A 57,671-nucleotide genomic window follows, 5' to 3' on the forward strand; every position below is an offset into this window, starting at 1 on the left:
TTTTAATTGTTTTTATTTCATTTTTTGAGGTTATGAAAAGAAACGTGCAAACCAATTTTTGCCTTTTTTCTTTTCTTTTTCTTTGATGATACCCATCATATTTTCTTTAACCGCACCGACATAATCAGCATCATCGTGCTGAATATGGTTAATCAGCCATTTTGAAAGCACTTCATGTAATTCATTTTCAATCGCATGCCCCATTTCAAAACGGTCACGGTAAGATTCAATTTTTTTAATAAATAAATCATGTACGCGTTTATGTGGCACACGATATTTATAACCCGCTTCTTCTTGTAAAGATTCTTCGAAGGTAAAATGTGATTGCGTGTAATCAATAATGTTTTCCAGAATTTGTTTTACACGATCACGATCTGTATTTGCGTCAATGCCATCAATTTCATTGATGTAGTCAAGAATCCGTTTGTGTTGATCGTCAATCACATCGATACCAGTATTGTATTCTGGAACCCATTTCATTTTCATTACGACCACCTATAAATATGAAGGACTTATCACGTAAATTTCATCATATAATTAAAGAACTTAAATAAAAATGAAGTAAAAAGGTTGGTTTTAATTGAAATACTGCCATTTATATTGTAATCAATTGTTTTTATTATGTTAATTTATTTAATCCCGAGTATAAAGCTAAGATATTTTTTAATCAATTCAATATCTTAGAAAACACCCTTAATTCAATAAAGTGTAAGATATTCATTTTTATAATGAATATCTTTCATTCAAAATTAATACTGATCTGCACGTGTGACACGTTTTAAAGATGGGTCCAGCCGCTCACGTTCTAAACGTTCAACAACCGTCTTTGCAGCACGTATTGGACGACCATGTTGAAATAAAATCATTTCACCCGGCTCAAATGCTGTCCAAACTTCATTTTGCGTTAAGGGTTCAGTGGTAATCACGGCAACACGGTCTTCAGGCGTAGTGACTTCACTAAAATCGACTTCAACATCAATATCAATCAACTGTGCAGGCTGAAATGGAAACTCTCGAACCAGCCAATGCAGCTTGGTAATCGCATAACTAAATAGCGCCTGCCCATTCGACAAACAAAAATTAAAGGTGCCATGTTCCGCAATTTTCGGAGAGATTCCTAATAACAGGTCAAACACCTGATCGAGTGTTGGTTCGGTATAACCAAAACGTTTCACCATTTGCTCAAGCAAATAGCAAAAGGCCAATTCACTGTCGGTATTGCCGACGGGGCTGAAGCGCCCTGTGAGTTCAGGCTGAAAGCCATGCAGGTCGCCATTATGCGCAAAAATCCACTGTCTGCCCCACAATTCACGACTAAATGGATGTGAGTTTTCAAGATTAATTTTGCCTTGTGTCGCTTTACGAATGTGTGCAATCACATTGCGAGATTTAATCGGGTAGTTTCGGATCAGCTCAGCAATCGGAGACTCTACAGCAGATTGATTGTCGACAAATAAACGACATGCTTTATCTTCAAAAAAAGCGATACCAAAGCCATCACAATGATCTGAGGTAATTCCTGCTCGCTGCGAAAATCCCCGAAACGAAAAAGTAATATCGGTGGGAGTCGCACAATTCATTCCGAGCAGCTGGCACATATTGATCATTTCAGCAGTAAATCTATGATTTCTCTATTGTGCATGACAGTTTTAGTTGTTGTAAATCTAAAATCGGCGCCATTGTAGGAGTTTTTATAATCCAACAGGGCAAATACATTATTTGATCTTTTCAAAAGTTACTTAGCCAACTGATAAATAATAAAAAAGCCTCAAAAGAGGCTTTTTTATATCAAAAAATGCTAAATATCTTAAGCTTTTTTCACATTGGTTCGATTGGTGATTAATGTACCCACACCATGATCCGTAAAGATTTCAAGTAATGTTGCATGAGGTACACGACCATCAACAATATGTGCGCTGATTACGCCACCTTTGACTGCATCTAATGCACAGCCAACTTTCGGAATCATGCCGCCGTAAATCACGCCAGTTTCAATCAAACGATCAACTTCTTGGGTGGTTAACCCAGTCAGCAGATTTTTATTTTCGTCTAAAACACCCGTGATATTGGTCAATAGAATTAGCTTTTCCGCACCCAATGCTTCCGCCACTTTACCTGCAACCAAGTCAGCATTGATGTTATAGGTATTGCCGTCTTCGTCTACACCTAATGGTGCAATCACAGGAATAAAATCGCTTTGGGTAAACATTTCAAGTACGTCAGTTTTCACACCAACCACTTCGCCAACTAGACCTAAATCAATCTGTTTTACTGAACCATCTTCGGCAGTTTTTTCCATCAATAATTTTTGCGCACGGATCAAATTACCATCTTTACCGGTTAAACCAATCGCACGGCCACCGTGTTTATTGATTAAGTTCACAATCGATTTGTTCACGCTGCCGCCCAAGACCATCTCGACAACTTCCATCGTTGCAGGATCAGTCACGCGCATACCGTCGATACGATCAGACTCACGGCCTAATTGTTTGAGGAATGAATCCACTTGTGGACCACCGCCATGAACCACAATCGGATTTAAACCAACCGTTTTCAGCAGCACGATATCACGTGCAAATGAGCTCTCAAGCTCAGGATCGGTCATGGCATTACCACCATACTTCACTACCAGCGTCTTACCCGCAAAACGTTGAATATACGGCAAAGCTTCCGTCAGGATTTGTGCTTTGTCGATGCCAGTATGTTGATGTGGCATTTGCCTCTCCTTATTGAGCATCTGGAATGTCATGAGCAATGTCTGGATAGTGCTCAACTAACATGGAAACAAACAGATCTCGTATTTCTTTTAAGCGTGCTGATGAGTTGGCATCAAAGCGTAAAGTGAAATACTCACCTGTATTCGATGCTCGAATGATGCCAAATCCATCATCAAAATCAAGGCGTATTCCATCAATTTTACTGATTTGTGCCAGAATTCGCGTAGAATTGGCTTCAACCTGCTTTAAAACTTCCGCTGGATCATGCTGATGCGTACTGACATATAAATCTTCGGTACTAAAGCGCTCCGGATATTTCGCCAAAGCTTCTGACAATGTCAGTCCCTGAGCTTGAATATATTCTAATACCCTTAAGGCAGCATATAGACCATCGTCATAACCGCCGCCACGGCCGTCATTAAAAACATAATGCCCTGCGTACTCTCCGCCAAAAACCGCTTTGCCTTTAGATTGGGAAATATATTTTCGCAAGAAACTACTGCCCGTTCGAATCATGACAGGCTGCGCATCTAAATCGCACACGGTATCTCGAATCATTGTTGAACATTTCACATCAAATACCACTTCTGCATGTGGTGTTTGAGTCAAACAAATTTCAGCAAATAAACACAATAATCGATCTGCAGAAACGACTTTGCCAGATTCATCAATCAGCACTAAACGATCACCATCACCATCTAAAGCAATGCCAATATCGGCTTGTTGTTGCTTTATAGCTTGGCGAAGGTGAGTTAAATGTTTGAGCTGTGATGGATCTGGAGCATGATCAGGGAAATGTCCATCAGCTTGGCAACGTAATGCCAAAACTTCACAGCCTAATTTATTTAATAATAATGCTGCACAATGCCCAGCTGAACCATGCATGCCATCGATCACAACTTTAAGCGGTTGCTGTAAATGAATGTCATCTAAAATAAATTTCTGATAAGCCAAACAATATTCAGGTTTGATTTCGTGTGGCTCAAGTTCAGTCATCAAGTGCACACGTTCCGATGAGAAACAATTTCGTGCTTCAACGGCAACATGTTGAATCATCTCCGGACAAGGTGGCTCACCTTTGATAATCCATTTGATACCATTATCTGATTTAGGATTATGGCTCGCCGTCACCATAATGCCATTGCCTTGAAATTGTCCCGCAATAAAATACAACATCGGGCTTGAGCAGCAGCCAATAATTTCCGCTTCAAGGCCAGCCTCATGGCAGACTTTTTGAATTATTTTTGCATAGGTTGGACTGGTTAAACGCGCATCATAGCCAATAGCAAGTCTCTTTTGCCCTACATCTAAATATTGTTTGACTAAGCCACAAGCAATTGACTGAACTAAATCAGCATTTAAGAGCGATATTTTCCCGCGAATGTCATATGCACGAAAAATATGTTGCGGAAAGTGATTAAACAGTGAACCCATACTATGTTCTTCTAATTACATCTTTATTAATTAAAAAATCTAAAACTCTAATGAGAATTTAAGCTTTTAATTAAAGGATAAAATTCTGAAAAAAATGTAGCTTTTTTTTATAACAAATTTAGTTAACAATCAATTAATAATATTTAAATACTGATCTAAAAATTACACTCACATTTATCCACTAATTTATTTTTAAAATTAAATCAATACCTTACATTAATAAAAATATCAATTTATCATTTAGTCTTAAATATTTTACTTTTCAAATATTTTTGATTATTTATTCAAATGTGTATAAATATAGTAAATCGATCAAATTTAAACCAATACACAAAATTCTAATTATTCTTTACCCTCACCCCTAAAATATAAACCAAGTAAACTCATCAGAATTAAAAATCTTGATAAGATCCAAAATACTCTAAATATAGATTTGAATTTGAATAAATTAAAATTTAAATAAAATGATATAAATAAAAACCATCACGAGGATGGTTTTTATTCGCTACTTGATTTTAGGCATTTACTTGTCAACACACTGGAGCAAAAGTCTTGCGCTGATTAGTTTTTACCTGTATGACCAAAACCGCCTGCTCCTCGTTCAGTGGCTTCAAACTCATCCACAATATCAAACTGAGCTTGTACAACTGGCACTAAAACATATTGTGCTAAACGCTCACCCGGCTCTAGGCTAAATGCCGTTTGGCTACGGTTCCAAACAGATACCATCAATTCACCTTGGTAGTCTGAATCAATCAAACCGACCAAGTTACCCAACACGATTCCGTGTTTATGACCTAAGCCTGAACGTGGCAGAATTAAACCTGCAAAGTTAGTGTCTTCGATATAAATCGATAGGCCTGTTTTTACCAGAACAGTTTGACCCGGTTCAATTACGGTGGTTTCTTCTACACATGCACGGAGATCAAGACCTGCCGAACCTGCTGTGGCATAAGTTGGCATTGGCCATTCCGTACCTAAACGTGTGTCGAGAACTTTAACTTGAACTTTCATGGTTCATTCCTGTTTCAATAAAACGAATTTCAAAAAATAAATAAAATATTCTACGCATTAAGCTTTAACGCTTAATCAGCGCGCGTAAATTTTCTAAATAATGCTGTGCTTGCTGTTTAGGATCGATATCCCCTGCCAGCTTTTTCTTGCGCCCTAACCACTCCAATTCATCTTGTGGCAGTTCGTCCAAGAAACGGCTTGGTGTCATTTGTCGCATTTGACCACCGGCTTTACGCTGCTCTGCAAGAGTCATGGTTAAACCTTGACGTGCACGAGTAATCCCCACATACATCAGTCGACGTTCTTCCTCAACCGTGTCGGCAGCAATGGAGTTTTTATGCGGTAGAATTTCTTCTTCCAGACCAATCAAGTAAACGAATGGAAATTCCAGACCTTTCGACGCGTGGAGTGTTAACAAATTGACTTTGTCGGTGTCTTCTTCTTCTTGTTGCTGTTCTAACATATCGAGCAGCACCATCTTACGAATCACACTTTCAATGTTCTTTTCATCGACATCTTCTGCACGGTTAATCAAACTTTGAATACTGCTATATAGCACTTCAATATTATCCAGCTTGATTTTTTCCTGCGCAGGTGTAGCAGCAGACTCTTTAACATAGTCGATATAACCTGCTTCAATCATCATGCGACGAATGATCGGAACAGGTTCATCATCTTCTAATAATTCACGAGTAAAGGTCGAAATAAAGTCCGCAAATTCGGCCAATTGGGTTGTGGCTTTTTTCGGAATCGCCATGCTTAAGCGCTGGTCACCTGCTGCACTGAGTAAGGATAAATTACTTTCCTGCGCAAATAAGCCAAGCTTTTCCAAAGTCACAGGACCAATCGCACGTTTTGGCGTATTAATAATTCGTAAAAATGCACTGTCATCTTCAGGGTTGATGATCAAACGTAAGTAGCTCATCAAGTCCTTAATTTCAGCACGAGCGAAGAAAGACTGACCACCCGATAATTTATACGGGATCTGCATTTGGCGTAGCTGTGTCTCTAGAGCACGCGCTTGGAAATTACCACGGTATAAAATGGCGTAGTCTTTCCAATTTTTACCGTTCATCAGTTTGTGCGTAATCAAGTCTTTTACGACGCGTTCTGATTCATCATCGTCATTACGACAAGTAATCACGCGGATCACTTCACCATGGCCTTTATCTGACCAAAGCTTTTTATCGAAAATATGTGGGTTATTGCCAATAACTGTATTGGCAGCTTTTAAAATACGACTGGTCGAGCGATAGTTTTGCTCAAGCTTAATCACTTTCAGATTACGGAAATCTTCCTTCAATAAAGCCATATTCTCAGGCTTAGCACCACGCCATGCATAAATCGATTGGTCATCATCACCTACCGCGGTGAACTGTCCCATGACACCCACGAGTAATTTCACCAAAATATATTGCGCGGTGTTGGTATCTTGATATTCGTCGACCAATAAATAGCGGATTCGATTCTGCCAACGATCACGCACTTCTGCATTTTCTTGTAATAAGCGCGTCGGCATGACAATCAAATCATCAAAATCCACAGCATTGTAGGCACGTAAATTACGCTCATACAGTTGATACAGATGTGCAAACTGAACATCTTCTGCTGTTTCACAGGTGGTGTGCGCTTGCTCAGGTGGTATCAGATCATTTTTCCAATCTGAAATCATTTTCATGGCTTTGGCAATCAGCTCTTTACTTTCTGCACCCGACAAATTGTCACGATGCATTAAATCCATCAAAATGCGTTTGCAGTCATCTGCATCTAAAATTGAAAAGTTATTTTTTAGCGGTGTATTTTTTAATTCCAAACGAAGCATGTTTAGCCCGAAGTTATGGAAGGTAGAAACCGACAGCCCTTTTGCCTCTTCACGGCTCATCAGCTTTGTCACACGCTCTTTCATTTCTCGCGCGGCCTTATTGGTAAAGGTCATCGCGGTGATACGGTGCGCAGGAATACCACAATGCTTCACCAAATAGGCAATTTTACGGGTAATCACCGATGTTTTGCCTGAACCTGCCCCTGCAAGTACTAACAAGGGTCCTTGAGTGTATTTCATTGCTTCAAGTTGCTTGTCGTTCAACTGACTTGCCAGTGACATAGTCTTTCCTCTTATTAATTCGAGGATGATTATAGTCATCTGAAACGATCTTGCCTAATGCAAAATGTATTTTATCGGTCATTAAAAATGCCATAAAAAAAGCCACCCGAGGGTGGCCTTTCGTTTCAAACTAAAACTTATTTAGTTTCGTAAACTGAGATTTCTACGCGACGGTTTTGTTCACGACCTGCAGCAGTTGAGTTATCCGCTACTGGAGAAGTTGAACCGTAACCACGTGCAGTAATACGAGTTGAAGAAATACCTTGAGACGCTAGGTAGTTTTTCACTGAGTTTGCACGGTTCTGAGAAAGTGGGTTGTTAATCGCATCAGTACCAGTGTTGTCTGTGTGACCGTGTACAACGATTGCAAGTTTGTTTGCAGTACCGTCTTCACGCAATACTTTAGCAACGTCATTCAATGCAGATTGGAACTGAGATTGAATAGTTGAAGAGTTAGTTGCGAAAGTTACTGATGGCATAACAAGGTTGATAGAACCATCTGGATTACGACCTACGTCAACACCAGTACCAGCCAATTCTTGTTTAAGACGTTTTTCTTTCTTATCAAGAAGAAGACCAGCACCACCACCAACTACAGCACCAATTGCAGCTGCTTGACCCATTTTGTCTTTATCAGCATTAGAATAAGCAATACCAGCGCCTAAAAGAGCACCTAGACCAGTACCGATTGCTGCTTTGTCATATTCCATGTTTTGACAACCAGTAAGTGCCATTGCCCCAACTACTGCCGAAATCACTAGTGCACGCATTGCATGCCTCCTTCTTTGTGTTTTGTTGTATGGTTGAAATGATGAAGTAAAACAAATGGCTGAACCATTGATTTTTTGTTAATAATAAAACGTTTAGTTACAATTTGTAATATGAATACGAGATTTATTTGTTAATTCCATCACAATTTCTTCACAGTTCTGCAGATGCCCTTTTTTATTTAATCAACTCGAACTATATTTATTAGAATCAATCATTATTTGGACAATTTCCGCTAGGACTTTTTATATGTCATCTCAAACAAATAAGCAACCGACACTAAAAAAAATTAGCAAAGGACTTACCGTTGGTTCAGTTATAACAGGCAGTACTTTTTTCCATGGTCCTCCTGTACTTGCCCTTGGTCTAACCAAACTCTTTAAAAAATCAAAAAAGGTTGATGAAACCAACATAAAAATTACCAACAGTTGGCTCACGGTCAATAACTGGTTAATTGATCACGTTTTACCCAACACAAAATGGGATATCACCATCGATGAAGGCCTCGACTTAAATTTGCAGGGTCACTATCTCATGACCTGTAACCATCAGAGTTGGGTCGATACAACAGTTAACCAATATTTTGGTTTAACCCGTATGCCACTGACGCGTTTCTTTACCAAATGGGAACTCATTTTCATTCCATTTGTTGGACAAGCTTTTAAAATTTTAGGCTTTCCAATGATGAAACGACACAGCAAAGAACAAATCGCGAAAAATCCTGAACTTAAATATCGAGATATGGAAGAAGCGCGTAAATCTTGTGAACAGTTATTGAGCCAGCCTTTTACCCTGCTGAACTATTTGGAAGGCACTCGCTTTACCCCTGAAAAACATGCGCAGCAGCAATCACCGTATCAAAACCTTCTTAAGCCGAAAGCGGGTGGTTTAGCACTGGCACTCAATATTTTAGGGGATCAAGTTGATGCTCTCGTGGATATGACCATCGTCTATCCAAATGGTGCACCAGGTTATGGCGAATTTTGGCTCGGTGAAGTTCCGCGTATCGCCGTGGATTTACGTAAAATTGAAATTCCAACGTGGGTGCATGGCGGCAACTATGAAGATGATGCAGAATTCCGTGAAAAATTTCAGCATTGGGTAGATGAGCTGTGGACGGAGAAAGACCAACTCATTACTCGTATGAAAGCTAAATACTCAGTTACTGAATAATTAAGAAGAAGTTTTATGTCGCAGAACAGCATGCCGCAAAACAAGAAATCTAAATATCATCATGTCAATCCAAACAGTTGGTCATTCAAACTGTTTTTGATTTATGACATATTCATGGTGTTTATTATTGTTTTTAACTTGTTCTGCCTATGCATGAACTTTTTCCTCATGAGCAATCTAGGCAGTTGGTTCTTTAACAGTATCCACCTGCCCGATGTGCTGAGTTTTTACCGTGAACATTTACATCCATGGGTGATTACCACCGAAGCGTGGTTCATTATCTTTTTGATTGTAGAACTGTTGGTGCGTTGGGCGATTGCCATCATCAACAAGCACCATCAGCGCTGGTTCTTCTTCCCGTTTATTCATTGGTACGAAATTTTAGCCATTGTGCCGCATTTACGTTTCCTGCGTTTATTTCGCGCGGGCGTGATTGCATATCGACTATATGAAATGGGTTATCAGATCGTGCCATCAGCATGGCAAAAGAAAGCTTTGTTTTATTATCGTGTGGTGATGGAAGAATTGTCTGATCGAGTGGTACTCACCGTACTCGATGGAGTTAGACATGAGTTAAACTCCAGTACCACACATAAAGATTTGATTAGCAATGTCGTTCAGCATCACCGCGAATTATTCACCCAAGTCTTAGCCGAAATTTTGCAAGAAAATTTAAGCAAAGAACTCCGTGCTGAACGTGAATTGATTGCCAAAAATGTCGGACAGATTGTCAGTCAGGCCATCGAAGACACTCCAGAACTCACGCAGCTATTGCGCTTAGTGCCAATCGTTGGCAGCCGCATTGAACAGCAGATTCAAAGTATCGGGCAACGTTTGGGTGAAAATATTACCCAAGGTTTAATTTCCCCGTTGGCTTATCCCAATACATCGACGGCTCAAAAACCCAATCTATATTTAGACATTTCACAGCGTGTTAGCCGTATTGAAGTCGAAAATAATGCCCAGCTGGATGAGTTGGTTCGCTCTGCGGTTTTTGAAAGTCTAGAGGCTATTCGTAAGCAAGTGAAAGTAAAACAGTGGCAGCAGATTATGCAGGAGCAGGACCAAGCTACAGAATAAACACTTAGTCAAAAATAATTGCGAACTCCGCTAGAGTATTCATGCAAATTGTTCTAGGATTTGCTCTATTTACAACATAACTACTTCGGCACAAAAGTAATAGTTAGAAGTCTCAAGGATTCAATATGGCTGATATACGGATAAAAGGCAAAATGGTCAATGCGATTCGCATTCACCTCGATACCAATGATCATGATGCGATCCGCCAGCAACTTACTCCAATGTTCCAAAAGGCTTTTCCACCCGGAACATTAGCCGTGATTGAGAGTACGGTTGATCAAGAACTAATTGCACTGATTCAACTGCTTATTAGTATTGAAATCCAACCAATTGGTGTCACTGAAGGTCCACTATCTGACCAAGCGCGTGCTATCCAATTTCCCGTGGTTCCTGCGGATCGCAAACTACAACAAGTTAAACCGACACGCGAACAAGTGGTTGAAGAACCCGCACCTACAGAAGAAAAAACCGAAGATAAAATTGCTGCAGTCGAAGTACCGACTATTCGTCATGCCACGTCTTATCACAATGAAATCTTGCGTACAGGTCAATGTTTAGTCCAAGACCATGGCGATATCATTATTAATGCTGGGATTAATAGCGGTTCAGAAGTAATTGCTTCAGGAAATATACATATTTATGGTAGTGCTCGTGGTAGAGTCATTGCCGGAGCTGGTGGGAACACGGCTGCACGTATTTTCTGCCATTCATTAGAAGCTGAATTGGTTTCAATAGCAGGGACTTACTGTGTCGCTGATGATATTCCGCCTCATGTGGTCAAACAGCCAGTACATATTTATTTGAATGACCAGCAAGAGCTAGTATTTGAAGCTTTGCAATTTTAATGTATAAATAATCACCAAACCCCTAATTAAAAAAGGGGATTTAAACCATAACAGGAGTGGATTCGGTGGCGAAAATTGTTGTCGTAACATCAGGTAAAGGTGGCGTAGGTAAAACAACTACAAGCGCATCTTTTGCAACAGGTTTAGCCCTTCGCGGCCACAAAACTGTTGTGATCGACTTTGATGTGGGTTTACGTAACCTTGACTTGATCATGGGCTGTGAACGCCGCGTTGTATATGACTTTGTAAATGTATTGAATAACGAAGCTCGATTACAACAAGCGCTTATTCGCGATAAAGATATTGAAAATCTCTACATTTTGCCAGCATCTCAAACACGTGATAAAGACGCGTTAACAGATGAAGGTGTAGCTCGTGTAATGGACGAACTTTCTCAAGAGTTTGATTACATTATTTGTGACTCACCTGCGGGTATCGAACGTGGTGCAATTTTAGCAATGTATCATGCTGATGAAGCGATCATTGTGACGAACCCAGAAATTTCTTCGGTACGTGACTCTGACCGTATTATTGGTATGCTCGACAGCAAAACCAAAAAAGTAGAACAAAACGAAGGTCGTATCCGTAAGCATCTCTGTATTACACGTTTCAATCCAGAACGTGCGGATAAACAAGAGATGTTGACGATTGATGACATTTCAAAAGATATTTTACGCGTACCGACTTTAGGTGTTATTCCTGAATGTAAAAGCGTTTTACAAGCATCGAACGAAGGTAAACCAGTGATTCTGTTTACAGAAGAAGCGGCTGGCCAAGCGTATGATGACCTTGTTGCACGTTTCCTTGGTGAAGAGCGCCCTTACCGTCATATTACGGTAAAACCTAAGGGTTGGTTAGCACGTCTATTTGGAGCGTAATCATGGCAGGATTCTGGAGCAAACTTTTTAGCAGCGACGAGAAACCGTCAAGCGCACAAACGGCAAAAGACCGTTTAAAAGTCATCGTGGCATCTGAAAATGGTTTAGGTAAACGCCTCAGCCAAGACAAGATTGACATGATGAAAAAAGAAATCATGCAAGTAGTAAACCGCTATGTTCGTGGTGTAGATGAGCAACATATTCAAATGTCTGTTCGTTCTGAAGCGAATATTGAAATGCTTGAAATGAATATCAATTTGCCTGAAGAACGTTAATCTGAATTCTGATTAGCCAAGTAAATTGAATCAAGGCAAAATGTGAGGCTGGATCAGTAAAGCGCTGCTTTACCCAGCCGCAAGATGAGAAGCTTTGCTTCGAGTGGGCTGGATTAGTTTTATTCCTTTGTTAGATCAAAAGCTTTGCTTCGAGTAAACGGGATAAAAAAATAACTTTTGATCCAACCAAAAAATGAGTCACTTAACTTAGAGATGGCGAATAAAACCATTTTACTTGCGTACTCATTTTTGCCTTTATGTATTTTTAAACCAGCAAGGAGATTGCGATGGCATTATCTCAGCCAGCAACGTTCAACGAAGAATGGTCAGATGAGCGTGTATTTGCCTACCTTACTCAGCTTCCTCCTGAAGGAGTGAATGGCGACTTTCACGTGCTTTACCATGCTTTCAAACATATGCGTCCAAATGACTATGAGCGTCTTTTGACTCAATTCGTTGCCGATGGCCGTGATGTGAACGCAACTAATCCTGAAGGTCAGCGTATTCATGACGTGATTGCTCAATATCCACGTCAAAGCGCAGGTTTCCTCGAAGTATTGGCAAAATTTGCTTAATTTCGAGTAACAAAAAAAAAGCCCGCATCATGCGGGCTTTTTTTATCTGATTTAAAATTAGCATTATTGAATATCATCATAATCAATGCATAGTCAACATGAGCAATGGAAACATCAAGCCAAAACCAATGGTTTGTACACTAATAATGGCCGCCATCAGTTGTGAATCACCTTGATAATAGCGTGTCAAAATATAAGACGATGATGCAGTTGGCAAAGCAAAAAAGACCACTAAAATCATTCGCTCAAAATCAGTCAGACCCATCCAAGTACTCAATAGATAAGCAATACATGGCATTAACATGAGACGCCCTATCGTATTAAAACTTAAACGACGCAGATCGGCGCGCATTTGCTGAAACTGTAATGCTGCCCCAACAGAAAGTAGTCCGAGCGGTAAACTCATGGCTGCCAATATTTTTAATAATTCAGGTAAGCCTTTAAATAGACTCAAGCCTGATAACTTAAACAACACCCCTACCACACAGCCTAAAATTAAGGGATTTTTTGCGATGGACTGACAGGTCTGCCCCAATTGCTTCACACTTAAATTTGAAAAGGCCAATACTGAAATAATATTGACTAAGGGCACTGCAACGGCAATTAACATGGCAAACATCTGCATGCCTGTGGAGCCAAATAAAGCGCCCATAAGGGATAAACCAATATAGGTATTAAAACGGATATGACTTTGGATATACACGCCAAAACGCTGCACGGGGATATGCATAAACTGCTTGATCCCCCACAACACAATGCTGATCAAACAGGTGCCCGCAACCAGTACTGTCAACATTCGTGAAACGGTGTTCATATCCAATTGCACGGCTGATACATTCAAAAAAAGCAGCACAGGAAATAAAACGTAGTAATTAAGTTTTTCTGAATTTGCCCAAAATTCATCCTGAACAAACTGTGTGTATTTAAGCACATAGCCCATCGCGATTAATGCAACGAGGGGAAACAATGCGACGACGATATTCATGCTGTACGCCTTGAAATAAAGTAGCTATTTCATCTTTAACCATTTATGTAGCACAATATAATCCTCATCTAGACTCATAACAAAATGAGTAATTACTCATGGCAATGACATTTTCTCAGCTTGAAATTTTTATTAAAGTCGCAGAACAACAAAGCTTTACTCTCGCTGCTCGACAGCTGGGAATTACTCAGTCAGCTGTCTCTCATGCCCTAAAGTGTTTAGAGCAACATTGGAATGTCAGCTTATTTAGCCGTGAGCAAGGCGCTATTGCCCTAACACATATCGGCCAACAACTTCTACTACACGCAAAGGAAGTACTCAATACAACGCAAATCATGCAGCAGGAAGTAAATGCAGCTCATGGTATCCAACAAGGAACTTTAAGAATTGGCTCTTTTGGTTCTTCTAGTTCGATTCATCTACTTCCAGAGCTATTAAAGGCATATAGAGAGCGCTATCCACACATTGAAATCTATGTCGAAGAAGGTACTGATGCAGAAGTGTCTCGTTGGATTTCTGAACGTCAGATTGATGTTGGTTTTGCCGTACTCCCCAAGCCGCAGCTGTTCACCTTCCCGTTAATTCAAGACATTTTCATTGCCTTGATTCCAGATAGTTATTCAGTTTCCAAACACAGCCATTTAAATATCCAAGACCTACAAAACTACCCCTTTATTATGACCCGTGCAGGCAGCCAGTCCCATGTGGAAAAACTGCTTAAACAACACCACATACAACCTAAAATTACCTATCAAATGTCGCAACTGTTAACCATTTTAAATATGGTGAATTTACAGGAAGGGATTGCTATCGTTGCAGATATGGCGATGCCTGCTGAGCTGTTGGCATTGCATCCACATGTGGTCAAACGTCCACTCTTTCCAAATACCCAACGGCAAATTGGACTCGCGGTAAAAAATCAAAAACTCATGAGCCCTGCCTGCAAAGCCTTTATCGAACTGGCCCAGTGCATGTTCTACCAAGATGAGTTCTCAATCTAAAAATAAAAAAACCTGCCGAAGCAGGTTTTTTGTTTTAGAACTTAGACCAAGATATCTCGTTTACCATTTGGCCCCATACTACTTACGATACCATTTTCTTCCATTTGGTCGATGATACGTGCAGCACGGTTATAACCGAGGCTAAATTTACGTTGCAGCGAAGAAGTAGAAGCTTTACGAGTTTCCAAAACGAAACTAACACATTGATCATACAGCGCATCACGGTCTGATCCACCATCACTATCTTCAAAACCGCGAGATGTCGGCTCTTCATCATAAGGCGTGAGGATTTCATCGACATAATTCGGTTCACCGCGCTCACGCCATGCATCACAAATACGGTTCACTTCATCGTCTGAAATAAACGCGCCATGTACTCGTTCAGGCTCAATTTTACCCGGTCCGAGGAACAACATATCACCATGACCCAGTAAGTCTTCCGCACCACCAGCATCTAAGATAGTACGTGAATCCAGTTTACTGTTAACACGTAGCGCAGCACGCGTTGGAATATTGGCTTTGATCAAACCTGTTACCACATCTACGGTTGGACGCTGCGTCGCCAACAGCAAATGAATCCCTGCCGCACGTGATTTTTGTGCCAGACGGGTAATCATTTCTTCGGCTTTTTTACCCACTTGCATGATCATGTCGGCAAATTCGTCAGCAACAATTACGATCAACGGCATCGGCTGCAAACGTGGCGCACGACTTTGCGTTGCAGAGTCATCTGGCTTCCAAGTTGGATCGATGAGATCTTCACCATTGGCCATTGCTTCTTCAATTTTGCGGTTAAAGTCAGTCAGCTTACGTACTTTCATCAAGGACATCAGCTTATAACGTCGCTCCATTTCATTCACACACCAGTTCAATGCACTCACCGCATCTTTCATGTCGGTTACGACAGGCGTTAATAAATGTGGAATATCATTATAGTTGGCAAGTTCCAACTGTTTCGGGTCAATCATGATGAGACGCAGTTGCTCAGGTGTATATTTCAACAACATCGACAACAACATGGCATTTACTGCGACTGACTTACCAGAACCCGTAGTACCTGCCACCAACATATGCGGTGCTTTCGCCAAATCGGCCAAGACAGGATTACCGGAAATGTCTTTACCCATCGCCATACTAAGTAAGGCATTTGGATCACGGTATGCCGGCGTTTCTAACAGTTCAATGAGACGAACCATTTCACGTGAACTATTCGGAACTTCAATCCCGATATACGGTTTACCCGGAATGACTTCCACCACACGCACAGAGGCCATAGACATCGAACGCGCCAAGTCACGTGAAATATTGGTCACTTTCGACGCTTTCACACCAGGTGCTAAATCAAGTTCAAAACGTGTTACGACTGGTCCCGGCTGTGCCTCTACAACTTTGGCTTTGACATTAAACTCTTGCAGTTTAATTTCTAAAAGTTCAGACAAGCGAGACAATTGCTCTGCAGTGAAATTGACTTTCTTGTTCGGATCTACAGGATCTAAGATTTCCAAGCCCGGCAAAGTCGGTAAATCCAAGCGTTTTTGTGCCACTTGCATCGCACGTGACATTGGACGACCAGAAGCATCGGTTAAAGGCGCATCAAAGTCAAAATCATCTTCGAGATCTAAATCGATGTCTTCTGGTTTGCCCGCCGTTTCTTGCCACACTTCACGGAAGGCATCTTTATTCGAGCTGATTAAGGCTTTTTCATCATCAGATACAAAAGTCTGCGGCTGTGTATTGATTTCAGCACGAACCAAAGGCGTAGATTGCGCATAACTACTGGTTGTACGAACTGGCTGTGCCTGTTCTATCGCTCGCTCTGCTTCTTCAACCAGCAAATCATCGAGATCATTAAATTCAGTTTCAACACTGATATTTTTCGGTGTGCTCAGCGGTGCAATCTGTGCAGCAGCTACACTTATACCTGCAACGGTTGCATCAGCACCTGTAGCAAATTCATTTGAATGCGTTGCTAGACTTTCATTTTGCGATGTATTAAATGGGCTATGCACATCCGTCGCTGTTTTACCATTCGGGACAGCCGCTAACAGCTCATCGAAGATTTCATCATCATCCCAATCCACTGATTTTTTAGCAGGTTGCACCGCTTCTGTCGGAGAAGTCGAATGCACATCCGCTGCTTTGTTGAAATATTCAGTTTGATTGGCAGGCTGCTCTTCTTCTGCAGCTTTCAGTAAAGCATCAATATCTTGTTTGTGCCGTTGGTCATCATTTGAATGCAAGGCACGCCAAACCTCTCCTGTCGCAACAACACGTTGTTGATCTTGCTCAAGCTGACGCACTTTCGCCAAAGTATGTTCAAAATCTTCATCGGATGGTGTAGCAGTCTCCGGCGAATTTACCTTAGATAAATGCTGTGCATTGCCTTCTTTGTCTGCCCATTCTTTATCAGCAATATCATCAAATAAACGCTCAGCAACACGATCACGTACTACAGGGTCAACCTCTACAGCATGATGCTCATGGGCGGGTGTGACTGGTGCAATCACTTTTGATGCATGCGCAGCAGCACTCTCTTTTTTAGTAGATGGTACGGTACGGTCAAAAGCAGTATCTCCTTCAGGGACATTGCGATAGAACAAATCTTGGAGATAAGCCGGTGTCGATTTCATGGTTGCCCATGTCTTATTCCACTTGATACCAAAGGCCAAAGTGAACAACATGATCCAAAATGCAATGAGAAATACTGCGGCACCATAGACCGTTAAAATTTGTTCAAGACTTTGACCCAGTTCATAACCAATGATCCCGCCCGATGCATTTTCTAAAGTATCTTCGGGAACATTCCAAAACAGGAAAAGTAAACTTGAAGTTGCCAGTAAAATAAAGAACTGAGCGGCATAGCGAAATGGACGGTTTAGAAAACTACGTGGCCACCATACTTGAATTGCTTCGAGAAATAAATAGACAGGTATCAGCAGACTTGCCCAACCTAAAAATCCATAGAGTAAGTCAGCGATCCATGCGCCTGCGACGCCGCTGGCATTTGAAACTTGCTGAGTATCACTGGATAAATGCATCCATCCCGGATCAAATGGCGTATATGTGACTGTTGCAAGGAACAGATATATCCCAAATGAAACAAGGAATAATGTCATTATTAAGCGCTGTGCATATGCACCCGACACCGCTGTCATATACGTTCCTGTAACCAATTCTTCATGAATGTTTTTGTCATTACCCACAACAAAAATGGGCTGAATCTAAACCTGTTATTATGCACCTGTTCAATAAAAAAGATGCAAGATAATTTAAGTATAGTTGTTAACTTTATTCTATATAGCTCAAAACGATTTTGATGATCAATAATATCGACTTTAATCTCACACAATCGTTTCAAACTTTGACGTATAATTCCACAAATTATCATATAAAAAAAGGATTCTACGGATGAGCGCTCGTCACTCACGTCTAATTATTTTAGGTTCTGGTCCTGCAGGTTATAGCGCTGCGGTATACGCTGCCCGTGCGAACCTGAAACCGACACTCATCGCAGGTATTCAATTAGGCGGTCAATTGACTACAACGACAGAAGTAGACAACTGGCCAGGTGGTGCAGAAGGTTTAACAGGCCCAGCCCTAATGGAACAAATGCAAGCTCATGCTGAACGTTTTGGTACAGAAATTGTGTATGACCATATCAACGAAGTGGACCTCAATGTTCGTCCGTTCGTGCTTAAAGGCGATATGGAAGAGTTTACTTGTGATGCATTGATTATTTGTACAGGTGCAACTGCACAATATTTAGGTCTTGAATCAGAAGCTGCTTTCATGGGTCAAGGCGTGAGCGCATGTGCAACATGTGACGGCTTCTTCTACAAAAACCAAAAAGTCATGGTTGTCGGCGGCGGTAATACTGCTGTGGAAGAAGCGCTGTATCTTTCAAACATTGCTTCTCATGTCACTCTAGTACACCGTCGTGACACTTTACGTTCAGAAAAAATCCTTCAAGATCATCTTTTTGCAAAAGAAAAAGAAGGTAAAATCAGTATTATCTGGAATCACCAAGTGGATGAAGTCATTGGCGATAACACCGGTGTGACTTCTGTACGTATTAAATCTACGCAAGATGATTCAACTCAAAACGTTGATGTCACTGGTATGTTCGTGGCGATTGGTCACAAACCAAATAGCGGTATTTTTGAAGGTCAATTGAACTTACGTGATGGCTACATCCAAGTTCAAAGTGGCACCGCAGGCAACGCAACACAAACGTCTATTCCAGGCGTATTTGCTGCGGGTGATATTGCCGATAGTATCTACCGTCAAGCGATTACTTCTGCAGGTTCAGGCTGTATGGCTGCACTCGATGCTGAAAAATACCTTGATGCACTCGGCGAATAATCTTTTGCTTAAGTCATTTGCTTAGCTAAATAGTTTTAAAAAATTAGCCGACCTAATGGTCGGCTTTTTTATGTATGATAAATATCCGTGTACCTCAATAAGAAGCTTGGCATGCCGATACTCCCTCCTTCTGAATTTACTTTCCCCGATCCAGTTGAATGCGATCCCGAAGGTGAAGGCTTAATTTGCATCGGTGCTGACCTCTCCCCTTCCACACTGTTTGAAGCCTATAGTCACGGTCTTTTCCCATGGTTCAGTGAAGGTGATCCGATTTGTTGGTGGTGTCCTGAACCCCGCTGCATTATTCGACCGCAGGACTATCATCCGAGCAAATCGTTATTACGCAGCATGAAAAAAATGGACTATAAGATCACCATTAATCATGCGTTTGAAACTGTGATTCGCTCATGTTCACTGCCGCGTAGTTATGCCAATGAAACATGGATTTCAGAAGATATTATTCAGGGATATTCTGCGCTGTTTGACGCAGGCTATGCTTATAGCATTGAAGTTTGGGAAAACGAGATCGTTGTCGGTGGCCTCTATGGCGTTAATATTGGTCATGGCTGCTTTGGCGAGTCTATGTTTAGTACACGAACAGATGTCTCTAAAATGGCGTTTTACACCTTAATGCTTATTGGGGAAGAGAATCAACTACCATGGATTGATTGCCAATTAGTCAACGATCACCTCTTAAGCTTAGGTGCGAGTACACTTTCTCGCCAACAATACCTTAATTCGTTACAAGATGTTGTGAAACAACCCTCTATCGATTGGAAAAAGTATCAGGACAGTGTATTTTCAAGTAAAACAATAGCGCAATGGGCAAGTCTCAGCGCATGACAATAAAAGAGGGATATTACGATGAATTCCTATCAACCGAAGTCCCTGTTGAACGAATTACAGTACTACATCACGCCTCCGCATGATTGTAGCTACTTAGAAAATAAATCTGCCCGGATGGTCTTTCTTGATCCTGTCCATCGTATTGATGTGGTCACGTTATCTGAACTTTCCCGCATGGGTTTTCGTCGTAGTGGGGATTTTGTCTACCGCCCTGAATGTCATCTTTGTCGTCAATGTTTATCCTCTCGCGTTCCTGTTCATGAATTTCAAATGAACAGCGTGCAAAAAAAAGCGTGGAAACGGAATCAAGATTTAACGGTGAAAATTTGCCGTCCTCAAGATGCCGATGCAATGCATTATGCCTTGTATGAACGCTACATCAATGAACGACATGCTGATGGTGATATGTACCCACCTAGCCAAGATCAATTTGAAAAATTTTTAATTAATAGCTGCACTGACAGCTTCTTTTTAGAGCTATGGTTGGATGAGCAACTGATCAGTGTATCTACCTGTGATCCACTCGATGATGGTATTTCAGCGGTATATACCTTTTTTGATCCTGATGAAAGCCGTCGCTCACTAGGTACTTTTGCCATTCTGAAACAAATCGAGCACGCACAAAAGCTTGGACTGCAATATGTCTACTTGGGCTATTGGGTGCCCGATTCGCAAAAAATGAATTATAAATCTCAGTACATTCCACTGGAACTTCTGCTTGATGGACAATGGCGTCGACTCAACCGACCACTGACCCAAGAAGAAATCAGCCAACTAGGGGATTCCCTGATGACCACCTTACCTTCCGGCTGGAATAATCCTATTATTAAATAAAAGGGATCAAACAAAAGATCTTCAATAAAAAAGCATCCGTTTATTCACGAATGCTTTCTTTAAATCTGATTACGCTTCACCGCTTTTATTTAAATAAAGCTGCAAAATCATCACCACAAGTCTTCACCATAATAATGGCGTGCTCACGCGTTCCATCGGCATTTGGATAATAATTCTTTCGCAAATCGATTTGATGAAAATCCGCTTTTTCATATAAACGGATCGCAGATTGATTACCTTCTCGCACTTCTAAGAAGATTTGAATGGGGTTATTTTTGAGTAAGGCAATAGATTCATCGAGTAATTGAAAACCTAAGCCTCTACCTTGCTGGCTCGGATCGATCGCCATTAACAATAAATTTGCTTCATCTAGAACGGGCTGTAAAATGCAAAATCCAACAATTTTTCCTTGTAACTCAATCACCGTACTTTGATATGCAGCAATCGATTCTTGAAATTGTTTTAAGGTCCAAGGATGGCTTTGTACGCGACTTTCGATATCGTAAACCTGCTGGACATCAGCGTCTTGCATCAAACGAATCATCTTCGTTTATCTTTCTATAGCTAGGGTATGCGCATTATAAAAAGTTTGTCTTTAAAGTTGAATAAAAAAAAGAGCGATTTACATCGCCCTTTTCAAAAAGTCACCACAGCGTTTTGATTAGAGACCCAAATATGCTTTCCACGTTTTTAACAAACCTGAAGTATCTAAATCATTCGGCTGAAACCCTGGTTTAAAATACATCAGCATTTCTTTGCCCATACCAGTGATGATGCCCTTTGATGGACTATAACCATAGGTATAAATATCTTTTAATGCTTCAAAATTAAGCTTGTTATCTTCTTTTAATAAACGAGCCACAAAGTAGCTTTGTACGAAGAATAAAGTCACCATTGCGCCAATCAGTGAACCTGTACGGAGTGCATAGGCTTTAATCCCCTGACCAAAGACACCTTCAAAAACATCATAAGCCACAGCTTTATGTTCATTTTCTTCAATCGCATGCCATAACCACATATTTTTCATGGTTTCATCAGTCATCAAGGCTTGAATATGTGGGTTTACCAATAACTGTGAAGCAATTGTTGCAGTGAAATGCTCAAGTGCCGTAGTTGCAGTAAGATCCACCATTTCTTGAGTAATACCAACAGGTTTACCAATCCGTGCAAAGACTTTACGCACACCTTGGATAACACGACCCGTTGCCTTATCAAGTGTTTCGACATCATGACCGTATTTTTGTGCAGAAGCATTAAAACCCTCATGCTCTTGCGTATGCATTGCTTCTTGACCAATGAAAGCACTAATTTCTTTTTGTAGGGCTTCATTATTTGCGATCGCGGGGTGTTTACGTACTGCACGCACACTATCAATAAAGAACATTTCACCCGCGGGAAATAAAGCAGACAATGCGGTCATAAAATGTGTCAAACCTGCTGAGCCATTCATCCAGTACTCTGGTACCGCATCAAAATCAAAATTCATGCGACGTACAGGGAAACTTGCACCTGCTCGATTAGTAATCTTTACTTTAGCGTTCATGCCTAACTCCTTTTTGAGTTATGAAATACTCAAACTTTTATTGGTTTTCTTGAGTTCATATTACGGTTTTATTGACGCGTAATTATTTCAGTTAAGGACAGTGAATTATCACTAAAGGACAGCTTTAAAAAATATTGTCAGACAATTTCCCTATCACATTGAATAAGCATAAAAAAAGCGCCTCAAAGAGGCGCTTTTTTACACACATTTAGTGATTATGCAGTTACTTTAGAAACTACACCCGCACCAACTGTACGACCACCTTCACGGATTGCAAAGCGTAAGCCAGCATCCATTGCGATTGGGTGGATTAATTCTACTGACATTTCTACGTTGTCACCAGGCATAACCATTTCAACGCCTTCTTTAAGCGAGATCGCACCAGTTACGTCAGTTGTACGGAAGTAGAACTGTGGACGGTAACCGTTAAGGAATGGAGTATGACGGCCACCTTCGTCTTTAGAAAGTACGTATACTTCTGCGTCGAATTTAGTATGCGGTTTGATTGTACCTGGTTTAGCAAGTACTTGACCACGTTGAACGTCTTCACGTTTAGTACCACGTAGAAGAACACCACAGTTCTCGCCCGCACGACCTTCATCAAGAAGTTTACGGAACATTTCTACGCCAGTTACAGTTGTTTTAACTGTATCTTTAATACCAACGATTTCAACTTCTTCGCCTACTTTCACGATACCAGTTTCAACACGGCCAGTTACTACTGTACCACGACCTGAAATTGAGAATACGTCTTCGATTGGCATAAGGAATGCTTGGTCGATAGCACGTTCTGGTTCTGGGATGTAAGAGTCAAGAGCTTCAACAAGAGCAACCACAGCATCTTCGCCGTATTGACCAGCTTCACCATTAAGCGCTGCAAGAGCAGAACCACGGATTACTGGAGTGTCGTCGCCTGGGAAGTCATAAGTAGAAAGAAGTTCACGAACTTCCATTTCTACTAATTCAATTAGCTCTTCATCATCAACGATATCGCATTTGTTTAGGAATACAACGATATAAGGTACACCTACCTGACGAGAAAGCAGGATGTGTTCACGAGTTTGTGGCATAGGACCATCAGTCGCCGAACAAACAAGGATCGCACCATCCATTTGCGCAGCACCAGTAATCATGTTTTTAACATAATCGGCGTGACCTGGGCAGTCTACGTGAGCGTAGTGACGGATTGGAGAATCGTATTCTACGTGTGAAGTATTAATTGTAATACCACGTGCTTTTTCTTCTGGTGCAGAGTCGATTGCAGCGTAATCTTTCGCTTCACCACCGAATTTTTTTGCACATACAGTTGCAATTGCAGCTGTTAAAGTAGTTTTACCGTGGTCGACGTGACCAATTGTACCCACGTTAACGTGTGGCTTATTACGTTCGAACTTAGCCTTAGCCATGAGATCTTCCTTTTTAAACTACTCATGCAGGGATACTGCATGAGCATTTGGTTTTTAACTATGAATTAGTTTGGGCTTATAGTAATCGAAAGATTACTCGTCGTCACCTTTTTTACCGCCAGATTGGAACTTAGCGATGATGCCTTCAGCCACGTTACGTGGTGTTTCAGCGTATTTAGCGAATTCCATAGAATAAGTCGCACGACCTTGAGACATAGAACGCATATGAGTTGCGTAACCAAACATCTCAGAAAGTGGAACTTCTGCACGGATAGCTTTAGTACCACCAGGTAAATCGTCCATACCTTGAACAAGACCACGACGACGGTTTAAGTCACCCATGATATCGCCCATGTAGTCTTCTGGAGTTTCTACTTCAACTTTCATGATAGGCTCAAGAAGAACAGGATCTGCTTTCATGAAACCGTCACGGAATGCGTAAGAACCAGCCATTTTGAACGATAATTCATCAGAGTCGACGTCATGGTAAGAACCATCGAACAATGTCGCTTTGATGCCAACAACTGGATAACCAGCTAGGACACCATTCTTCATACGTTCTTGGATACCTTTGTCAACCGCACCGAAGAATTCTTTAGGTACTACACCACCAACAACTTCTTCAGCGAACTCGTAGTCTTTACCAGCATCTTCAGCAAGTGGTTCTAAACGTACGTATACGTGACCAAACTTACCTTTACCACCAGTTTGACGTACGAACTTACCTTCTTGTTCAACTGACTTTTTAATAGTTTCACGATACGCAACCATTGGTTTACCAATGTTCGCTTCAACGTTGAATTCACGCTTCATACGGTCAACAATAATGTCAAGGTGAAGCTCACCCATACCAGCAATAATTGTTTGACCAGATTCTTCGTCAGTACGTACGCGGAATGAAGGGTCTTCTTTCGCCAAACGACCTAAAGCAACTGACATTTTTTCTTGGTCTGCTTTAGTTTTAGGCTCAACCGCAAGCGCAATTACTGGCTCTGGGAATTCCATACGCTCTAGTGTAATTACATTATTTTCATCACATAATGTATCACCAGTAGTAGTATCTTTAAGACCTACACATGCTGCGATATCACCCGCACGAATTTCTTCAATATCGTGACGGTCATTTGCGTGCATCTGTACGATACGGCCAACACGTTCGCGCTTCATTTTAACTGGGTTATAGCAAGGGCTACCTGCTTTAAGCACACCAGAGTAAACACGTACGAATGTTAAGTTACCTACAAATTTGTCGTTCATGATTTTGAACGCAAGCGCAGAGAACGGAGCATCATCAGACGCTTCACGAGAACCTTCAGTTTCGTCTTTGTCGTCAAGGATACCTTTAATCGCCTCGACATCAGTCGGCGCAGGTAAGAATTCAATTACAGCATCCAACATACGTTGAACACCTTTGTTTTTGAACGCTGAACCACAAAGCATTGGTTGAATTTCATTCAACAATGTACGTGCACGTAAACCTGAAACGATTTCTTCTTTAGTTAACTCACCTTCTTCAAGGTACTTGTCCATGAGTTCTTCTGATGCTTCCGCAGCAGCTTCAACCATGTTAGTACGCCATTCGTTAGCAGTATCAACTAATTCAGCAGGGATTTCGCCATATTCAAACTTCATACCTTGAGACGCTTCGTCCCAGATAATCGCTTTCATTTCGATTAGGTCAACAACACCCTGGAAGTTTTCTTCTGCACCGATTGGAACAACGATTGGCACTGGATTACCACCAAGACGTGTTTTAACTTGTTCAACAGCACGGAAGAAGTTCGCACCAGTACGGTCCATTTTGTTCACGAATGCAATACGTGGAACTTTATATTTATTTGCTTGACGCCATACAGTTTCAGACTGAGGTTGTACACCACCTACAGCACAGTAAACCATGCATGCACCGTCAAGAACACGCATAGAACGTTCAACTTCAATAGTGAAGTCTACGTGTCCTGGGGTATCAATTACGTTAATACGGTGCTGTTCGAATTGGTTACCCATCCCTTTCCAGAAGCATGTTACTGCCGCTGAGGTAATAGTAATACCACGTTCTTGCTCTTGTTCCATCCAGTCTGTAGTTGCAGAACCTTCGTGAGTTTCACCAAGTTTGTGACTCTCACCTGTGTAGAACAAAATACGTTCTGAAGTGGTAGTTTTACCAGCATCAATGTGCGCAGAGATACCAATGTTACGATAACGAGAAATTGGGGTTTGACGAGCCATGATTTCTAGCATTCCTAAATTTTGTTGTTTAAAACAGGACGCTTTAAGCTGCATAGCAACTTAAAGCGATTCGATGACAAAACAGTGACAACTGATTTATCACCCTCCTGAATAGGGGCTGTTTTATCCGCTTAGAAACGGTAATGAGAGAAGGCTTTGTTGGCTTCAGCCATACGATGCACATCTTCACGCTTTTTGATCGCTGCGCCTTTACCTTCAGCTGCATCAAGCAACTCACCAGCAAGACGTAAAGCCATAGTTTTTTCAGAACGCTTAGCAGCAGCATCTACTAACCAACGCATAGCCAAGGCAGTACGACGGGATGGGCGTACTTCCATAGGCACTTGGTATGTAGCACCACCAACACGGCGTGCTTTTACTTCGACCATAGGACGAACTTTTTCAAGAGTAGTCTCGAAAAATTCAACTGGGTCTACTTTAGATTTTTCTTGAACGCGGTCTAAAGCACCGTAAACGATACTTTCAGCAATAGATTTTTTACCATCTTGCATTACGTGGTTCATGAATTTAGCGATTGTTTGGCTGCTGAACTTAGGATCCGGAAGGATTTCACGGGCAGCAACTACGCGACGTCTTGGCATTTTAATACACCTAATAAATATGACACTTCAGGTTACTCCAGCAGGTGCACAAAGTGTCATGTGCTTTCGCTGGCCTTACTATACGTCGCTTGGAATTTTCACAAAAAATGCAGAAATCAGACAAGCGAGACGATAAAGGATTGCAGTTCTAACGAACTAAGAAGTTAATCTTTTCAGATTATTTCTTAGGACGTTTAGCACCGTATTTAGAACGAGACTGGTTACGATCTTTAACACCAGCACAGTCTAAAGAACCACGAACGGTATGGTAACGTACACCTGGTAAATCTTTAACACGACCACCACGGATAAGAACAACACTGTGCTCTTGTAGGTTATGGCCTTCACCACCGATGTAGCTAGAAACTTCAAAACCTGAAGTTAAGCGAACACGGCAAACTTTACGCATTGCTGAGTTAGGTTTTTTAGGTGTAGTTGTGTAAACACGTGTACAAACACCACGACGTTGTGGACAAGCCTTCAACGCAGGAACTTTAGATTTTTCAACTAAAGTTGTACGACCCTTACGGATCAACTGATTTGTTGTTGCCATTTGGCAATTCTCCCGTTAATAAAAAGCCCCAAAAAATACTACTTTTTGAGGGCATGCAATTGTAAGCGAAGACTTAAAATTGGTCAACAATATACGATCATCGAAAACATTTATTCATCATGATTTGCGCAATTTTTCACCCACAAATAAATAGTTTATTTTTCAGAAGAATCTGCTGATTTTTTTGTAACTTTATCTACGGCTGCTGTTTTGGCTTTACGCGGCTTAGTTTTGGGTGCAGCTTTTTCCACTGGGACATCCTCCTGCTGTACAAATTCCAACACATCAAACTCATCTTTTTCAGCTAAAGCAGGTTTTTGCGCAGCCCCGGGTGCATGAGGCTCAACAACTTTCTCCGCAAGTGCCTCCAAACCTTCTGAGACTTTTTGTTCCTGCTCTACTTCCACTTTGGCTGCATCAGAGTTTTTAACTTGTGTTTTTTTGGTGACTTTTACTGCGCGAATACTCTCATGACCTGCAACATCTATGGTCTGATCTAGTACAGGCTCAGCCAAATCAATATCTTTTGCCTTAATACCTTCTAGTAATTTTGGTGTTGCTTGAGCAAGCAACTCAAGAGAACGCTCATAGGCATGTAAAGGTGACAAGCTAATATCCTGATGCTGCAAAATATATTGGCGCGCATTAGAAAAGACTTGCTGTGCCTTCTGATTCACTTCATCCACTAAACGGCGACTATACACCACACTTACACCAACACTCGCCACAGGAGTTAATCGTGATAACTGATTTAACAATGAAACTTTTGGTATTTGATTGAGCCATGCCCACTTAAACTGACCATTTTCATCTAGTACATATTTTTTCAATGCTGCTGCATCAGTGTCTGAACCTACCAATTGCTGCAACTGATGCAAATCACTATTTTGTAGCGTGCTACTCAGAGCTTTTATTGCCATAAGCAAAGTCTGTTTTTCTGCAATTAAACTCAAGTCGACCTGTTTAAAAATAAACTGAACAATATCTTGGTCACTTTCTTTGCTTAAGTCGAAACCATAAGAACGTCCAACTTGATAAATCACTCGCAGAGTCATAATCAGTGAAGCAGGGATATCAATACTTGAACCAATGACACCTGTCGCACCTGTTAAAGCCCCTTGAATCGAAGCAATCCATTTATTTTGCTCACCCAGAGCCTGACTAATACGACGCGAACGATCGACATCTTGTGTCAACTCTTCTAAATCACGTACCCCAGCTTCATCCAGTACAGCATCTACAGATGAAATATCCGAACTAAAATGATTAAGTCGATCAAATAAATAATCAGAAATTTTGTCACTAAATTGAGGAGCAACAAAATTAGCCACATTATTTACAGTATTAAAATGTCGACCGAATAATTGTCTAGAAACATTTGGAACGTGTTCACGTAAGATTTGCTGAGGATTATCATATTTTTTTACATCAAATACGCCCGCTTGCCTTGACTGACCCTCCAAGGTTTGACCATTTTTTTGAGGTTGAATGACCTTAGTTACGGATTCTGGTGCGACATGATTAATGATGGACACCCCAGTAGAACTGAGCTTTTTAGCCACTCCAAAGGCGTTTGAGAGTAGACCTGCCGTTGGTTTATTATTCGTTTTCACCATTCCCTACCTCATTAAAACTATTCTTGAAATTATTGATAAATACTAGGTGTAGTCAAACTTTATCACAACTTGAATATGTATCTTTAAGTTAAGTTTTTTGCTGTAAAGTTGCAAATTAGCTCAGTCAACAATAGGCATAGGATTTGCCATAAGAATTCAAAAAGCTTTCTGCTATCATTATTCCAATCAAATTATATGAGTTCGCTATTTAGAAAGTTTCCTTCGTATACTTTTAATAGCTTGCTCACACACTACCTATAAAGGATCTGTAGATGAAACGTGTTGTAATCACTGGTATGGGCATCAACTCATGCATTGGTAATACATTAGAAGATGTCACTCATTCTTTGCAAAACGGGATTTCTGGAACACGTTTCAACCCAAGTTATGCTGAACTTAATTTTAAAAGTCATGTCAGTGCGGCTGCAGAACAAAACTTTGACGGTATTGACCGCCGTTTAAAACGCTTTATGGGCGTATGCGCAATGTATGCATACAACTCAGCTTTGGCTGCGGTAGAAAATGCAGGCTTAACAGCAGAGCAAATCGGTGGTAATCCACGTTACGGTATTGCGGGTGGGTCAGGTGGTGGTTCAACTGCATCTGTTGTTGAAATGAAAGAACTTCTAGACACCAAAGGTGCACGTAAAGTTGGTCCATTCTTTGTACCACGTAATATGACCAACACCATTACTGCAAACGTGGGTGTTGCATTTAAAATGCAAGGTATTGCACATACGATTACTAGCGCATGTGCTACATCTGCAGATGCCATTGGTTATGCATACAACCTGATTCAATTGGGCAAACAAGACTTAATGCTTGCCGGTGGTGGTGAAGAAGACCATTGGTCACAAAGTCTTTTATTTGATGCAATGGGCGCACTTTGTTCAAAATATAACGACACTCCAGAGACTGCTTCACGCCCTTACTCTGCTGACCGTGACGGTTTCGTGATCGCCGGTGGCGGTGGCTTCGTTGTACTAGAATCTCTTGAACATGCTCAAGCACGTGGTGCAAACATTTTGGCTGAAGTTGTCGGCTATGCAGCAAATTCTGACGGCGCAGACATGGTTGCACCATCGGGCGAAGGTGCGACGCGTTGTATCCTTATGGCTTTAGAAGAAGCTAAACAACATGGTGTAGATACCATCGACTATGTTAATACACACGGTACATCTACTCCAGCAGGCGATGTCACTGAACTTAAAGCGATGGAGCGTGCTTTCGGTGAAGGGCAAGTTCCTCCGCTCAGCTCGACCAAATCGATGACCGGTCACAGTCTGGGTGCTGCAGGTGTACAAGAAGCGATTTACTCTATTTTAATGATGCAAAATGACTTTATAGCACCAAATATCAACGTGACTGAACTTGACGAAGGTGCAAAACCTTTTGATATCGTACTTGAAAAACGTGATGCAAAATTGAATACTGTGATGAGTAACAGTTTTGGTTTTGGCGGTGTAAACGCTTGCCTCGTTTTCAAAAAATGGGAAGCATAATATAAAGTTTGCTGCTTTGGCGCTTCGGTGCCAAAGCACATACCCACCGCCCTTTTAAGGGTTAATATATGGATGCTCCATCAGATGCTTTCCTCTGGGTAAAAGCATTGCATATCATCGCAGTTGTTTGCTGGTTCGCAGCGCTATTCTATCTCCCTCGCCTTTATGTCTACCACGCTATGAGTGATGATGCTACGAGTCATCAGCGCTTTCAAATCATGGAACGTAAGCTATACCGCGGCATTATGTGGCCCGCTATGATTGCTACATTGATCACTGCGCACTTCCTCGTCGATTGGGGTGATGCAACACGACACTACCATGAAGCGCTTTGGTTCTACTTAAAAGTGGGATTGGTTGGACTATTGGTGATTTATCATTTTGTTTGTGGTTATTACCGTAAAAAGCTTATCGAAAATGCACATTATAAGTCGCATAAATTCTGGCGTTATTTTAATGAAATGCCCACTTTGATTTTATTTGCGGTTGTCATTTTAGTTGTAGTGAAGCCAAGCTTCTAAACGACTGTAAAAAAGCCCCTACTCATTGGGGCTTTTTTATTTCTATACCAAAATGTTTATATACAAAAACTACAACTGCACACAGCTATCTAAAATATTCCAATTGTGTGCTCTAAATTGCTCACGCGGATACGGCACTTCAGCACACAACATCCCCCTCTTTCTTAAAGAAACGTCGACCGTGGCTATTTTGACTCAACTGCGTTAAATCAGTCGCCCCCTGATTCAACAAATTAAAAATCATAATACGATCATTCAAAATGTGCCCTGCAAGCACAGAGCGCTCCCAAGGCACCCCCTCTATATTGGACAAAGTATTGCCCAAATAGTTTTTGATATGCCAAGATGAATACTGTTCCTGCTCTTGACCAGCCTGCATCCTAAACGAATCATAAGAAAGCTCAGATAGCTGTGCCGCCTCTTCATATTGCTTAAACAATTGATTTGCAGTTTGATTTGGCAAATACAACCAATACATCAACGAGGTATTCCAGTCCGATAATTGCTGCACCTGCTTCAACACCGCATATACGCCATAGGCTTCCAATTGCGCTGCTGATCGCAAACTTAACTGACTGGCACTTAAAGGCTCTAAATAAACAACTTGTCCAGTCTTTAATTGCTCATTACGTATAATTCGAACATAACGTGCCAGCCAGCTTTGAATCAGCATCCTTTCAACCAATGAGATCGGGCGCTCAAGCATCTGCTGCAATCTTTGATATTCAGCCATATATGCATCCAGCTTATCCTCTTTATTTAACGCAATATTGATCTGATAAAGGATCGCCAACTGATTTAAATACTTAAAGTCTGGATATGCAGAATTGCTCGGCATACTTAAACTGCGGTATTGGTCTGCATGCTGCAACCATGTGTTAAAGCGCTGCAACGGTACCTTTTCTTGCTGTATCAGCGCACCGAGCACCTGATGATGCTCAACAACAAATGCGCTAGCCGCCTTAGGATCATCGACCAGCAATTACTGAAACTCCGCAACTAAATTCATCTGTTCTTCTGACCACTTTTCACGCGTTAGCTTCGCATTCAATGGCTGGTCCAATACATTCTGATGCTCTTACCCAAACAAACTAAATACCCAATCCTGATGATAACGATAGCGCCCAATATTCAATGCTGAAAACCGATCTGCAGCATTCAGCCCAAGCAAGTTAAAATACGGCTCTTGTGTGTAATTTGAATGATAAGAAATTTCAGCCTGCTGCCACTTGAGCACCCGAGGATCAATACGCTCATCCCACCGCGGTCAAAGACACACAACAACTGCAAGCAACAGTAAGATAATAAAGATGATTTTTTGTTTCATTGATTTCTTATTTTGAATTATTTCAGCCGTATTATATTTAACCCCACCATTAACGCATACAAAAAAAAGCCATCGAAAGATGGCTTTTTTACTGTAAACACAAATATTTATGCAGGAATACGCAGCACTTGCCCTGGGAAAATGTCATCGGCATTTTTTAACAAAGGACGGTTCGCTTCAAAAATTTTATTGTATTGATTTGCATCACCATAAAATTCTTTAGAGATTTTAGACAAATTATCCCCTGATTTAACAGTGTAGAATTTACTTTCAGGCTCAGGACTCGTCACTGTTAACTGATCATCCACTTGCGCCACATGATCAATATTTCCTACTGCTAAGATAATCTTTTCACGATCTGCTTGGCTTTGTACCTGACCTTTCACTGTTGCTAGATCTGAAGTCCCGTTATAACTCACAGACAAACCAGTTACAGGCAAGCCCAGTGCTTTAATGTGACCCAATAACTTATTGGCAATTTCTTGTGCAGATGGTTCAGAAGGTGTTGCTGGCGCTGCCTGAGGTTCTGCAGGCGCTGTATTTTTTTTACCAATACCTTTTACAAAATCAAAAAGACCCATGTTTTTCTCCGTTGTTTTTACTGTTTTAAATCATTTAACTATTGTTCAAACTCTATTTTTATAGCTAAAAAATAACCGCTTTTGAGTTGTTGTTGGTGACAGAAACGTAAGCTAATGTAAAAACAAAATATTCGGCATAAAAAAAGCCACCGAATGGTGGCTTTTTAAATCAGCATCGCTGAAATCTAAAATTAACCTAGTTTCTTAGAAACATAGTCAATTGCAGATTGTACAGTAGTGATTTCGTTTGAATCTTCATCAGGAATAGTGATGTCGAAATCGTTTTCGAAAGACATAACTAATTCAACTAGGTCTAGAGAATCTGCACCTAAGTCATCCATGAAAGAAGCTTCGTTTTTGATCTCGTCTGCTTTAAGACCAAGTTGTTCAGCTACTGCTTGTTTTACGCGTTGTTCGATATCGCTCACAGGAATTCTCCTCATTGCTTGTGGCGTTTTTAATGCCGTTAGTTTAATTGAATCTAAATCGTTTTGAAAGTTTATACTTGAGCGCTTAGCTCATGTATAAACCACCATTTACATGTAATACAGTTCCGGTAATGTAACTTGCCTTTTCAGAAGCAAGAAAACTTACGGCATTTGCGATATCTTGCGGCTCACCTAAACGGTTTAAGGCCACTTGATCACTCATCTTTTTACGAATTTCTTCGCTTAACTGTTCTGTCATTTCTGTTGCAATAAAGCCCGGAGCCACTGCATTTACAGTGATTTGGCGGCTTCCCATCTCTTTTGCAAGGCTGCGACCAAAGGCCTCAATCCCTGCTTTTGCAGCAGAATAGTTTGCTTGTCCTGGGTTAGCAAAATGTGCAACCACAGAACTAATATTAATAATTCGGCCAAAACGTGCTTTGGTCATACCCTTTAAAACACGTTTAGAAAGTCGATAAACGGCTTTCAAATGAATGTTGAGAATGTCATCCCAATCATCTTCTGACATACGAAGTAACAAATTATCTTTGGTAATACCAGCATTGTTCACCAAAACCAATACAGAACCAAAGTTTTGCTCAATGTCTGATACCAATGCATCAATTGCAGTTGCATCACGTACATCTAAAACTTTACCCGCACCATTTTCAGCAAAAGCAGCAGATAATTTTTCTGCACCCGCTTCTGAAGTTGCAGTACCTACAACAAAATAACCGTCTTGAATCAATTGCTGAGCAATTGCTGCTCCAATCCCTCGGCTCGCACCTGTTACTAAAGCAACTTTGCGTTCTTGTGTCATGCAATTTTCCCTTCTGCCACTAAAATGGCATTCAGTGCATCTTCCATACGACCTTTCGTGTCGAGTGGGAATGCTTTTTCAATATTTGGCAAACGTTTTGCGAGATTCGCAAGGACATTACCCGGACCACATTCAGCAATGTACTGAATACCATGGTCTTGCAAATACTGCATGGTCTTTGTCCACTGTACAGATTGGTATAACTGTGCAGTTAACGCCTGACGTAATTGCGCTACATCAGTCGCGATTTCAGCGCCTACATTTTGTATTACAGGTATAGTAGGCAGCTCAATGGCAGTTTGTTCCAATGCTGTCGCAAACTGTTCAGCAGCAGGTTTCATCAATGCACAATGCGATGGCACAGAAACCGGAAGTGCGATTGCCTTACCGCCATTTTCTTTAGCAGCAGCCATAACCGCTTCAACCATGGCTTTATCGCCCGCAATGACAACTTGACCTTGTGCATTGTAGTTTGCAGCATCTACTGAACCTTGGCCTTCTGCTTGACCACAAAGTTCAATGACTTTGGCATCATCTAGACCCAAAATTGCCGCCATTGCACCTTGACCTTCAGGTACAGCACTTTGCATTAACTGACCACGTAGGTTCACCAGTTTAACGGCATCACCTAGGCTCATCGCACCTGCAGCAACCAAGGCGCTGTATTCACCTAATGAGTGACCTGCAAGGTATTTCGGTGCAACACCACCTAACTCTAACCACACACGCCATAAAGCAATACTGGCAGTCAGGAGTACAGGTTGAGTAAATTCTGTTTGGTTTAACCCTTCACCACTTTGCGCAATTTGCCAAAGATCAAAGCCAACCGCTTCTGATGCTTCTGCAAATGTTGCTTGCACACTACTAAACTGTTCTGCAAGTTCAGCGAGCATGCCGACTTTCTGTGACCCTTGACCTGGGAACACGAATGCAGTTTTAGTAGCTTGAGCTGCTTGCTCGAGTTGTTTAGCAGACATAAAAAAATCCTTTATCAAGACTGGTGAATTTATGCTATTTGGACACTTATTCAACACAATCCCATGTAAGCTTGTTTCAGGGACGGAAATTTAACACTTAATTTTTGTCTTGGTAATTGCCAAATGCAACAAAAAATCGGTACAAAAAAAGGGAGCTTAACGCTCCCATTTTTTCTACTAAGCTTGACGCTTAATACATCACCAATTATTCAGCAGATGCTTTAGCGAATAATTGACGACCACGGTAGATACCATCTTTAGATACGTGGTGACGACGGTGAGTCTCGCCAGTAGCTTGGTCTACAGTTAATGCATTCTCGGTTAAAGCGTCATGTGAACGGCGCATGTCACGGCGAGAGCGACTTTTACGGTTTTGCTGAACGGCCATGATGGCTCCTTACAAAGATCGAAAAAATGGATCAGAACAAATTCGATTGTCTTATACTCAAGAGTATAACACAAAAATTAGTTAAGTTTACCCTTCAAACCTGCCAAAACATCAAACGGGTTGTCCCGTTTTTCTTCAACAAGCTCTTCAGCGGCAGGTTGATGCTTATGTTCACAAGCGTCATGCTTAGGTGACAAAGGCATCAACAATAACAATTCATCCTCTATCAGTGAGAGTAAATCAGCAGTCGCAGGCGCATCATATGAACCTTTGGTTGTTGCTTCACTTTCACCTAAAACGATGAAATCAGCATCCTCATCCAAGCGCTCTATCAGTGACTCGTCATCTACAAGAGCTAGATGAAAACTTGAAACAAGTGGGATCTCAACAGTATCCAGACAACGCTGGCATTCCATTGGAACATTTGTTTCAACATGACCATCTAGCCATACAATGCGATGATAAGCATCCATTGATAGCTTACAGTCTATGTTAATCAATTGATCATCAATTGATCCAACAGCTTCACGAGCAATACGAACAAAGCGAGATAATGGCAGTGTTCCTGACCATTTAAAGCCCTGTTCAGCCCATTTAAACGGCTCAATCTGTGCCGGAAAGGTATTTGCTGACATAATTAAGGCGGCAATTCTACAAATTCATCAGTACTCTGTCAAAGATTAAGATACAATTTTGTACTTATTTAGACAGACCATTTGGGTAACTTAAGTTATGCATCTGTTGCAGCCGCAAACAGAAGTGAATGTTTCATCACTTATGAGCACAATTTCAACGCTTGATTCTGACATTTCAACTGACCAAGTGCAACTCTCGGCTTGGGAGAAACTTTCCACAGAAACAGAACACGTCGATTGGCTCATCTTACACTTTAATCATTGGTTTTCCCACCTGAATGTGTGCTTAGTGAAAGGTGACTGTGAGCCCGAGTACTTTCCTGCCGATTTAAACGGCCCTGCCCGCATTCAATTTGCTCATGGTTATTTCAATAGCGCCTTGCATGAAATTAGTCATTGGACTATTGCTGGTGATCAACGCCGTTTACTTCCTGATTTAGGCTATTGGTATGCACCAGATGGTCGCAGCAAAGAGCAACAAGCCCTCTTTGAACAGGTAGAAATTAAGCCGCAAGCGATCGAATGGTTATTTGCCAAAGCCTTTGGACGTAAGTTTCGTGTATCACTCGATAACCTCACTGGTGAAGGCGGAGATGGCAGCAGCTTTAAAGACAATGTCTATGCTCAATTACAGGCTTATTTTAAGGGTGAAGCCAAACTTCCACGCGATGCTTGGCGCTTTATCCAATGCATTTGCCACTGTACACGTGCTGGCAAAATGTTACAGACGAATGAATTTCAACGTGAAATGCTTGATTAAATTATACAATTTGACTGCATTTCACATTGCACAAAGCAAGTAGACCGCGACATAATGTCTAGAGCTTTTAATAATAAGAGGAAAACGACATGTTGCATTTAAGAATACATCCGGAAAATCCTCAGCCCCGTTTAATTACGCAAGCCGTTGAACGGATTCGTGCCGGCGATGTGGTGGTTTATCCTACAGATGCCGCCTATGCCATCGGTTGCCAGATTGGGAACAAAAATGCCATGGAACGCATTGCCCAAATTCGTCAGCTCGATGCTAAACATCAATATGCGATTATTTGTGCAGATTTATCTGACATTGCCACGTATGCCAAAGTCGACAATGCCATGTATCGTTTATTGAAAAATAATACACCTGCAGTCACTACCTTTATTTTGCCTGCGACCAGTGAAGTTCCTCGCCGTTTAATGCATCCTAAAAAGAAAACCATTGGACTGCGTATTCCGAGCAACCCGATTTGCCAATTATTACTCAAAGAACTCGGTGAGCCTTTATTAACATCGACCTTAATTTTACCGGGCCAAAAAGAACCGATTGATGATCCTTACGAAATTGAACTGCAAATCGGTAAACGCATAGATGTATTGATTGATGGAGGTTTAGGTACTTTGAATACCACTAGCGTTGTAAACCTTGCAGGTGAATACCCAGAAGTGATCCGCCGCGGTGTCGGTGATGTCAGTGCCTTTGAATAGCATGTACTGTTAAATACATGCTGTTACCTATCAGAGGCACAGCATGTAAAGGTCATCTGCTCAAAACGCAGTTAAAGCACCTTTCGATAAAGGAATCGACCTGATGACTTTATTTCAAATTTTACTCAAACTCCAAAATGCGACAGACCTCAGTATCTCTGAGCAAAACAGTCTCAATCATCTTGCTATATATGCCAGTGAGCCATGGACTTTAGAATCCACGGCTCAACTAAGGGCAATAGATAAAAATTTAATTTCACCAATAGCGACAACACCGCCGCAAGTTTTTCGTTATTTTCTGCATGCATCAACGGTCAAATCACTGTTTAAACGTAAAGCTAATCAAAATCTCTGCTCGCAAGCGCAGTGCCAACTCATCATCGAATTTGCACTTGAGCAGAGAGTCTTACCAACAGGCTCAAAACCTTGATAGTGCACTTTTCCTCAAGCGCTATAAAGCTGCATAAATTCTTTTAAATGAATTTTTTGTTGCCCTTGCTCATCAAAATTATTTGTATCGAGCCATGCTGCATAAGCTTGAGACAACATTGGCCAATCCTGATCCAACATCGCAAACCAAGCGGTATTACGATTACGACCTTTCACAATCACATGTTGACGAAACAACCCTTCAAATTGAAAGCCAAAACGCAAAGCAGCATTTTTCGAAGGCGTGTTCAAGTCATCACACTTCCACTCCACCCGTCGATAACCTGCTGCAAAGCACGCTTTTAACAATAGATAAATGGTTTCTGTTGCTGCGGTTGATTGCTTCATTAAACTTGAAAAATAGACATTGCCAATTTCGATGACAGCATGTGCTGGGCGTACATTGAGCAAACCAACCCATCCTACAATGGCATCACCAACTTCAATGACATAATGTATCGAACCGGCAAAATGAAAGGAATGCTGAAAATAATCAAGCAATTGCTGCATGCTTAGAATTTGAGAATAAGGCAAATACGTCCAACAGCGTTCATCGGGTTCTTGTTGTACTGTCTGCCATAGCCGCTGTAAAAGACTATCATCAAGCTGATCGGGCAACATCGGAATAAGTCGAACAGATTGCCCCACTTCGGTTTTACATCTGAACTGGCAAGGTTCAAACTGCGCCAACGTCATCCCTACGGCCTGATCCCATTGATTATATTGTTGTGGCATAGTAAATATTCTTTTAGTCAATTCATTCAAATCATTTCATGCTGGACGCCCATCATCCAGATATCACAGCTTAAATGAGTTCATGGATTGATGAGTGTATTTTTTATAATTAACACAAGATGTGATCGATATCACAGCTTTAAAATTTTACATGTGTATAAATAAAGCCTATTCCCTATAAATTTTAAGTTTTTTACCCAATTCAACCGTTCAGTAATTTCTTTAAACGCATTTTTCCATTACACTATTCCCTATAACTTTTGTGCTTTTACTTTCGATGTGAGATCGAAGCGAAAGCTGTCTGCATGCCTTTGAAAATTCGCGTGGCCTATAATTGCAATGAACCAAACTGTCCATAATTCTATGGAAGATGCTCCACACATTCGCGTTTTGGATGAGTGGCAAGAAGCTATTCCAGAAGATTTGTACATTCCACCCGCTGCATTTGAAATTCTATTAGAGCATTTCGAAGGACCACTCGACTTTTTGATTTACCTGATTCAAAAAAATGGCTTCGACTTATTACAAGTCGATATTGCCCCGATTGCATCCCAATATTTGTCTTATATGGATGCAATGAAATCCCTAGATATTGAATTAACCGCAGACTATATGGTGATGGCAGCCCTATTGGCCGATTTAAAATCGCGTCTATTATTGCCAAAACCTAAATCGACCGCAGCACATGAACAAGATCCTAAACAAGAATTGATTGACCGTTTAGAAACCTATTTGCGCATCAAACAAGCTGCGGAAAGATTAGGTCAAATGTCAGTGTTGGATCGAGATACATTCGATACCAATGTCAGTTTAGGAACGATTGTCGAAACCAATGATGGCTATGACATTCAATTACTCCGTGATGCCATACTCTGTGTCTTTAATCGACCAGAACCGGTTACCCACCAAATTTTACAAGAACCTGTCTTACTCGAAGAACGTATTGCTTATATTGAAACTAAGCTAGAGTCAGGTGAAGTATTAGACTTTGCGGACTTACTCAAACCAAGCCAAGGCCGCATGGGTGTTGTCGTGACATTTATGGCCGTGTTGGAACTGACACGCCAACAAAAAGTCCAAATTGTCGCATCAGGTGTAGAAGCACCGCTTGCAATTCAAGGAGCACGTGCATGAACACTGAACTTAAACAAATGACTGCGGTGTCTTCAGAAGATAATCTGCATGAAATTTTGATGCAGCTTGAAGCCATTATTTTTGCCAGTGAAGCGGCAGTGAGTATTGCCCGTTTAAAAGAGGCTTTCCAAGACCGTTTCAGTAAAACCGAATTACGCCAATATTTGCAGCAACTTTCAATGCTGCAACACGGCAGATCAATTGAACTTGTTGAAACCGCTCAAGGTTTCCGTTTTCAAGTACGTGCAAAATATCGTAATATTATTGCACAGACCTGGCCTGAACGACCAACTCGTTTATCGCCATCCTTGCTCGAAACTCTTTCTGTCATTGCTTACCATCAACCGGTAACCCGCGCAGATATTGAGCAAATCCGCGGGGTGACCAACAATAGTCAAATTTTACGTACGTTATTTGACTGGAACTGGATTAAAGAATCTGGTTTTCGTGAACTCCCAGGACGACCCGCGTTGTTAGTTACAACGCCTCAATTTTTAAATGCTTTTGGTCTAACCTCATTGGGCCAATTGCCTCCCCTGCAGGATGCCAAGGAAGCTTTTATGGCCCTCGATGCGAATGCACCGAAGTCATAAATAGGTGAACTGTTGATGATAATTTCTAAGGTTATGCTGTCATGAGTGAAAAATTGCAAAAGGTGCTCGCACGCGTTGGTTTGGGTTCTCGCCGTTATATGGAAGAAGTCATTGCCGCTGGTCGTGTGAGCGTAAATGGGCAAGTTGCCCAAGTGGGTGAACGTATCGAACCAGGTGATGAGCTTCGCATCGATGGTCGTAAAGTTCAGTTCCAAATTGAAGACGAAATTCGTCGCCGTGTGTTGATTTACTACAAACCAGAAGGCGAAATTTGCTCACGCAATGACCCTGAAAACCGTCCAACGGTATTTGAACAATTACCTCAAATTACAGGTGATCGTTGGGTAATGGTAGGTCGTCTAGATATCAACTCTACAGGTCTATTGCTGTTCACGAATGACGGTGAACTGGCGAACCGTTTAATGCACCCTTCTAGCGAAATCGAACGTGAATATGCCGTTCGTGTCATGGGTGAAGTCACTCCTCAGTTAAAAAATAACATGTTACAAGGCGTTGTTTTAGATGATGGCCCTGCAAAATTTGAGTCATTCTCTGAAATTGGTGGTGACGGTATTAACCGTTGGTATCAAGTGGTTGTAAAAGAAGGTCGTAACCGCGAAGTTCGTCGTATTTTCGAATCTCAAGGCTTAAAAGTGAGCCGTCTTTTACGTACACGTTATGGTTCAGTAATTCTGCCACGCGAACTGCGTACTGGTCGTTGGATCGAGCTAGATAAACAAGATATTGACAACTTAACCAAGTCGGTTGAACTTAAACCACGTCAAGGTACTGGCCTGTTTGGTATGGCTAAACGTCGTACTGAACGTATGCAAGACAAACCAATGGCAGCACGTCGCGGTGGTTACTTACGCCAACAACGTCGTGACAGTGACGAAAACCAGCCACTACAAAGCAATGGTTATCAAGACAATCGTGGCGAACGTCGTACTGGCCGTACTGAAGGTGGATTCCAAGGCAATGGATTTAACCGTTCAGAGCGTCGCAACGACGGTTTCAACAATAATCGTAATGATCGCAACAGTGAAAACTTCGGTAACCGTGAACGTCGTAACGACAATTTTGGCAATCGTGAGCGTCGTAATGACTCTGTGCCAAGTCGCGCATTTAGCGGAAACAACAAAGGCTTTAAGAAATTTTAATTTCTTAAGTATAAAAAAACCGCTCATTTGAGCGGTTTTTTTATACCAACACTAAATAAATTGTTCAGTGGTTTGTGGAATCGCACTCAGCAAACGCTTGGTATATTTATGCTGTGGTGATCGATACAGTTCATCCGAGTTTGCAATTTCAACGATATCACCATGGTTCATCACCATGATTTGGTCAGAAATATATTTCACCACAGATAAATCATGTGAAATAAAGATATAGCTCAAACCAAATTCATCTTGTAAATCTTGCAATAAGTTCAGAACTTGGGCTTGAACCGAAACATCTAGGGCAGAGACAGACTCATCACAGATCAAAATTTCTGGCTTTAAGGTCAAGCATCGTGCAATGGCAATACGTTGACGCTGACCACCAGAAAACTCATGTGGATAGCGATAAAATGCTTGGGCAGGCAAACTGACACGTTCAAGCAAATCAAACGCCATTTGCTCGCGTTCAGCATCATCCTTCCCTATCTGATGCACTTGCATCGGCTCCATCAAAATTTGACCCACAGTAAATCGTGGATTGAGCGAAGCATATGGGTTTTGGAAAATGATCTGTATTTTGCGCTGATATTGAGTAAATTCTTTGTCACTCATCGCCAAAATATCATGACCTTCAAACAGCGCCTGACCACCTGTCGCTTCCTGTAGACGCATCAGTAAAAGGCCAATTGTGGTTTTACCTGAGCCAGACTCTCCAACCAACCCGAGCGTTTTACCTTTCGCCAGTTGAAACGAGACACCTTTGACCGCCTGATACTCATCCTTACCAAATAAACCCTTGCGGCTATAAAACGATTTTTTCAGGTCTTTGACATCTAAAATAATCTGTTCATTACCCGTAAGACCACGCGTTCGTTGTCTACGGGTTTCCTCAGATAAATGCACATCCTCAATCAGCTCATCACCATTTTGACGCATAAAATCACTGATCATCGGTAATTTATAAGGACGCTCTGACATCTGTGGACGACACTTAAGCAAAGCTCGAGTGTAGATATCTTTAGGATGATCCAGCACTTCATTGACCAAGCCTTGTTCACGGATTTCTCCATGACGCATGACAATCACCTGATCGGCAATTTCGCTTACCAATGCTAAATCATGCGTAATGAATAGCATCGACATCTCACGTTTCTTTTGCAAGGCTTCAAGTAAATCTAAAATTTGCTTTTGAATCGTCACATCAAGTGCTGTGGTTGGCTCATCGGCAATCAATAACTTCGGCTCACATGCAATTGCCATTGCAATCATGACCCGCTGTTGTTGGCCACCTGACATTTGGCTAGGATAGGCATCAATTTTCGTTTCAGGAGAAGGAATACCCACTTCCTTCAATAATTCCAAAGTCCGTGCTCTTGCCTGCTTACGTCCCATACCTAGATGAAGTCGTAATACTTCGGCAATTTGATCACCCACCGTAAAGACTGGATTGAGTGACGACATCGGTTCCTGAAAAATCATCGCAATATCTTTACCACAGATATTACGCATTTCTCTTGGAGACAGACTCAGTAAATCCTGCCCTTCAAAAACAATTTTACTACTTGCATCTATACGGCTTTGATCACGTGGCAACAGCCCCATAGTTGCCAACGAGGTCACCGACTTGCCACTGCCAGATTCTCCCACAAGTGCCACAGTTGTATTGGCAGGAATGTCAAAAGATATTCCTTTGACCGTTTCGATATAGCTTTTATCTTCGGCTTTAAAGCTCACTTTCAGGTTTTGAACACTGAGGAGCGTTGGTTTAACAGTTTGATTTTGTTCCGTCATCCTTTACTCCTCCTTATTTCAATTTTGGATCTAATGCATCACGCAATGCATCAGTAAACATCGAAAATGCTGTAACCAAAACCGCCATCGCTACAGATGCTGCGATAAGCTGCCACCATTTACCTAAAATCAATTCACTTTGTGCTTCATTAAGCATACTCCCCCATGACACAACCCCAACAGGAACACCAAATCCCAAGAAGCTCAAAATCACTTCCGACTTAATAAAGGCCACCACTAAAATCGAGATTTGCACCAATGCAATATGACTGACGTTCGGAAAGATATGCACAAAGATGCGTCGGAAATGACTAACCCCTATCGCTTTGGCAGCAAGTACATATTCACGCGAAGTATGTTTCATATACTCTGCACGAATCAGGCGATACACCCCCGTCCATCCAGTAAGCCCTAGAATGAGGACAATCGATAAGATCCCCTTTTGTTGTAATACAGCTGCAATCGCAAGAACCAAGAGTAAATACGGAATCGAGGTAAAAATGTTATAAAACCAGTTTAAAATATCATCGACCCAACCACCGAAGTAGCCAGAAATTGCCCCTAAAATTGTCCCAATCACGACAGCAAGTAATGCAGCTACCACACCAACAATAATAGATGTTTCAGCACCTTTAATGGTTTTTTGCAGGACATCCTGCCCCCATTTATCCGCACCAAACGGTAAAGTTTGTTTTAGCTCGCTTTGTTGATCTAACAAATGGCCACCCAATTGCTGATCAATCGCTTTCATATCTTCTGCTAATGGATCTACAACGCCATAGTAGTCAATTGCATTGGTACCACCTTGCTCAGTCGCAATCTCTGCATTCAGTTCAGCAATTACATCTTTTAAAGGATCAACAGGATTTTCAGGCAATGCCATATCTTCTGCTGATGCTTTGGTTTTGGCTGTTTCATTAAGTTCCGCCCCAATAAAACTTGGAGGTGCATAACTCACAGCCACTTCTTTATTCCAATTAGATGCAACCAAGCCTGTCATCGACAATAGCAACACCAAGAAATAACACAGTACAACGAACAACGACACCATCGCTAATTTATCGGCTTTTAGGCGTCGCATCGCCAACTTCCACAAGCCAGTCGATGCAGGTGTTGATGCCGTTGCTTTGGTCTTATTGAATATTCCTAGCATAGGCCACCTACTTCAACTGAACGCGTGGATCGACAAGTTTATAAATCAAATCCGCGATTAAGTTAAAAATCATTGTAGCCGCTGCAACGTAGACTGTAATCGCCTTAATGACAGGGAAGTCACTGCGCTCAACAGCAATAATGACTTCACGACCAATACCCGGAATACCAAAGAATCGTTCAATCAGGAAAGCGCCTATCAGCAGTGCCGGTAGACTCGACATGACATCGGTAATAATTGGAATTGAGGCGTTACGCAGTACATGTACACCTAAAATACGGCTTTCACCCACACCTTTTGCGCGCGCAGTTCGAACATAGTCTTGATTGACTTCATCCAATACAAAACTGCGGTATAAGCGCAAAGTTGGCGCAATACTTACCACCAACATAATTAAGATAGGCAGTAAACCGTATTTAAATAAGTTTTCGCTAAAGTGATCACTCCAGCCTTGAACCGGAAACCAGCTTAACTGATATGCAAAAACGTATTGGAAAACAATAATGTAAACCAAAATACTAATCGACATACCAATCGTACATAGCATCATAATCATACGATCGGTTAATGTGCCACGAACTGAAGCCACAGCAAGTGCCAAACCAATTGAAATGATCGTTTGCAAAATGGTTAAAGGAATTAAAATCGTCAGTGACGGTCCTAGACGGGTCAAAATAATATCTGACACCGACTCACCTGTACTCCAACTCATTCCATAATCAAAAGTTAAAATCTGCTTAATGAAAATCCACAATTGGACATAGTAGGGTTGATCAACCCCCAACTGTTGTCGGATGTTTTCAATTTGCTCTGGGTTCGACATTTTGCCTGCTAGAATATAAGCAGGGTCCCCACCTACCCAGTTAAATAAGAAGAATATGAGCAGAACAACCCCCAACATCGTTGGGATCATCTGCCATATACGCCGTATGATATATGCCAGCATAAAGTTGTCCTTACTTCACTCGTTGTCCAGTAATTTCATCAAAGAAAGCTTTGTTATCAGGTTTACGACCTAAGAAATCATGCACCAATTTTTCGGCTTCATATTGACCACCTTGCGACAAGATCGTTTTACGGTAGCGTTGTCCCACTTCTGGGTTATTTAGGTTATCTCCGAAAGCAGACAACATATCGAGTGCCATCACTTCAGACCACATATAGCCATAATAGCCAACTTGGTAACCGCCCATGATATGGTTGAATTGTCCTGGGAATTCAGTGCTTGGGACATAGCCTAAAGCTGTCTCGCCTTCCATTTTCTTCCAGACATCTAAAGGTTTAACACTCAAAGCATCTGATGAGTGAAGTGCCATATCATATTTTGCATACAAGGCTTGACGTGCATAATGTAAACCACGCCCATAGCTATGAACTGCTTTTAATTTATTAATCAGTGCGTCATCTACAGGTGGACACGCTGGATCACAGTAATTTGCGAGTGTAGATAAAGTTTCTTTACGACGCGCCCATTCTTCATACATTTGTGAAGGTGCTTCTACAAAGTCGCGCTCTACTGAAGTCCCCGATTGAGATGCATAGCGTGTATTGGACAAAATACCGTGTAAAGCATGACCAAACTCATGAACAAAGGTTTCAAGTTCATCACTATTTAAACCTTTACGGTTAAAATTAGTCACCAAAGCAGAAATCGGTTTACGCTTAGTCAAGGTACTACCACCTTTTACGCCCCAAACAGCCGCATGACCATACTTCCCTTCACGTGGGTATTTATCGATATATAAACCACCAAGCAACTCACCGGTCTTTTTATCTTTTACATCATAATATTCAACTTCTGATTGCCAAACATCGACTTTCGCAGGCTTAAATTCAATACCATAAAGGTCAGATGAAATGGCAAAAATCCATTCTTGAGATGCTTGGGTTGGGAAATAGTCACGCAATTTTTCTTGATCGATTTGGTACTTTTCTTTGCGAAGTTTTTCACTCCAGTAACTCTCACTCCAGCGATTGATTTCAGCTTTTTCGAGTGGAATTTTCAGGCTTTTCGCTTTGAACTCACGTAAAGTCTCAACTTCTTTTTTCTCTAAAGGTGCCACCGTTTGATGAACAACGGCTAAGAACTTATTCACTGTTTCAGGGTCTTTTGCCATACGGTGTTGCAACACCCATTCGGCATAGCTTTTTTTACCAAAGAGCTGCGCAATTTCATAACGTAAATCCATTGCTTGCTTTAACAATACTAAGTTTTTCTCAGTACCACGACGCGTGAATGCAGTTTGGTAACGCTTACGCGCATCATCGCTTTCTGCTAGTTCCATAAATGGACGGTATTCTGGGTATTCAAAACCGAGCAAATAATTGCCCTTTTCATTTTTCTTTAAGCCCGAAATATAGCTGTCTGGCAAGCCTTTCAACTCCGCCGGTGTAAACTCCAGTTTTTCTTTATTATCTCGTACATTACGCGCATATTCTTGTTCAATTTTTGCTAATTCATCAAAGATAGCTTTCAAACGAGCACGTTTTTCAGGTGTAAATTGCACCCCTGTATTTTCAAAACCATCCAAGATGTCTTGACGCATTTTTTTATCAATTTCGTCATTGGTTTTGAGTTTTTTAATTTGCTCATAAAGTTTTGGATTTTGATAAACCGAAGTTTGAAACTCCATAATTTTAATTTCACAATCTTCCGCCGCCTTACGTAAAGCCTCATCAGGATCGACGTTGCTATATAGTCCGATTGGTCCATAAAAATCTTCAAATTTGGCAAAAATTTGATCCCACTCCGCCAAAACAGGTGCTGCTTTTGCATTATTTTTTATCTTTTTTTGCTCAAATGCCGCTAAATCTGTTTTTACTTGCTGAATTTTGGCATCACACAGCGCAGGTATTTCTTTGGCTTGGAACTTTGGCAAAGTACTCCGTATTGAATCTTCGGCTTGAACGAATTGGCTAGCGCCGATCATCAACATACTGAGGGTGGTGAGTTTCAAAGCTTTATTTTTCATAATTTCTCCAGTTTTGTTCCATTTTATTTTTTCGGGTCAATATCGATGTACATCCATTCTGTTGCCAAAATTGGATGCTTTTTATAACCAATCACGCGTGGTTGCGACAACACACTACGGTAACGTGCATAATTAATTTGGACAGGCATGTACACTTCTAATATGCGTGACATTTTCCGATAGATTGCATCACGCTCCGGTCCCGGTTTCATACGCTGCGTCTGTTCATATAAACGGTCGTATTCAGGAATTTTTGAACAGCCGTTGTTGGTGACATTGATATTTTTGCCATAGAACAATTGCATAAAATTGTCTGCATCTGGATAGTCTGCGATCCATGCAGATGCTTTAAACATGGTTTTACACTGTTTTTCGGCTTTTAAAGCTTCTGCAAATGGCATCGACTTTGTTGTCATTTTAATTTTGATGCTATCTAAAGTTTTCTTCCAAAATTCGCCCAACTGCTGACTACGGCTACTATTGCCCGATATCGTCATTTCAATCGTAAGCGGTTTACCATTCGGTTGAGTACGCCAGCCATCTGCGCCGACTTTATAGTTATAACGATCGAGCAATAAATTTGCCGCTTTAACTGAGTATGGAATACTCGACTTATAATTCGGGTCATAGCCGACAACGCCGAGTGGAATTGGGCTTTGTAATTTTTGTGCATCACCATTCATCAAAATTTTGATTTGATTATCTGCTGAATAAGCCATCGCCATTGCACGACGTAATGCAATTTTTTCTTTACTAAAACCTCCAACCACAGGGTTTTGCATATTCCAATAGTGATAGTCGATAGAGGGGTCAGAAATCCGCGACATTTGGATGCCTTTTTTAGCCAACTCAGGCTTTAGCTCTCCATCTTTTAAGGCTTGTACCGACAAATCTCCATCTAGTACCAACAAATCCGCTTCATTTTTTGCAAAGGTCAACCAACGTGATTGTGATTCTTCCATCACCTGAATATCAATCACGCCAATTTGCGGCATTTTTTTGCCTTGCATGGCTTTTACAATCTTTTCATCTTTGGCATCTGATGCTTTAAAGTCCCAGACAAAGCCACGATAGTTTGGATTGGCCTTTAAAATAATTCGTGAACCAGGTGTCCAGCGTGTCAAAATATATGGCCCTGTGCCCACAGGTTTACCCATCACAAAACCCGCTTTGTCTCGATATTTTTCGACCACTTCACGTGCCATGGCCGATGCAGGTTGATGAGCCAATAACATTGGAAAGTTTTGATCTGGAGAATTTAAACGAATGACTAGGGTATACCGATCAGGGGTTTGTATGCCTTCAATGGGCGCATCATAATCAAACTTACCTGTTTTTTTTGCCTTTTCTAAAACCTTCTCCATCCCTAAAATACGACCATCAAGTAGCCAACTGTTTGGTGAGCGAAGTTGCGGATCGACTAAACGTCTAAAGGTATATGCATAATCAGCCGAGGTTAACTCTCTTTTCTTGCCCTTAAATACAGGATCATCAGCAAAATAAATGCCTTTTTGCAGGCGAATGGTATAAGTCAAACCATCAGCACTGATTTCCGGCATGGCAGCAGCCGTTTTAGGAACCAACTTTGCCGGCGATGCTAAATAGTCATAAGTATATAAGGTTTCAAAGATTGAGGTATTCACATGTGCAGAATACAGATCATGTACGCCAACTGGGTCAAAACCTGTTTCTGCGACAGGGAAAATATGACGTAAAACTTTATTTGGATCTGCTGGATTCTTTGCCAATGCTAATGTCGGCATCGCACTGAACAACACTCCCCCCATCAAACACGCTGTAGCAAATTTGGTTAGCGTAAAATTCGAATTTCGCTTCATTGTAATCCTGACTCAATTATTTTTTACTAGGCTGAATATCGAGATATTGCCAACTGGTGTTCATCATTGGATGTGTTTTATACCCCTGAATTTCAGGGTGAATTAACCAATTACGAATCCGTGTAGAATGGATAATCCAAGGGTTATCCGCTTCAATTTGACGGTTCATTTTTTCATAAAAAGGTTCACGATCTTTAGGTTTCAACACAATAGCTTGCTTATATAATGCGTCATAAGCTTTAGATTGATAACAACTTAAATTCCCTTGTCCTGAATTTGGCCCATATAGTAATTGAGCAAAGTTCTCCCCTTCAGGATAATCTGCAATCCACGCTCCAGACCACATCATATATTTACATTGCATTGCTTCTTTTAAATTGTCAGCAAAGTTACTGACCTTAAACTGTACCCGTATCCCAATGGCATCGAGATTTTTTTTCCACAACTCAGATTGAATCACCGATTTAGAGCTATTTTCAGTATTTATTTTTAAGATCAACGCTTTACCATCGGGCAAGGTTCGATAACCATCAGCACCTTTCTTATACCCAAATCGATCCAGTAATTTATTGGCCAGCAATGGGTTATATCCCAAACTACTGCGATATTTTGGATTAAAGCCACTCACGCCTTCTGGTAAAAACATTTCAGCCTTTACGGCCTGCCCTTGATATAACTGTTTAATCGATTCAGCTTGATTGTATGACATGCTGATGGCACGGCGTAAAGCGATCTTTTCAAGGCTTTGACCACCGACAAGCGGGTCTTGCATATTGAACATGCTGTAGGTGATTTCAGCGTCTTTATTTGGATAATGCTTAATGCCGAGCTTTTGCATATCAGGCTTAAGTTTATTTTGAGAATCTAAGGCTTGTGGGACAGCATTTGAGGTCAATTTATCAAAGTTTAGCTGCCCTGTTTTAAATGCTAACCACCGTGACTGTTCTTCTTCAATAATACTGACGGAAACCTTGCCGATTTGTGGCATTTTCTTCCCGTTCATTTCTTTAACTAACTGATTGTCCCAAGCGGTGCCTGTCGATTTAAAATTCCAGACAAAACCACGATAATTCGGGTTTGCAACCAATTCTATCTTGCTACGTGGAATATATTTACTGAGCTGATACGGTCCTGTTCCCACAGGATGCTGTGCAATTTTATTGCCATAAAATTCAACAACTTCTTTTGAAATTGCACCAAACGCAACATAGGCCAAAATATATTGAAAATTATAGTCAGGGCGCGTCAAAGTAATTTGCAAAGTATAAGGATCTATCGCTTTTAGGCCGGCAATAGCCGCATTGTAATTAAATTTTCCTGACTTCTTTGCATCCGCAACGACCGCATCCCCTCCTAAGATTTTGCCATCAATAAATGAATAGGTCGGAGAACGGTTAGCTGGATCTAAAATTCGTTGAATCGCGTAAATGTAATCTTGCGCAACTAGCTCGCGTTTTTTTCCCTTAAAGGCTGGATCATCTGAAAAATGGATGCCTCGTTTGATTTTGAAGGTATAGACTTTTCCTTCTTGTTCAATCTTTGGCATCGCTTCAATAGTATTTGGAACAAGAACAACAGGACGTGCTAGATAGTCATATTTCAATAAGGGTTCAAAAATTGCTTCCGCAATATTGCCACTATAATAATTATAGGTTTTGACCATATCAAAACCATCATCCGGTGCTTCAAATGCAATATTTAAAACTTTATTCGATTGTGCAGAAGCTTGAACCTCGGCCATCATCCCTGTTGAAATTAATAATGCAAGGAGCGCTATTTTAAATTTTCTAGTTTCCAAACCTTTTCCTTTCTGATGATTTTTTAATAATACAAAGCCGCAAGCAGACTTTAAATAAAGCCACCCTCACTAAAATAAAATGAACCAGTTTAAATTAAGTTTTAAACGTAGAACTTAATACACTCATTAATATAAAGCGAAATTCATGCCACCACTCCTTGGTTGAAAGTTATCTGAATTAAATATCCTTTTAAATTCATTTTTTAAGATAAATTTATACTAATAGTGACTTTCCGAGTAAAGCTCGTTTTTATCAAAAATTCAACTCTTGGATGTGTACTCATCCATGCACATTCTGCACAAATATAATACATTCGTGATTCATAATGGATCATGTTCAGATGAAATGACAGATGGCATTCAAGTAAGCCACTGAATTTATAGTTTTTATTTTTTATTTATTTATCTTATTAGCTTTATAAATCAAATACATAAATACGAATTAAATCACACTTTTTTAGAATTTATTTGCATCCAATCATGTTTTTATTATTTTTTTTGATCAAATGTTAAATTCCCAATAAAACCTAATTAAAAGGATAACTTTAAAAAAAATATACTTACCGTTCATCTTAAATTTCTCCAATTTAAAATCAATAATGTAGATATTTATCAGTATTTTATATTTGAAAATAAAATTTAAATATAAATATGGCACTTGAATTGCTTAAAAAGAATCAAGCAATATCGCTAACTACAACAAAAAGGAATACTTTTACTATGAAAGAGAAAAAAAATGCTAAATCTGTGGGGGGCACACCATTTAGCAAAACAATACTTAAATTAAGTACTCTTAGTTTAAGTATGCTGTGTTTATCTTTAGCGCATGCAGCAGAAACAAATGAAGAAGAAACAGTTAAGCCAACGAAAGTAGCCAAAGTCACTGTGACTGGTTCATCCATTAAAGGGGTTTCTGCTCAAAGTTCTTCACCTATTACGGTGATTAAAGTTGAAGAATTAACTAAACAAGGGGTTACAACGACTGAAGAAGCCTTAATAAAAATTAGTGCGAACCAAGCGGGATACAGTACAGCGCAAAACGTTGGTGCAAGTAATACATCAGGCTCAACAGCGAACTTACGTGGCCTAGGATCAGATAAAACCCTTGTCCTACTTAATGGACGTCGTTTGGCTTATAGCCCATTTAGTACCTCTGAAACCAACTTAAATACCATTCCGCTTGCAATGGTCGAACGTATTGAGGTTTTACGTGATGGTGCCTCTGCAATTTATGGTGCAGATGCAATCGCAGGTGTAATTAACTTTATTACCAAAAAACAATACACTGGGTTAGGTATTAGCGGTGGTTTACTCAAACCAGAAGATAAAGGCGGCGAAGAATACGATGTTTCGATTTTTGGTGGCTATGGCGACTTAGATGAACAAGGTTTTAACGTTTATGGCGCAATTGACTATCGTAAAGCCAAAGAAATTATGGCTAAAGATCGTAAAGTCAGCCGTCGTGGTGGCCTTCTACCTGAGTTAGGTATCGATGCTGGTTCAGCAAATGGCTTCCCTGCTAACTTTCTTGATCCAAACGGCGGCCCTTTAGATGATGAAGGCAATCCTGAAGGTGTTCTCGCAAACCCATACGGTGGAGCTGCAAACTGTAATAACTTAGTCAATGTAGTTGAAGATGGCGGACTATGTTTCCTCAACACCCAAGCATTAATTGGTATTCAGCCAGAAACTGAGGACTTGTCTGCAATTGGTCGTGCAACCATCAAACTTAGCGATAACTTCAACGCTATTGGTGAATATGTCTATGCAAAAAGCAAAGTGACGACTTCTATTGCTCCAGACGTCTACAGCCGCTCTGTCACGATTCCTAAAAGCAGTCAATATTATCCAGGCGAGGGTATTACCCCTGGTGTAGATGGTCTAAGTGGTGATCCATTACAACTTTACTTACGCTCTCAAGCGGGCAACCGTGTTTCACAATCTATCAATGAATCTCATCGTATTTTTGCCGGACTTGAAGGTGAAGCATACGGTTGGGATATCAACGGTGGCGTAACTTACGCAAAAGGCGAAGCATCAGATAGCTTTGTAAGTGGATACTTAAATCGTAACAAACTACAAGAAGGATTAAATGACGGCACAATCAACCCATTTGGTCCATCTGCAGATGCTAACGTTTGGACCTCATTAAATGTGAGTGGTACAACAAACGAAGCAACACTTGATTCCACAACATTTGACTTTACCGTGAGCCGCCCGATTTACACCTTACCAGCTGGTGATGTTGGTTTTGCATTTGGTGGAAGTTTTACAACTCAAGATTGGGAAGCAAAAGTAAACTCTGAGTTAGTTCGCCTTGTACCGGGTAGTGGTATTGACCCTGACAAACCTCTGAGTAAAGGTGACCGAGATATTACTGCCGCTTATGCTGAGCTTCAGATTCCAATTACCAAAACAATTGAAGCTCAACTTGCAGCACGTTATGACGACTACAGCGATTTTGGCGACACTTTCAATCCAAAAGTCGGTATTCGTTGGGAACCAATGAAGCAACTTATGTTCCGAAGTACCTACAGTACTGGTTTCCGTGCCCCAAGCCTGTGGGAAATTAATGCGCAACAAAGTAAAACCTACACTGGCGCAAAATATAACGACCCTGTCCTTTGTCCAGGCGGTAATCCAACTTCACCTCAATATCAAACCGAATGTAATACTCAGTTCTACCGTATGCAAGGTGGTAACCCAGATCTTCAGCCAGAAGAATCTAAAACATTTACCGCAGGTTTTGTTTACGAACCAATTAAAAACTTAGTTTTAGCTGTTGATTATTACAACATTGAAATTGAAGAATTAGTTGGCCAAGTGGGTGAAACTTCAATTTTTGAAGATCCTGAGAAATATGCTTCATTATTCGTGCGTGGTGCCGATGGTCGTATTGAATACATCAATACCATTCTAATGAATACAGGGGGTATTAAAACTCAAGGTATCGACATTAGCTTAGATTATCTTTCACCATTAACCGCGACAGGTCGTTTTGGCTTTGGCATTAATGGTACCTATGTCATCAAAAATGACTACCAAGAAGAAAAAGGCGGTGATTGGGAAGGCTTAGTAGGTGTGTATGACGACCCTGCTGTTTTACGTTGGAAGCACACAGCGAACCTAAATTGGAGCTATGAAAACTGGAAAATCATCTTCGAACAACAGTTCTTCCGTGGCTACGATGACCAAAACCAAATCGGCGAAGAAAAATTTGATAAACACCGTGTGCCTGATTACACACTGTATAACGTTGCAGGAACATACAGTGGTTTCAAAAACTTAGAAATCACGGGTGGTATCAAAAACCTATTTGCTGAAGAGCCTGCTGCATCGAACGTATTAGATAACTTCCAATATGGTTATGACCCTCGTTATAGCGATCCTACTGGTCGTACATTCTATGTCCGTGGTACTTACAAGTTCTAAAAGCTAAATTTGCCAGTACGATTCCAACTGGAATTGTACTGGCACTATTTATTTAATTAATTAGTCAAACATAAAAAATGCAAAAAACACTTATATCTCAAGTGCCAATTTCACTATTGATTGTTTGTCTCACATTTCAGGAGTAGTAATGGGCAAAAGCTTTTCCGAATTAGAAAATAATTCCGGCAAACGCCTGATCGGAATTGGGGCAGTCATTCTTCTGCATCTCATTGTACTCTACGGATTAATTACTGGCCTGTCCAAAAAAGGTGAGAAAACTGTAGAAGAACCTGTTGAATTAATCATTATTCAAGATAAAAAACCTGAGCCAGAAAAACCGAAACCAATTGAAAAACCACCTGAACTACCAAAACTCGTTAAGGAAGTGCTCAAAACACCAGACCCTCAACCTGAACAAAAGGTTGTTGAAAAAGCTGCACCAACACAAACAGTGAAAGCCGTTTCAACACCTACGCCTACAACCTCTCCATCTCCTAGTCCTGTTGCAGCACCTGCACCAGTCGTTGCGGCAGCACCCGCGCCTGCCCCTGCTCCAAAACCAGCTGGGGAAACACGTGGTGCATCTGAGGGAAGTGTGGGATGTAAGGAGCCAGATTATCCTCGTGAAGCTGCAATGGCAGAAGAAGTAGGAACTGTCCGCATCTCTGTATTGGTTGGGCCTGACGGAAGTGCGAAACAAGTGAAGGTCAAAAAATCGAGTGGTACTAAATCTCTAGATAAGGCTGCTAGCAAAGCATTCAGCTTATGTACATTTAAGCCTGCACTCAAAAATGGTGAGCCAATTGAAGATTGGTTTGATATTGAATACGAATTTAAACTTGATTAATAAATCTACAAAAATTTGGAGAATATGAATGAATAAAATGATGAAATCTGCACGTATTTTTGCATCTGCTACAGTTTTAGTAACAAGTACATTACTCCCACTGCAAGCTGCATTTGCTGAAGAATCTGCAAATACTGCAACAACACAAGTAGAAACTACGAATACAACAAATACACCTGCACCGCCACCAATGCCTACAGCAACCAAAGAAGTCTATAACCCGTATGGCTTAGAAGCACTATGGCGTGAAGGTGACATCGTTGCTAAATCGACACTCTTTATCTTGGTCCTGATGTCGATTGGAACTTGGTACATCATGGTCACTAAATTTATTCAACAAGCTAAAATTAAACGTCAAGGCAAAGAAGCCGAAGCTAAATTTTGGGATGCTGCTTCAATTGATAGCGCTGCTGAAACGCTTGATGAGTCTAGCGCCTACCGCTTCATTGCAGAAAAAGGCATTAATTCAACTAAAAAACATGGTGGCAACCTGTTAGAACGTATCGACTTCAACACATGGGTGACTATTTCAATCCAGCGTGCTATCGATAAAATTCAAAGCCATTTAAGTGGTGGATTAGCTTTTCTCGCAACTGTCGGTTCGACTGCACCATTTGTGGGTTTGTTCGGTACAGTTTGGGGTATTTACCATGCTTTAACGGCAATTGGTATTTCAGGTCAAGCATCTATTGATAAAGTTGCAGGCCCGGTCGGTGAAGCCCTAATTATGACGGCAATTGGTTTGGCTGTAGCAGTACCTGCGGTTCTTGGCTATAACTGGTTAACGCGTCGTAATAAAGCAGTTCTAGATAATGTTCGTACCTTTGGTTCAGATCTACACACCGTACTTTTAAGCGGTGAGATCAAAAACAATAATAACGACACAAAATAAGAGAGGCATCAGCCATGGGAATGATGGTCAATTCAGATGGTGACGAAGATGATGTAATTTCAGCCATTAATACAACACCTTTGGTTGATATTATGTTGGTGCTGCTCATTATTTTCTTAATTACAGTACCTGTTGCAATCCATACAGTTCCGGTGAAGTTACCTGAGGAAAAAAACACACCTTATGAAACTAAACCGATCAATATTCAGATTGCTGTCAATAAAAATGGCGATATCTTCTGGAATGAAAAATACATTGCAGATAAAGACACGCTGATCAGTCGACTACAAGCGGAAGCTAAAAAGCGTCCGCAACCTGAAGTTCATATCCGTGGCGATCAGGTGACAAAATATGAAGCGATTGATGAAGTCATTAGTGCAACACAAGCAGCAGGAATTGGCAAAATTGCTTTTGTCACGACTCCTGTTGCCGCACCATAATCGGATGAGGGACAAGGTATGGGAATGAATGTCGGTTCCGATAAAGACGATGATGTTATGTTGGACGTCAACATGACGCCATTGATCGATGTGATGTTGGTTTTGCTCATTATGTTTATTATCACAATTCCAATTCCAAATAACTCGATCAATATTGATTTACCAAACGGTACGCCACCGCCAACCAATGAAAAGCCGCCTGAGCCGGTCACCTTACGCATTGATGCGCAGGGTAAATTATTTTGGAATGGTCAACCCGTTGCCAATAAGCAAGCTTTAGAAACACTTTTTGCTGGTGTTGCACAACAAGCAGATCAAGATACGATCAAAGTGCAACCTGACAAAATGACAGAATATAAAGATGTCGCTATGGTGATGGCAGCAGCACAACGTTTGAATGTCAAAAAAATTGGGGTCTCAGCAAATCAATAATTGCTCCCCAACAAAAAAAGCCAACTGATCACCTCAGTTGGCTTTTTTAATTCTTCACAGAAATCTATACAGTTAGTGACTCAGAAAGAAACTCTTATTATTTATTAAGTATTTTTCTGCTTCCAAAATTCATATAGCTCATGATCACAGTTTGGCTTTAACTGACTAAAACTCAACCCTTGCTGTTCATGTGGTTCAAGTCTTAATTTTTCGGCAATCTTTGCTGTAGATAAACCATAGGCTTCTGCATCAGCATTTGAATAAGCATATACAATTTTTTCAACTCCAGCCATTCGCAGAGCCGCCAAACACATTGGACATGGTTGTCCGCTCGCATAAACGACACAGTCCTTCAAAGACGTCGTATTTAAATTTTGTGCGGCTTGTCTTAATGCATTTAACTCGGCATGAGATGTCGGATCGCCCGAGATTAATATTTGATTCACCCCTGTACTCACCACAACGCCATGCTTAACGATCACAGCACCAAATGGTCGGCCACCTTGCTCAATATTTTCTTTCGCAAGTTGAATCGCAAG

55 protein-coding genes (1 of these 55 running past the window's edge) are annotated in these 57,671 nt (G+C 41.0%); 23 read left to right on the forward strand and 32 right to left on the reverse strand.

The window, feature by feature from the left end:
* Positions 1-30: 30 nt before the first annotated feature.
* From MST18_RS12090 to MST18_RS12120, 7 genes are all read right to left on the reverse strand, one after another.
* On the reverse strand, positions 31-486 hold the full coding sequence (locus MST18_RS12090) for a bacteriohemerythrin (RefSeq protein ID WP_078190032.1): 456 nt from the start codon (positions 484-486) through the stop codon (positions 31-33).
* 263 nt (positions 487-749) lie between these two features.
* A complete protein-coding gene (locus MST18_RS12095) occupies positions 750-1,598 on the reverse strand; it encodes a class II glutamine amidotransferase (RefSeq protein WP_180133706.1) in 849 nt (282 codons plus the stop codon).
* Between the two features lie 209 nt (positions 1,599-1,807).
* Positions 1,808-2,716: an acetylglutamate kinase gene (gene argB / locus MST18_RS12100; protein ID WP_078190033.1), complete on the reverse strand. Its 909-nt coding sequence runs from the start codon at positions 2,714-2,716 to the stop codon at positions 1,808-1,810.
* 10 nt (positions 2,717-2,726) lie between these two features.
* A complete protein-coding gene (locus MST18_RS12105) occupies positions 2,727-4,151 on the reverse strand; it encodes a phosphomannomutase/phosphoglucomutase (RefSeq protein WP_180133705.1) in 1,425 nt (474 codons plus the stop codon).
* A 561-nt stretch (positions 4,152-4,712) separates the two neighbouring features.
* Complete coding sequence (gene dut / locus MST18_RS12110; RefSeq protein WP_111885270.1) at positions 4,713-5,165, reverse strand: dUTP diphosphatase; 453 nt, start codon at positions 5,163-5,165, stop codon at positions 4,713-4,715.
* Positions 5,166-5,229: 64 nt separating this feature from the next.
* On the reverse strand, positions 5,230-7,269 hold the full coding sequence (locus MST18_RS12115; protein ID WP_180133704.1) for a UvrD-helicase domain-containing protein: 2,040 nt from the start codon (positions 7,267-7,269) through the stop codon (positions 5,230-5,232).
* Positions 7,270-7,406: 137 nt separating this feature from the next.
* Positions 7,407-8,039, reverse strand: coding sequence for an OmpA family protein (locus MST18_RS12120; RefSeq protein ID WP_078193108.1), 633 nt, complete (start codon positions 8,037-8,039; stop codon positions 7,407-7,409).
* 247 nt (positions 8,040-8,286) lie between these two features.
* On the opposite strand from MST18_RS12120, the gene MST18_RS12125 reads away from it, so the two are divergent.
* From MST18_RS12125 to MST18_RS12150, 6 genes are all read left to right on the forward strand, one after another.
* Positions 8,287-9,210: an acyltransferase gene (locus MST18_RS12125; RefSeq protein ID WP_180133703.1), complete on the forward strand. Its 924-nt coding sequence runs from the start codon at positions 8,287-8,289 to the stop codon at positions 9,208-9,210.
* A 15-nt stretch (positions 9,211-9,225) separates the two neighbouring features.
* Positions 9,226-10,290: a preprotein translocase subunit SecA gene (locus tag MST18_RS12130; protein WP_373684465.1), complete on the forward strand. Its 1,065-nt coding sequence runs from the start codon at positions 9,226-9,228 to the stop codon at positions 10,288-10,290.
* Positions 10,291-10,415: 125 nt separating this feature from the next.
* On the forward strand, positions 10,416-11,135 hold the full coding sequence (minC, locus tag MST18_RS12135) for a septum site-determining protein MinC (protein ID WP_111885272.1): 720 nt from the start codon (positions 10,416-10,418) through the stop codon (positions 11,133-11,135).
* Between the two features lie 65 nt (positions 11,136-11,200).
* Positions 11,201-12,013, forward strand: coding sequence for a septum site-determining protein MinD (gene minD, locus MST18_RS12140; RefSeq protein WP_067670152.1), 813 nt, complete (start codon positions 11,201-11,203; stop codon positions 12,011-12,013).
* 2 nt (positions 12,014-12,015) lie between these two features.
* Positions 12,016-12,288, forward strand: coding sequence for a cell division topological specificity factor MinE (gene minE, locus MST18_RS12145; RefSeq protein WP_078190039.1), 273 nt, complete (start codon positions 12,016-12,018; stop codon positions 12,286-12,288).
* Positions 12,289-12,575: 287 nt separating this feature from the next.
* Entirely contained in the window at positions 12,576-12,863 is a 288-nt protein-coding gene (locus MST18_RS12150; protein WP_067766167.1) for a PA4642 family protein, read from the forward strand.
* An 82-nt stretch (positions 12,864-12,945) separates the two neighbouring features.
* Here MST18_RS12150 and MST18_RS12155 read toward each other — a convergent pair whose 3' ends face one another.
* Entirely contained in the window at positions 12,946-13,848 is a 903-nt protein-coding gene (locus MST18_RS12155; RefSeq protein WP_180133702.1) for an AEC family transporter, read from the reverse strand.
* Positions 13,849-13,952: 104 nt separating this feature from the next.
* On the opposite strand from MST18_RS12155, the gene MST18_RS12160 reads away from it, so the two are divergent.
* On the forward strand, positions 13,953-14,849 hold the full coding sequence (locus MST18_RS12160) for a LysR family transcriptional regulator (protein WP_180133714.1): 897 nt from the start codon (positions 13,953-13,955) through the stop codon (positions 14,847-14,849).
* A gap of 41 nt (positions 14,850-14,890) precedes the next feature.
* On the opposite strand, the gene MST18_RS12165 is transcribed toward MST18_RS12160, so the two are convergent.
* Positions 14,891-18,004 (reverse strand): DNA translocase FtsK, encoded by a 3,114-nt coding sequence (locus MST18_RS12165; RefSeq protein WP_180133701.1) that lies wholly within the window; start codon positions 18,002-18,004, stop codon positions 14,891-14,893.
* Between the two features lie 253 nt (positions 18,005-18,257).
* On the opposite strand from MST18_RS12165, the gene trxB reads away from it, so the two are divergent.
* The 3 genes from trxB (at position 18,258) to MST18_RS12180 (ending at position 20,891) form a co-directional block, all read left to right on the forward strand.
* Positions 18,258-19,211: a thioredoxin-disulfide reductase gene (gene trxB / locus MST18_RS12170; RefSeq protein ID WP_180024006.1), complete on the forward strand. Its 954-nt coding sequence runs from the start codon at positions 18,258-18,260 to the stop codon at positions 19,209-19,211.
* A 111-nt stretch (positions 19,212-19,322) separates the two neighbouring features.
* Positions 19,323-20,054 (forward strand): leucyl/phenylalanyl-tRNA--protein transferase, encoded by a 732-nt coding sequence (gene aat, locus MST18_RS12175; RefSeq protein ID WP_180133700.1) that lies wholly within the window; start codon positions 19,323-19,325, stop codon positions 20,052-20,054.
* Positions 20,055-20,075: 21 nt separating this feature from the next.
* Positions 20,076-20,891 (forward strand): arginyltransferase, encoded by an 816-nt coding sequence (locus MST18_RS12180; protein ID WP_111885276.1) that lies wholly within the window; start codon positions 20,076-20,078, stop codon positions 20,889-20,891.
* A gap of 85 nt (positions 20,892-20,976) precedes the next feature.
* On the opposite strand, the gene rimI is transcribed toward MST18_RS12180, so the two are convergent.
* The 7 genes from rimI to MST18_RS12215 form a co-directional block, all read right to left on the reverse strand.
* Complete coding sequence (rimI, locus tag MST18_RS12185) at positions 20,977-21,435, reverse strand: ribosomal protein S18-alanine N-acetyltransferase (protein ID WP_180133699.1); 459 nt, start codon at positions 21,433-21,435, stop codon at positions 20,977-20,979.
* Positions 21,436-21,552: 117 nt separating this feature from the next.
* Entirely contained in the window at positions 21,553-22,434 is an 882-nt protein-coding gene (locus tag MST18_RS12190; protein ID WP_180133698.1) for a metal-dependent hydrolase, read from the reverse strand.
* Positions 22,435-22,649: 215 nt separating this feature from the next.
* Complete coding sequence (gene tuf / locus MST18_RS12195; protein ID WP_180077405.1) at positions 22,650-23,840, reverse strand: elongation factor Tu; 1,191 nt, start codon at positions 23,838-23,840, stop codon at positions 22,650-22,652.
* Positions 23,841-23,933: 93 nt separating this feature from the next.
* Complete coding sequence (gene fusA / locus MST18_RS12200) at positions 23,934-26,069, reverse strand: elongation factor G (RefSeq protein ID WP_111885035.1); 2,136 nt, start codon at positions 26,067-26,069, stop codon at positions 23,934-23,936.
* A 131-nt stretch (positions 26,070-26,200) separates the two neighbouring features.
* Positions 26,201-26,671, reverse strand: coding sequence for a 30S ribosomal protein S7 (gene rpsG, locus MST18_RS12205; protein ID WP_005011815.1), 471 nt, complete (start codon positions 26,669-26,671; stop codon positions 26,201-26,203).
* Positions 26,672-26,849: 178 nt separating this feature from the next.
* A complete protein-coding gene (gene rpsL / locus MST18_RS12210; protein ID WP_000246374.1) occupies positions 26,850-27,224 on the reverse strand; it encodes a 30S ribosomal protein S12 in 375 nt (124 codons plus the stop codon).
* Positions 27,225-27,379: 155 nt separating this feature from the next.
* Complete coding sequence (locus tag MST18_RS12215) at positions 27,380-28,840, reverse strand: EcsC family protein (protein ID WP_180133697.1); 1,461 nt, start codon at positions 28,838-28,840, stop codon at positions 27,380-27,382.
* Between the two features lie 272 nt (positions 28,841-29,112).
* On the opposite strand from MST18_RS12215, the gene MST18_RS12220 reads away from it, so the two are divergent.
* Positions 29,113-30,342 (forward strand): beta-ketoacyl synthase N-terminal-like domain-containing protein, encoded by a 1,230-nt coding sequence (locus MST18_RS12220; protein ID WP_111885033.1) that lies wholly within the window; start codon positions 29,113-29,115, stop codon positions 30,340-30,342.
* A gap of 68 nt (positions 30,343-30,410) precedes the next feature.
* A complete protein-coding gene (gene hemJ, locus MST18_RS12225; RefSeq protein WP_180022661.1) occupies positions 30,411-30,863 on the forward strand; it encodes a protoporphyrinogen oxidase HemJ in 453 nt (150 codons plus the stop codon).
* 139 nt (positions 30,864-31,002) lie between these two features.
* Here hemJ and MST18_RS12230 read toward each other — a convergent pair whose 3' ends face one another.
* The 8 genes from MST18_RS12230 to MST18_RS12265 all read right to left on the reverse strand — a co-directional run bounded on the left by MST18_RS12230 (position 31,003) and on the right by MST18_RS12265 (position 36,019).
* Positions 31,003-31,845, reverse strand: coding sequence for a hypothetical protein (locus MST18_RS12230; RefSeq protein WP_180133696.1), 843 nt, complete (start codon positions 31,843-31,845; stop codon positions 31,003-31,005).
* Positions 31,846-31,941: 96 nt separating this feature from the next.
* Positions 31,942-32,100 carry a hypothetical protein gene (locus MST18_RS12235; RefSeq protein ID WP_180133695.1) on the reverse strand — a complete coding sequence of 53 codons (159 nt, stop codon included), beginning with the start codon at positions 32,098-32,100 and terminating at the stop codon, positions 31,942-31,944.
* A 197-nt stretch (positions 32,101-32,297) separates the two neighbouring features.
* The gene (lysM, locus tag MST18_RS12240) at positions 32,298-32,771 is read right to left on the reverse strand and encodes a peptidoglycan-binding protein LysM (RefSeq protein WP_078190053.1); all 474 of its coding nucleotides are present in this window, start codon (positions 32,769-32,771) and stop codon (positions 32,298-32,300) included.
* Positions 32,772-32,962: 191 nt separating this feature from the next.
* The gene (gene acpP, locus MST18_RS12245; RefSeq protein ID WP_078190054.1) at positions 32,963-33,199 is read right to left on the reverse strand and encodes an acyl carrier protein; all 237 of its coding nucleotides are present in this window, start codon (positions 33,197-33,199) and stop codon (positions 32,963-32,965) included.
* Positions 33,200-33,284: 85 nt separating this feature from the next.
* On the reverse strand, positions 33,285-34,019 hold the full coding sequence (gene fabG, locus MST18_RS12250; RefSeq protein ID WP_078190055.1) for a 3-oxoacyl-ACP reductase FabG: 735 nt from the start codon (positions 34,017-34,019) through the stop codon (positions 33,285-33,287).
* Positions 34,016-34,996, reverse strand: a complete 981-nt coding sequence (gene fabD, locus MST18_RS12255) for an ACP S-malonyltransferase (protein WP_180133694.1) — start codon at positions 34,994-34,996, stop codon at positions 34,016-34,018. The genes fabG and fabD overlap by 4 nt, the downstream gene beginning before the upstream one ends.
* Before the next feature lie 205 nt (positions 34,997-35,201).
* Positions 35,202-35,384, reverse strand: a complete 183-nt coding sequence (gene rpmF, locus MST18_RS12260) for a 50S ribosomal protein L32 (RefSeq protein WP_004279227.1) — start codon at positions 35,382-35,384, stop codon at positions 35,202-35,204.
* 77 nt (positions 35,385-35,461) lie between these two features.
* Positions 35,462-36,019 (reverse strand): DUF177 domain-containing protein, encoded by a 558-nt coding sequence (locus MST18_RS12265; protein WP_078194223.1) that lies wholly within the window; start codon positions 36,017-36,019, stop codon positions 35,462-35,464.
* A 97-nt stretch (positions 36,020-36,116) separates the two neighbouring features.
* On the opposite strand from MST18_RS12265, the gene MST18_RS12270 reads away from it, so the two are divergent.
* The 3 genes from MST18_RS12270 (at position 36,117) to MST18_RS12280 (ending at position 37,916) form a co-directional block, all read left to right on the forward strand.
* The gene (locus MST18_RS12270) at positions 36,117-36,779 is read left to right on the forward strand and encodes an elongation factor P hydroxylase (RefSeq protein ID WP_180133693.1); all 663 of its coding nucleotides are present in this window, start codon (positions 36,117-36,119) and stop codon (positions 36,777-36,779) included.
* An 89-nt stretch (positions 36,780-36,868) separates the two neighbouring features.
* Positions 36,869-37,486 (forward strand): L-threonylcarbamoyladenylate synthase, encoded by a 618-nt coding sequence (locus MST18_RS12275; RefSeq protein ID WP_078190059.1) that lies wholly within the window; start codon positions 36,869-36,871, stop codon positions 37,484-37,486.
* A 103-nt stretch (positions 37,487-37,589) separates the two neighbouring features.
* Entirely contained in the window at positions 37,590-37,916 is a 327-nt protein-coding gene (locus MST18_RS12280) for a hypothetical protein (RefSeq protein WP_180133692.1), read from the forward strand.
* Between the two features lie 14 nt (positions 37,917-37,930).
* Here the strand turns inward: MST18_RS12280 and MST18_RS12285 are convergent, their stop codons facing one another.
* The gene (locus MST18_RS12285) at positions 37,931-38,650 is read right to left on the reverse strand and encodes a GNAT family N-acetyltransferase (protein WP_180133691.1); all 720 of its coding nucleotides are present in this window, start codon (positions 38,648-38,650) and stop codon (positions 37,931-37,933) included.
* A 339-nt stretch (positions 38,651-38,989) separates the two neighbouring features.
* Between MST18_RS12285 and MST18_RS12290 the strand changes: the two genes are divergently transcribed.
* The 3 genes from MST18_RS12290 to rluB are packed head-to-tail and all read left to right on the forward strand — an operon-like array spanning position 38,990 to position 41,537.
* Positions 38,990-39,784, forward strand: a complete 795-nt coding sequence (locus MST18_RS12290) for a ScpA family protein (RefSeq protein WP_078190062.1) — start codon at positions 38,990-38,992, stop codon at positions 39,782-39,784.
* A complete protein-coding gene (gene scpB, locus MST18_RS12295) occupies positions 39,781-40,377 on the forward strand; it encodes an SMC-Scp complex subunit ScpB (RefSeq protein ID WP_078190063.1) in 597 nt (198 codons plus the stop codon). The genes MST18_RS12290 and scpB overlap by 4 nt, the downstream gene beginning before the upstream one ends.
* A gap of 41 nt (positions 40,378-40,418) precedes the next feature.
* Complete coding sequence (rluB, locus tag MST18_RS12300) at positions 40,419-41,537, forward strand: 23S rRNA pseudouridine(2605) synthase RluB (RefSeq protein ID WP_180102419.1); 1,119 nt, start codon at positions 40,419-40,421, stop codon at positions 41,535-41,537.
* Positions 41,538-41,588: 51 nt separating this feature from the next.
* Here rluB and MST18_RS12305 read toward each other — a convergent pair whose 3' ends face one another.
* The 6 genes from MST18_RS12305 to MST18_RS12330 form a co-directional block, all read right to left on the reverse strand.
* Positions 41,589-43,328 carry an ABC transporter ATP-binding protein gene (locus MST18_RS12305; RefSeq protein WP_180133690.1) on the reverse strand — a complete coding sequence of 580 codons (1,740 nt, stop codon included), beginning with the start codon at positions 43,326-43,328 and terminating at the stop codon, positions 41,589-41,591.
* A gap of 13 nt (positions 43,329-43,341) precedes the next feature.
* A complete protein-coding gene (locus tag MST18_RS12310; RefSeq protein WP_180133689.1) occupies positions 43,342-44,481 on the reverse strand; it encodes an ABC transporter permease in 1,140 nt (379 codons plus the stop codon).
* A 7-nt stretch (positions 44,482-44,488) separates the two neighbouring features.
* The gene (locus tag MST18_RS12315; protein WP_078190067.1) at positions 44,489-45,427 is read right to left on the reverse strand and encodes an ABC transporter permease; all 939 of its coding nucleotides are present in this window, start codon (positions 45,425-45,427) and stop codon (positions 44,489-44,491) included.
* A 10-nt stretch (positions 45,428-45,437) separates the two neighbouring features.
* Positions 45,438-47,453 carry a M3 family metallopeptidase gene (locus tag MST18_RS12320; protein WP_180133688.1) on the reverse strand — a complete coding sequence of 672 codons (2,016 nt, stop codon included), beginning with the start codon at positions 47,451-47,453 and terminating at the stop codon, positions 45,438-45,440.
* A gap of 23 nt (positions 47,454-47,476) precedes the next feature.
* A complete protein-coding gene (locus tag MST18_RS12325) occupies positions 47,477-49,240 on the reverse strand; it encodes an ABC transporter substrate-binding protein (RefSeq protein ID WP_373423847.1) in 1,764 nt (587 codons plus the stop codon).
* 67 nt (positions 49,241-49,307) lie between these two features.
* Complete coding sequence (locus MST18_RS12330; protein ID WP_180133713.1) at positions 49,308-51,035, reverse strand: ABC transporter substrate-binding protein; 1,728 nt, start codon at positions 51,033-51,035, stop codon at positions 49,308-49,310.
* Positions 51,036-51,809: 774 nt separating this feature from the next.
* Here MST18_RS12330 and MST18_RS12335 point away from each other — a divergent pair.
* The 5 genes from MST18_RS12335 (at position 51,810) to MST18_RS12355 (ending at position 57,132) form a co-directional block, all read left to right on the forward strand.
* Positions 51,810-54,521, forward strand: coding sequence for a TonB-dependent receptor (locus tag MST18_RS12335; protein ID WP_180133687.1), 2,712 nt, complete (start codon positions 51,810-51,812; stop codon positions 54,519-54,521).
* Positions 54,522-54,669: 148 nt separating this feature from the next.
* Complete coding sequence (locus MST18_RS12340) at positions 54,670-55,368, forward strand: energy transducer TonB (RefSeq protein ID WP_180133686.1); 699 nt, start codon at positions 54,670-54,672, stop codon at positions 55,366-55,368.
* A 28-nt stretch (positions 55,369-55,396) separates the two neighbouring features.
* Positions 55,397-56,260, forward strand: a complete 864-nt coding sequence (locus MST18_RS12345) for a MotA/TolQ/ExbB proton channel family protein (protein ID WP_078194237.1) — start codon at positions 55,397-55,399, stop codon at positions 56,258-56,260.
* Positions 56,261-56,274: 14 nt separating this feature from the next.
* The gene (locus MST18_RS12350) at positions 56,275-56,700 is read left to right on the forward strand and encodes a biopolymer transporter ExbD (RefSeq protein WP_078190074.1); all 426 of its coding nucleotides are present in this window, start codon (positions 56,275-56,277) and stop codon (positions 56,698-56,700) included.
* A gap of 18 nt (positions 56,701-56,718) precedes the next feature.
* On the forward strand, positions 56,719-57,132 hold the full coding sequence (locus MST18_RS12355; protein WP_078190075.1) for a biopolymer transporter ExbD: 414 nt from the start codon (positions 56,719-56,721) through the stop codon (positions 57,130-57,132).
* A 104-nt stretch (positions 57,133-57,236) separates the two neighbouring features.
* Here MST18_RS12355 and MST18_RS12360 read toward each other — a convergent pair whose 3' ends face one another.
* Positions 57,237-57,671, reverse strand: the 3' portion of a protein-coding gene (locus MST18_RS12360; RefSeq protein ID WP_180133685.1) for a nucleoside deaminase. It continues 24 nt past the right edge of the window; the window shows 435 of its 459 coding nt (coding positions 25-459); its start codon lies beyond the right edge, outside the window; the stop codon is at positions 57,237-57,239.

The sequence above is a fragment of the Acinetobacter sp. YH12068_T genome, from assembly GCF_024606005.1.
Taxonomy (GTDB): domain Bacteria; phylum Pseudomonadota; class Gammaproteobacteria; order Pseudomonadales; family Moraxellaceae; genus Acinetobacter; species Acinetobacter amyesii.

What these genes read in the sequence shown, in the direction of transcription:
- MST18_RS12090 (WP_078190032.1), bottom strand. Translation starts at nt 486, where the DNA reads ATGAAAATGAAATGGGTTCCAGAATACAATACTGGTATCGATGTGATT.
- MST18_RS12095 (WP_180133706.1), bottom strand. Translation starts at nt 1,598, where the DNA reads ATGTGCCAGCTGCTCGGAATGAATTGTGCGACTCCCACCGATATTACT.
- argB (WP_078190033.1), bottom strand. Translation starts at nt 2,716, where the DNA reads ATGCCACATCAACATACTGGCATCGACAAAGCACAAATCCTGACGGAA.
- MST18_RS12105 (WP_180133705.1), bottom strand. Translation starts at nt 4,151, where the DNA reads ATGGGTTCACTGTTTAATCACTTTCCGCAACATATTTTTCGTGCATAT.
- dut (WP_111885270.1), bottom strand. Translation starts at nt 5,165, where the DNA reads ATGAAAGTTCAAGTTAAAGTTCTCGACACACGTTTAGGTACGGAATGG.
- MST18_RS12115 (WP_180133704.1), bottom strand. Translation starts at nt 7,269, where the DNA reads ATGTCACTGGCAAGTCAGTTGAACGACAAGCAACTTGAAGCAATGAAA.
- MST18_RS12120 (WP_078193108.1), bottom strand. Translation starts at nt 8,039, where the DNA reads ATGCGTGCACTAGTGATTTCGGCAGTAGTTGGGGCAATGGCACTTACT.
- MST18_RS12125 (WP_180133703.1), top strand. Translation starts at nt 8,287, where the DNA reads ATGTCATCTCAAACAAATAAGCAACCGACACTAAAAAAAATTAGCAAA.
- MST18_RS12130 (WP_373684465.1), top strand. Translation starts at nt 9,226, where the DNA reads ATGTCGCAGAACAGCATGCCGCAAAACAAGAAATCTAAATATCATCAT.
- minC (WP_111885272.1), top strand. Translation starts at nt 10,416, where the DNA reads ATGGCTGATATACGGATAAAAGGCAAAATGGTCAATGCGATTCGCATT.
- minE (WP_078190039.1), top strand. Translation starts at nt 12,016, where the DNA reads ATGGCAGGATTCTGGAGCAAACTTTTTAGCAGCGACGAGAAACCGTCA.
- MST18_RS12150 (WP_067766167.1), top strand. Translation starts at nt 12,576, where the DNA reads ATGGCATTATCTCAGCCAGCAACGTTCAACGAAGAATGGTCAGATGAG.
- MST18_RS12155 (WP_180133702.1), bottom strand. Translation starts at nt 13,848, where the DNA reads ATGAATATCGTCGTCGCATTGTTTCCCCTCGTTGCATTAATCGCGATG.
- MST18_RS12160 (WP_180133714.1), top strand. Translation starts at nt 13,953, where the DNA reads ATGACATTTTCTCAGCTTGAAATTTTTATTAAAGTCGCAGAACAACAA.
- MST18_RS12165 (WP_180133701.1), bottom strand. Translation starts at nt 18,004, where the DNA reads ATGACAGCGGTGTCGGGTGCATATGCACAGCGCTTAATAATGACATTA.
- trxB (WP_180024006.1), top strand. Translation starts at nt 18,258, where the DNA reads ATGAGCGCTCGTCACTCACGTCTAATTATTTTAGGTTCTGGTCCTGCA.
- aat (WP_180133700.1), top strand. Translation starts at nt 19,323, where the DNA reads ATGCCGATACTCCCTCCTTCTGAATTTACTTTCCCCGATCCAGTTGAA.
- MST18_RS12180 (WP_111885276.1), top strand. Translation starts at nt 20,076, where the DNA reads ATGAATTCCTATCAACCGAAGTCCCTGTTGAACGAATTACAGTACTAC.
- rimI (WP_180133699.1), bottom strand. Translation starts at nt 21,435, where the DNA reads ATGATTCGTTTGATGCAAGACGCTGATGTCCAGCAGGTTTACGATATC.
- MST18_RS12190 (WP_180133698.1), bottom strand. Translation starts at nt 22,434, where the DNA reads ATGAACGCTAAAGTAAAGATTACTAATCGAGCAGGTGCAAGTTTCCCT.
- tuf (WP_180077405.1), bottom strand. Translation starts at nt 23,840, where the DNA reads ATGGCTAAGGCTAAGTTCGAACGTAATAAGCCACACGTTAACGTGGGT.
- fusA (WP_111885035.1), bottom strand. Translation starts at nt 26,069, where the DNA reads ATGGCTCGTCAAACCCCAATTTCTCGTTATCGTAACATTGGTATCTCT.
- rpsG (WP_005011815.1), bottom strand. Translation starts at nt 26,671, where the DNA reads ATGCCAAGACGTCGCGTAGTTGCTGCCCGTGAAATCCTTCCGGATCCT.
- rpsL (WP_000246374.1), bottom strand. Translation starts at nt 27,224, where the DNA reads ATGGCAACAACAAATCAGTTGATCCGTAAGGGTCGTACAACTTTAGTT.
- MST18_RS12215 (WP_180133697.1), bottom strand. Translation starts at nt 28,840, where the DNA reads ATGGTGAAAACGAATAATAAACCAACGGCAGGTCTACTCTCAAACGCC.
- MST18_RS12220 (WP_111885033.1), top strand. Translation starts at nt 29,113, where the DNA reads ATGAAACGTGTTGTAATCACTGGTATGGGCATCAACTCATGCATTGGT.
- hemJ (WP_180022661.1), top strand. Translation starts at nt 30,411, where the DNA reads ATGGATGCTCCATCAGATGCTTTCCTCTGGGTAAAAGCATTGCATATC.
- lysM (WP_078190053.1), bottom strand. Translation starts at nt 32,771, where the DNA reads ATGGGTCTTTTTGATTTTGTAAAAGGTATTGGTAAAAAAAATACAGCG.
- fabG (WP_078190055.1), bottom strand. Translation starts at nt 34,019, where the DNA reads ATGACACAAGAACGCAAAGTTGCTTTAGTAACAGGTGCGAGCCGAGGG.
- fabD (WP_180133694.1), bottom strand. Translation starts at nt 34,996, where the DNA reads ATGTCTGCTAAACAACTCGAGCAAGCAGCTCAAGCTACTAAAACTGCA.
- rpmF (WP_004279227.1), bottom strand. Translation starts at nt 35,384, where the DNA reads ATGGCCGTTCAGCAAAACCGTAAAAGTCGCTCTCGCCGTGACATGCGC.
- MST18_RS12265 (WP_078194223.1), bottom strand. Translation starts at nt 36,019, where the DNA reads ATGTCAGCAAATACCTTTCCGGCACAGATTGAGCCGTTTAAATGGGCT.
- MST18_RS12270 (WP_180133693.1), top strand. Translation starts at nt 36,117, where the DNA reads ATGCATCTGTTGCAGCCGCAAACAGAAGTGAATGTTTCATCACTTATG.
- MST18_RS12275 (WP_078190059.1), top strand. Translation starts at nt 36,869, where the DNA reads ATGTTGCATTTAAGAATACATCCGGAAAATCCTCAGCCCCGTTTAATT.
- MST18_RS12280 (WP_180133692.1), top strand. Translation starts at nt 37,590, where the DNA reads ATGACTTTATTTCAAATTTTACTCAAACTCCAAAATGCGACAGACCTC.
- MST18_RS12285 (WP_180133691.1), bottom strand. Translation starts at nt 38,650, where the DNA reads ATGCCACAACAATATAATCAATGGGATCAGGCCGTAGGGATGACGTTG.
- MST18_RS12290 (WP_078190062.1), top strand. Translation starts at nt 38,990, where the DNA reads ATGAACCAAACTGTCCATAATTCTATGGAAGATGCTCCACACATTCGC.
- scpB (WP_078190063.1), top strand. Translation starts at nt 39,781, where the DNA reads ATGAACACTGAACTTAAACAAATGACTGCGGTGTCTTCAGAAGATAAT.
- rluB (WP_180102419.1), top strand. Translation starts at nt 40,419, where the DNA reads ATGAGTGAAAAATTGCAAAAGGTGCTCGCACGCGTTGGTTTGGGTTCT.
- MST18_RS12305 (WP_180133690.1), bottom strand. Translation starts at nt 43,328, where the DNA reads ATGACGGAACAAAATCAAACTGTTAAACCAACGCTCCTCAGTGTTCAA.
- MST18_RS12310 (WP_180133689.1), bottom strand. Translation starts at nt 44,481, where the DNA reads ATGCTAGGAATATTCAATAAGACCAAAGCAACGGCATCAACACCTGCA.
- MST18_RS12315 (WP_078190067.1), bottom strand. Translation starts at nt 45,427, where the DNA reads ATGCTGGCATATATCATACGGCGTATATGGCAGATGATCCCAACGATG.
- MST18_RS12320 (WP_180133688.1), bottom strand. Translation starts at nt 47,453, where the DNA reads ATGAAAAATAAAGCTTTGAAACTCACCACCCTCAGTATGTTGATGATC.
- MST18_RS12325 (WP_373423847.1), bottom strand. Translation starts at nt 49,240, where the DNA reads ATGGGGGGAGTGTTGTTCAGTGCGATGCCGACATTAGCATTGGCAAAG.
- MST18_RS12330 (WP_180133713.1), bottom strand. Translation starts at nt 51,035, where the DNA reads ATGATGGCCGAGGTTCAAGCTTCTGCACAATCGAATAAAGTTTTAAAT.
- MST18_RS12335 (WP_180133687.1), top strand. Translation starts at nt 51,810, where the DNA reads ATGAAAGAGAAAAAAAATGCTAAATCTGTGGGGGGCACACCATTTAGC.
- MST18_RS12340 (WP_180133686.1), top strand. Translation starts at nt 54,670, where the DNA reads ATGGGCAAAAGCTTTTCCGAATTAGAAAATAATTCCGGCAAACGCCTG.
- MST18_RS12345 (WP_078194237.1), top strand. Translation starts at nt 55,397, where the DNA reads ATGAATAAAATGATGAAATCTGCACGTATTTTTGCATCTGCTACAGTT.
- MST18_RS12350 (WP_078190074.1), top strand. Translation starts at nt 56,275, where the DNA reads ATGGGAATGATGGTCAATTCAGATGGTGACGAAGATGATGTAATTTCA.
- MST18_RS12355 (WP_078190075.1), top strand. Translation starts at nt 56,719, where the DNA reads ATGGGAATGAATGTCGGTTCCGATAAAGACGATGATGTTATGTTGGAC.